This is a genomic window from Flavobacterium ustbae (genome assembly GCF_003946915.1).
Classification (GTDB): domain Bacteria; phylum Bacteroidota; class Bacteroidia; order Flavobacteriales; family Flavobacteriaceae; genus Flavobacterium; species Flavobacterium ustbae.
In genome coordinates this window covers 749729-807399 of the sequence record NZ_RPOC01000001.1, presented here as the reverse complement: position 1 = coordinate 807399, position 57671 = coordinate 749729, and the positions used below count along the sequence as shown (strand labels likewise).

Below are 57671 nucleotides of genomic sequence, written 5' to 3'. Positions count from 1 at the left end.
TTTTGTGCGTTGAAATTGATCTCTGCTTGTTTTAAATTTGCTTCAGAAACACCTGTCTCTGTAAAATAAGCCCTTTCAAGATGGTTATAATCTTCAAAATTTGGATAATGATTATAATCAAAGAAAAATAATCCGAACATAATAATTACAGATACCGCTGCAACGAAATACCACGGTTTAAGCGAAATTGTTTTGTGTTTCTTTTTATTGAAGTATTTGTCTGAAATTCTAGTCAGGTTTGCTTCAAAAGCGGCTCTCCCTTCTTTTATCAGCAATTTATTGTCTTGTTGGTAACGTTTTTCTTCTTCTTCAAATTTTTCTGTTTGGGCAATCAACTCATGAGCAGATTCATTAACAGATACTACATTCTCATAAATTGTTCCCTGTTTGTTGCCAGAATTTTTCAGTTCGTTAAGCCACCGTCTTTTACATAACAAGAAGAAATAGGCATCAAATGGGCAAGTCAATTGAAGTTTTCCAGCTTTAGCCTGATTAAAAAGTAAAATCATAATTTCCTGAACCACATCTTGCGCTTGATCTTTGTCTCCAGAATTATGATGTATAAACTGGAAGACTTTTGGTGCAAACTTCTTATATATCATTTCTATGATTACAGAATCGTTTGCAGCAATTCCGTCAATATATTTTTGATCAGGATGAATTTTATTTTGACCCATAAAAAAGCATTTTACTGCTAATTTAAAAAAAAGAATCTTATAAATCTCTAAAAAACCAAGATAACAACATTATAATCAATCACATACACGTATGGAAATTATCAAAAAAAAGTAATCTAATGTATATTTAGAACTCTTAAAAGTTTTAAAATTATAACTTTAGTATATCATTAGTTTTTTGGGTGTAATTGCTTTATTTTTGATATTTAAGAACAAGCATACATGGAAGATCTTCACAAAATTCTCAAACTAGAGAAGTACAAAAAAATAAAATTTAAAATTACCAAAACGCAGCATCTGCAGATAAAAGCCAAAATTAATGGCATTAAGGGAACTTTCATTTTAGACACAGGCGCATCCAATACCTGTGTTGGTTTTGAATGCATTGAACATTTTGAATTGTCTGCCAAAAATTCTAAAACCAAAGCTTCTGGAGCTGGAGGAACTGGAATGACAACACAAATTTCGTCTGAAAATAAACTTCAGTTAGGAAGCTGGAAAAGCAAAAATTTCAGCATCGTCATTTTTGATCTTTCGCATGTAAATGAAGCTTTAGAATCTTATAAAGCCAAACCTGTTCACGGTATTATTGGTGCTGACGTTTTGTTGGAAGGCAAAGCAATTATTGATTATTTTAATCATTATTTGTATTTAAAATAGAAACTAAATTTGAGCTATAGTCGATAAATTTACAAAACAAAAAAGTTATTAACAAAAAAGCATTTTTATTTGATCGTTATTTGATAATTAGGTGTATTTTTACATAACAAAGCCAGTAAAATCAAGGCTTTCTTATTTGATGGTTATTTGATCATGGAACAAAAAAAGTTAATAAATATCGTAAACGAGTTAATTAAACAGCCTGATGAAAGCGAGTGGGTTGAATTCAAATTAAACTATCATTCAGCTGAAGAAATTGGCGAACGTATTTCTGCATTATCTAATGGGGCGTGTCTACATAATCATTCTCATGGGTATTTAATTTTTGGTGTTGAAGACAAAACCCATAAGGTTGTAGGAACAACTTTCAAAATCAAATCTCACAAAAAAGGTGGTGAAGATTTGGAAAGTTGGTTAATTAATCGACTTGCTCCTAAAATTGATTTTAGATTTCATGAATTTGACTATGAAGAAGGAAAGCGAATTTCTATGATTATAATTCCATGTGCAGATAATCGACCTGTTGATTTTTTAAATGTATCATATATCAGAATTGGAAGTTATACAAGAAAACTGAGTGATTTCCCTGAGAAAGAGGGTAAAATCTGGAGAAAAGCTCCTAACAAGCCATTAGAAAACCATATAGCTAAATCAAATGTAACATCTTCTGATATAATTAACTTACTTAGTTCTCAAACTTATTTTGAATTATTAAAATTGCCATACCCAAATAATCAAAATGCAGTAATAGAAAAATTTCTTTCTGAAAAATTTATAAAAAAGAATAAAGATCAATATGATATAACCAAACTAGGGGCTATTCTATTAGCTAAAAATCTAGAAGAATTTGATGGCATTGGTCGGAAAGCAGTAAGAGTAATTGTTTATAAGGGGAAGAACAAGGTTGAAACCATAAGAGAGCAAATTGGCAAAAGAGGATATGCAGTTGGATTTGATGGACTGATAGACTGGATTAATGGTCAACTACCCTCCAATGAAGAAATAGGGAAAGCTTTTAGAAAAGAAACTAAGATGTATCCTGAAATTGCAATAAGAGAATTAGTCGCAAATGCTCTCATACATCAAGATTTTGATGAAAAAGGTTTTCCGATGATTGAAATTTTTTCTGATCGGATTGAAATTTCAAATCCCGGTCTTCCTTTAATAACTCCTCAACGTTTTATAGATGAATATATATCTAGAAATGAGAAATTAGCTGATATATTAAGAAGATTTGGAATATGTGAGGAAAAGGGAAGCGGAATTGATAAAGTCATTTTTTATAATGAAATATTTCAATTACCTGCTGTAGATTTTATAGTGTCAGAAAAAAGAACAAGAGTTACAATGTTTAGTTATAAAGAGCTCAATCATTTAGATAAGAAAGATAAAGTTAGAGCTTGCTATCAACATGCTTGCTTACGTTATGTTTCAAATGATATTATGACAAATCAAAGTTTAAGAGAGCGCTTTCAAATTGAAGAACAGAATTCTGCAATAGCTTCAAGAATTATTAAAGAGACTATTTCTGAAGGATTAATTAAGGATGATGATCCTTCGAGTAATTCCAGAAAATATAAAAAGTATATTCCCTTTTGGGCTTAATTGAATTAACCAAAAGATCTCAATAAAAGGCTTCAATTTTTATTCTATTTCTTCTTGTTCTACAATTTATATTTTTGAAACTGAATGTTTTTTCAAAGAAAAATAAGCAACAACTGTACTCAACAGCATTAAAACTCCGCCTAAAATAAATGGTGCGCCTGCAAATTTAAATGGCGCATCTTCATGAGTGAAAAAATAAAAGGTATTGGCCATCATAGGCGGACCAATGATAGAAGAAGCACTCATTAAACTGGTCAAAGTTCCCTGAATTTCTCCTTGTTCGCTTGGCGCTACTTTACTTGCCACAACAGATTGCAAAGCTGGACCTGCGATTCCGCCAAGACAATACGGAATTAAAAATACAAACATCATCCAGCTTTCTGTTGCAAAAGCAAACAGTAGCATTCCAATTGTATATAAGGCTAAACCAATATAAATGCTTTTCTCGTTTCCTATTTTCGGATTGACGTAACGAACTAATCCACCTTGTACAACTCCAACTAATAAACCGATTATTCCGAGTGAAATTCCGATCATTTTTTCATCCCAATTAAATTGATAGATGGTGAAGAAACTCCAATTGCTTTGTACAGCATGTGAACCTACATACAACAGAAATATAGCAGCAATTAAACCAATTAATGTTGGGTGTTTTCTCAATCCTAAAATTGCTCCAATTGGGTTGGCACGTTTCCAGTCAAATTCTCTTCTATTTTCTTTTTTAAGTGATTCTGGTAAAATGAAAAATCCGTAAAGGAAATTCAGCATACATAAGACCGCCGCGGCATAAAACGGAACTCTCGATCCGTATTGGCCCAGCAAGCCACCAATAACAGGTCCGATGATAAATCCTAATCCGAAAGCAGCTCCAACTAACCCGAAGTTTTTGGCTCGATTTTCAGGCGTGCTGACATCGGCAATATACGCAGATGCCGTTGTGATACTTGCTCCAGTGACTCCGGCAATAATTCTTCCTATAAAAAGCCAAATAATGGTTGGCGAAAAGGCTAGCAAAATATAATCTAATGAAAATCCGAAAAGAGAGATTAAGATTACTGGCCTTCTTCCGAATTTGTCACTTAAATTTCCAATTACAGGAGCAAATACAAATTGAGTTATCGCATACGCGAAAGTCAACCAGCCACCGATTTTTGCAGCTTCGCTGATGTCGCCATGAATCAGTTCTTCTATTAATTTTGGAATTACAGGAATAATAATTCCCCATCCTGTAATGTCTATTAACATAGTTATGAAAATAAAACCAATTGCTGCAGACTTATCTTTTTGTGACATAATACATTTGTATGGTGATGCAAATAAACGAAAAAGCCTACACTAATTTAAATCTCAATAAAAAAATCCCAAATTCCAATTAAGGAATTTGAGATTTTAAAATTTTAATTTTCTCCAAATTGGGATTTGGGATTTAATCTTAATGTGTATGTTTCGGATTAAAACCGTCTTCGCTTAATTCTGTATGCTCATAATCAGCAACCATTTCAGCTTCATAATCGATTTTTTCTCCTTTAGAGAATTTCTTAATGATTTTCTCCATAATATCATAGATTACTGGTACAACAATCAAAGTAAGGAATAATGATGAAATCAAACCTCCAATGATTACCCATGCTAATCCGTTTTTCCACTCAGCTCCTGCTCCAGATGCTAATGCAATTGGGAACATACCAAACACCATCGCAATTGTCGTCATCAAGATTGGACGCAAACGTGCGTGGTTTGCTTGAATCAAAGCTGTTCTGATAGACTCACCAGCAGCTCTTCGCTGATTGGTATAATCGACAAGCATGATCGCGTTCTTACACACCAGACCAATCAACATAATTACCCCTAAAATGGTAAAGATATTAAGCGTATTGTTTGTCAACGCCAATGCAAATAAAACCCCAATGAACGATAACGGAATCGCGAACAATACCACAAATGGGTGAACGAAACTGTCGTAAAGACCAACCATTACAAGATATACTAAGATAATAGCGGCTAATAATGCAATTCCTAAAGTACCAAACCCTTCAGATTGGTTCTCTTGGTCACCACCCCAGATGTAGTTAACTCCGGTTGGTTTTTGCAATTTATCCAGTTTTTCTTGCCATTGCTGCACAATTGTTCCTGCTGGCACCCCAACATTCTGACCTTGTACGGTTACAGAAGCTGTTTTATCTCTACGCTCTAATTTACTTGGTCCAGAACCTTCAGTAATTGTAGCAAATTGATTTAATTTAATCTGCTGACCTGCGTTGTTTATGAAAATCAGGTTACTAACGTCTGTGATGTTTTTTCTATCAAATTCGTTATATTTGATGTTAATGTCATATTCGTATTCGCCAGCTCTAAATTTACCGTCTGTATTACCGCTATACGCTGTCTGCATGGTTAAACCAACTGTTTGAAGCGTTAGTCCTAAAGCAGCCATTTTATCTCTGTCTACTTGAACATTGATTTCTGGATTTCCGTCCTCAACTGTTAATTTAATCTCTGTTGTTCCAGGAATTTTACGTAATTCTGCTTCAGCCATTTTTGCAAATTTCATGGCGCTTTCTACGTTTGGACCTGTAACGATCAAACCTAAAGTTGCATCTTCAGCAGTTCCTAAAATACCTACTGGTACTGTTTTAACTTTAGCTCCAACTAATATTTTCTCCAGTTTACGTTTTGTTTTAGCTGCATAAACGTTTGCATCATCTGTACGATCTTTTTGTTCGATCATTTTAACGTCAATCTCTGCTTTGTAAGCTGTAGCTTGTGCTGCTCCTAAACCTTCACTGGTTTGTCCTACCGTTGTAATCTGGCTGAAAACATATTTTTCTCCTTTTAAGAAAGCTTCTGCTTTTTGCGTCATAAAGTTAGTCTGCTCTAGCGAAGCGTCTTTTGGCATCTCGATTTGTACTAAGAACTCACCACTATCAGATGATGCGAAGAACTCTCCTCCAATGTATCCGCCTCCCATTAACCAGAAGATTGTTCCAAAAAACATCACTACGATAGCCACCATTGTTTTAATATAGTGATCTAAACACCAGTTTAGTAAGTTTGATACCCAGTTGGTAAAACGAGTAAGGTAGCTTTCAAATCCAAGGATAATTTTTCCGAAAAGATTTTTACCTTCAATATGCTCTAGTTTTCCAAAACGAGAAGACAACCATGGAATAATTGTAAATGAAGCTAATAATGAGAACATTGTTGATATAATTACCGTAACACAGAATTGTGTAATAATGTTCGATACCAATCCTGTACTCATCGCAATTGGCAAGAACACCACCACAATTACTAATGTAATCGAAGTTACCGTTGCACCAATTTCGGCAGTACCGTCGTAAGAGGCACGAATTCGGCTTTTACCCATCTCCATGTGTCGGTAAATGTTTTCCAATACCACAATCGCGTCATCCACAAGAATACCCACAACAAGAGATAAACCAAGTAAAGACATTAAGTTAAGCGTGTAACCTAATAAATAGATTCCGATAAATGTTGCTATCAAAGACGCCGGAATAGATACCATTACAATTAACGAGTTTCTAATACTGTGCAAGAAGAACAACATTACGAATGCTACCAGAATAACCGCAATTAACAAGTCATGTACAACAGAATCTGCTGCTTCAAGTGTAAAGACAGTACTGTCTTTTGCTACTTCCAATTTCAATTGAGCCGATTTGTAATCGTTCTCTAATGTTTTGATTGTTTTAATCAACTGCTCACTTACCGCAACGGCATTCGCATCTGATTGTTTTACAATTTGAAGTACAATGGCACTTTTTTGATCTACACGTGCAATTTTCTCTGCGATTTTTTGTGTATCCTGAACATCTGCAATTTCACCTAAACGAACTTGAATTCCGTCTTTAGAAGAAACTACTAAGTTTCTTAGTTCTTCAACATTTTTATATTTACCCGCTAAACGGATTAAGATTTTCTGATTTCTAGTTTGAATGTTTCCTGTTGGGAAATCCAAGTTTGAAGTCAAAATAGTTTGCTGTACTTGAGGAACAGAAAGTCCGTAACCTTGCATTTTTACAGCGTCAAGGTTCACTTGAATCTCACGCTCTTGACCACCAATAATATTTACCTGTGCAACCCCTTGTACACGAGACAAAACTGGCGCAATCTTTTTATCGATCAAATCGTAAAATTCTGCTTCATCCATTTTACCATTCGCTCCAAGCGTCATAATTGGTAAATCACTCAAAGAGAATTTAGTCAAAGACGGCGGGTCAGCATCGTCTGGAAGATCACTTAAAATGGCATTAATTTTACGCTGTGCATCGTTCATCGAAATATCTACATTTGCAGTAGAAAGTAATGTAATCGATACTACAGAAAGTGACTCGTAAGATTTCGAGTCGATCTTTTTAATATTCTCTAATGACGCAATCGCATCTTCAATCTTTTTGGTTACTGTATTTTCTACCTCACTTGGCGAAGCTCCTGGATATACAGTAGAAACCGTAATAACGTTGGTTTCAAATTTCGGGATCAGCTCGTAGCCTAATTGGCTGTAGCTGAACAATCCACCTAAAATTAGAATTGTAAACAGTACAATTACTAACGACGGACGTTTTATGGATATTTCGGCTAATTTCATATGTTTTTTTATTAAGTCCTTAGTTTTTTAGTCCCTAGTCCTTAGCTCTTAATTTCTATGAACCAAGGGCTAATTACTAATTACTGATAACTAATTACTTCTATTTAATAATTTCTACTGTATTTCCGTCTTGTAAGTTGATCTGACCTGTAATAATTACAATTTCTCCATCATTTAAACCATTAATGATTTCAACTTTATCTCCTAAAATTCTTCCAGCTACAACTTTTTTCAATTTAGCAACATTGTTTTCTACAACAAAGATTTGGTTACTGCTCACACTTCCAACAAATGCATTTCTTGGCACCACTTTTAAGTTTTGCTTTTGGTTTTTAGCACCAAAGTTTGCTGTTCCGTACATACCCGCTTTTAGGTCGTTGTTTGCGTTGTTAGTAATTTCGATTTCGACAGGGAAATTTAAAGAAGCATCTGCTTTTGCAGCGATGAAAGTGATTTTTCCAGAGAAAGTTTTATCAGGATAAACACTTGCAGTAATTTCAACAGGGTTTCCTAATTTTAAACTTGCCACTTGGCTTTCGTTTACGGTAACTGTCAATTTTAATTTAGAAACATTTACAATATCAAATAAAGCAGTTGCAGGCATACCAGCTAAAATAGAACCTGGCTCAATGTATTTTTTGTTGATGTAACCGTTAATCGGTGCTTTAACTTTTGTGTCTCCAACATTGATGTTAGCTTGTGTCAAATTAGATTGTGCATTTGTCATAGCCAATTTTGCCTGATCTAATTGCTGTTTTGTTACACCACCTGTTTTAAATGCATTTTCGTATCTCGCATAATCCGCTTTTGCATTTTGAAAAACAGCTTGAGCTTGCTGTGCGTTAACATTAATAACATCACCTCTTACTGTCAAAAGAGTCTGTCCTACTCTTACGTAGTCACCTTCTTTAACTAAAACACTAATTACTTTTCCAGATTTCTCAGCAGAGAAAGTCAATTCCTGAATTGGAGCGAAGTTTCCGTTTGCAGTAAAACCTAAGTTAACATCTTCAGTTTTTACTGTCGCTACTTTTACAGAAATTGCTGCGTTTTTTTCGGCTACAACTGCAGTTTTTGCTTCGTTTTCTGCTTTGTTTTTATTTAAAATGTAGTTAATCCCGACAAGTGCCACGACTATGATTACGATTGTTATAATTATTTTCTTCATTGTAATAATTTGTTATTTAGTAAGAGATTTTAGTTCGCCTTTCGATTTGATTAGAGATATTTCGGCAATTTTATAATTTAAAACTGCTCTTGTAAAGTTATTTTGAGCTTCAAGTGATGCATTTTCTGCGTCTAGCAAATCGGTTAAAGAGGCTAAACCTTGAAGGTAATTGTTTTTGGTATTGCTTAAGATTTCGGTTGCCAGACGCATATTTTCTTTCTGGTTTTGAATCGTTACCAGATTATTATTAATCTGAGTCATTGCATTTCTGTAATCTAAATCAAGAGAAAGTTTGGTGTCTTTAATATCTTCTTGAAGAGATCTAATTTCAACATCTGCTTGTCTAACTCTAGCACGAGTTCCAAAACCTGTAAAGATTGGCACTCTTAAGTTTAAACCAATTCCTGAGAAATCTGACCAATATACTCCAGAAGAAGGTTTTGCAAACCAAGGAAATTCTGGTCCCTGTCCGATATAGTTATATCCTGCCGTTAAAGACAATGTTGGATAATACTCTGCCTGAACCGCTTTTTTGTTAAATATCAAAAGCTCTTCTTGTTTCTTTAAAAGCAGATATTCTGTTCTGTTTTCAATATTTGGTTCTTGAGTCAATTCAGTAGGAACAACCTCAAATTCTTCTTTTGGCAATACAATTTGAGTTTCTATCGGCATTCCCATATAGAATTTTAATGCATTTTCTTGCAAAGCAATTTGATTTTTAATCTGCTGGCGCTCAGTATCAATGTTAGACATTTTTACAACAATACGATCTAAGTCGATTTTTTTTGCCAAACCATTATCAAACTGACCTTGTACAATATCTCTAACTTTTGTGGTATTAACATAGTTACTGTCTAAAAGAGTCAGTCTTTCCTGCTGTACATAAACAGAATAATAATTATTGGCAACTCTTTCAATTACTTGTTCTTCTGTTAATTGATCGTTTATCTGATAAAATTCGCGAGTAGATTTTGCTGCTCTCAATCCTGTAAAAACAGCCTGATCAAAGATTGCCTGATTTAAAGAAACACCAGCAGTCGAAGTCCATTTCTGACCAAAAGCGGCCTGAATTGTAGTTCCCGGCTGACCAAATCCTGCTCCATCAATAACCGTAGTCTGAATAATTGGATTATAAGTAAGGTTTCCGTTGGCAGTAATTTGCGGTAAAGCTCTCGAACGTATTTCTTGAATTTTATACTCACTATTTTCAACCTGAAGTTTGGCTTTTTTAGCGTCAGCTTTATTTTGAAGCGCGTAATTGACTGCGTCTTTCAGGGTTAAAGTAGTGGTTTGTGCGGCGGCAGACAAGCCTATTGTACACAAAACTATAAGAAAGATTCTTTTCATAAGTAGTTACTATTTATTTAAATATTTGAGATGGCATCGTCATTTCATCTTTTACAACTCTTCCCAGAAAAAATGACGACAATTTGGATAATTAATTGCTAATTTTTTTTAATTGTTTTTCTAATTCCTCTACTCCTTTTTCTGTTGCCATGGCACGAGTGTGATATTCCAAGGCTTCTAACTCTATTCTTTGCGCTTCACTTTCAGAAACTGTATTTTCGTTTATATGAAAAACCAGAGTGTAATAAAACTTAACATAAACCTCTACATTTAGATCGCTTCTGTAAAGACCTTCACGAATTCCCTTTTCGATATTATCTCTAAAACATTGTGTACACTGGTCAATTTCATAAGAAAGGATGTTCTGATAAATTTCTGGATAATGCTTTTTTAATTGATAAATGGGCGAAGTATCTGTATTATTTTTAAACATATCACGAAACATTTCTCTTATCTCAAAATTTTCATGAATAGCATTGTAATTCTTCTCTATAATGGTATCCATAATTTCGTGAACTTGACTATGAACCATCGAAGTGCTTTCTTCAATTAAAACTTCCTTATTACAGAAATATTTGTAAATCGTTTTTTTAGAAATACACATTTCGCCTGCAATATCGTCCATTGTAACACTCTTGAAACCAAGCTTTAAAAACAACTCGCTTGCTTTCGCTATAATCTTCTCTTTCATTTTAAATTCTCGAATTGCCTTACAAATATACTTTGGAAACTAAAATCAAAAAAATAGTTTCCAATTTATTTGTAATAATTTTACATTAACTTATTCTTTTAGTAAGATTTATATGCTAAATTCCAAATTTGCTATAAGTTTGATGTCCTTACCTAGCGCCGCTCCAGAAGAATGATTAAAAGAGCTAAAATCTAAACCAAAGTCTTCACGTTTGATATTCCCTTTAATTTCAAAAGCTACTTTCTTTTCTCCGTTATAAATATTCTCCCCTAAAAATTCTGCATCTAATTCAACTACTCGTGTAATATCTTTTATCGTTAAATCTCCTTTGAAAAAATTGATATTCTGATTTACTTTCTGAAATGATGTCGATTTGAAACTGATTATTGGATGTTCATCTTCTTCAAAAAAATCTTGAAGCTGTAAATAAGCATCGATAGACTGGAAACTTTCATTTTTATTATTAATATCTAATGAGAATTCAACAGAAGCATCTTCAATTTCATTGTCTTCAATATTCACATACCCATCAAATTTATTTGCGTCTCCTCCCAAATAAGCAGTTCTTGATCGTCTCATTTTCAATAAAACATCTGACTGGCTAGAATCTAAGGTCCATTTTATTTTCATAAATCTTGATTTAATTAATTTATAAATCATTAAAAATTCTCAACGGAAACTTTTTCAGTTTTCTCAGTTTCCGTTTTCGATGCAAATATAGACAGGAAACTGTGAATACCAAAAAAGTTTCCAAGTTTTTTAGATTTTTTTTAAATCCTTAAAAATGAGAATGATTGAAAAACTATTTCAATTCATTAATCTCCTTTTAACATTTCGATCTCAGAAATTCATATTTGAATTGTATCTTTGAGCCTAGAAATCAGAATTTATTATGCACGATATAAGTCAGTATCAAGATTTTTTTATCAATTATCTAGAGAGCCAAAACATACATAAAGAGCCTAAAAATCTTTACGAACCCATAGAATATATTTTAGGACTCGGCGGAAAACGTATTCGCCCTGTTTTAACTTTAATGGCCGCAGAGGTTTTTGATACTGATTATTCGATTGCACTTCCGGCGGCAATGGCGGTTGAAGTTTTTCATAACTTTTCTTTAGTTCATGACGATATTATGGACGATGCTCCTTTAAGACGAGGACAAGTTACGGTGCATGAAAAATGGGATTTAAATACTGGAATTCTTTCTGGAGACGCCATGTTGATTTTAGCCTATCAATATTTTGAGCAATACGAACCAATTGTTTTTAGAAATCTTGCCAAATTATTTAGCAAAACGGCACTTGAAGTTTGCGAAGGACAGCAATGGGATGTTGATTTTGAAACGAGAAAAGATGTTACAATTCCGGAATATCTTAAAATGATAGAATATAAAACAGCAGTTCTGGTTGCGGCAGCCATGAAAATGGGCGCAATTGTGGCTAAAACTTCTGAAAAAGAAGCTGATTTAATATACGATTTCGGATTGAATTTAGGACTGGCTTTCCAACTTCAAGATGATTATCTGGATGCTTTTGGAGATCCAGAAACTTTTGGAAAACAAGTTGGTGGAGACATTATAGAAAACAAAAAAACGTATTTATATCTAAAAGCTTTAGAATTTTCGTCAAGCGAAAAAGCTACAGAATTAGAGCAATTATTTACGCTTCAGTTAGACGATAATTCAGAAAAAATTGAAACGGCGAAAGCTATTTTTAATGAATCTGGAGCATCAAAAGCAACACAAGACGCAATTGAAATGTATACATTAAAAGCTTTTGAAACTTTAGAAAAAATGGATATCAACGCCGAAAAGAAGGATGTTTTGCGAACTTTTGGTGAGAATCTAATGGGACGTAAAGTTTAGTATTCAGTAGGCAGCAATTAGTGTTCAGTAAAATCTAAAGTCTAAAGTCTAAAATCATAAATCTAAAATTTAATGTTTGTAGCGCCAATAAATACCGAATCTTTACTTGAACAAGCTCAAGCACAGACTTTATATCTCAATCTTATTGAACAGATTAATAAGGATTTTAATTTAGCCAATGAAGGAATAGATTTTCCGTTAAGCATTTCGCCCGATGAATTAAAGATTCAGCTGCACGAAAAAATCTACCGCATGATTCAGTACAAATTTGCTGAATATTTAAATCTTCTATATATAATTGATGTTCCAGAAAATGAAATCAAAAGCCTAGACGGATCTGATTTGGTGATTCTTGCCGAACAAGTTGCCTTTTTAATTTTGAAAAGAGAATGGCAAAAGGTTTGGTTTAGGAATTATTATAAGTAAGGTGCTAAGTTGCTAAGGTTCTGAGCCGCTAAGTTTTTTATCTTTGCGGACAATACTTTTTAATTTATCTAATTCGTCGGGAAAACCAAATATGCTTACGTCTATTTTACTTCCTATAATCTGGAATCGATTGCATACAAAGCAAATTTTTGAAATACCAATTATTCTTCCTCTCTTTTTAAAAATAAAAATATCTCTATATTCTGCAATACAAGCAGCTGCATCAGGAATTGGTAAATCTTTTTCACTAAATACAGATTCAATCTTTTTCTGTTCTCTAATGTTTAATTTTGACTTCTTATAATTTTGTCTTAATAAAATTTTCTCAAAATCTTCTTTTGGAATACTATCGGGATAATAACCCGAAAATAAATCGCTTAATTGAAGTTCTTTTTCAGTTTTGTTTTCTTTCTTCATAAGTATGAAAAAATCATCTTCAGAAAAATTCAAATAATAATGTTCAATTTGATCAGAATCAAAAAAAGGTTTTAATTCTTTTTTTACAACCTTTTCATTTTCAATATTTGATTTCTTCGAATTATTACAGCTTAAGCTTAAAGCCAAAATAACTATTACTGTAAAAATATACTTTATCAAATCTCTGTATTTAAAAACCTTGAAACTTTGTTGCTATGACCCTTTGAACCTTAGCAACTTTAAAAATAAACCCTCACAAAAGGCATAAATCCAGAACCGTAAAGACTTCTATCCGGATCATATAACACGTCATAACGTGCGCCAATTGTTACGCTTCCTGTTCTATATCCTGCTCCTAAATAAAGAGCAGTATTCCAAAAATTATCCGAATAAGAAGGAAACCCATTTCTTGCGTCATAATTTGTATTAACGCGAACCTGTTCTAATTCTGCAGAAAGTTGGATTTCGGGAATCGGATTTACCAATCCGATAACGCTTCCGCCATAAACGTATGAATCATAATAATTTTTTGAAGAAAGATATCCAAATTGCAATCCAACTCCAACAGCAACAATTTCGTTAACATTATAAATAGCACTTGGCATAACTGAAATATCAGTGTAACCAGAACCAATTCCGAGACCTAAACCTCCTCCAAACTGCATTTTATCCCAAAAATGGTTACTGTTGTCAATAACATACTTTTGTTGTGCAATAGTGTAACTTGAAAATAAGACAGTCAAAATCACAAAAAAATATTTGCAATCGATTGAAAATTGAATTTTATTCATAGTTAACGTTTATTTTAACAAATTTTTACGTAAAAGTACGTAAAAAAAAGATTTAAATAAAGGTGATTGTTGTACTTTTGCCTTTCTATATAACAAAAAAGTATATTCACTCATATTATGGATAGGTTTTCATTTTTAAACGCAGCGCATACCGAGTTTTTTGCACAATTATACGATCAATATTTAGTTAACCCAGACAGCGTTGAGCCTAGCTGGAGAAGTTTCTTTCAAGGTTTTGACTTTGGACAAACAACTTATAACGACGAAAACCCTGTGCAGACAATCGTTGAGTACGTGACTAGCGACAACACAGATTACAGTCAGGTTTCTGAAAAACTAAAGAAAGAATTCAACGTTTTAAAATTAATTGACGGATACCGTACGCGCGGGCATTTATTCACGAAAACAAATCCTGTTCGTGACCGTAGAACTTCATCTCCAACTTTGGATATTGAAAACTTCGGATTATCGGCTGCAGATCTTTCTACTGTTTTTGATGCTGCTCAAACTATCGGAATGGCTCCTTCTTCTTTAGAAGCGATTGTAACCCGTCTTAAATCGATTTACTGCCAGCATATCGGGATTGAGTATATGTATATCAGAAATCCAGGCGTTGTAAAATGGATTCAGGAAAAACTGGCAGTTAATGTTAACCAGCCTAATTTCTCTACTGAAGAAAAGAAAACGATCTTAAATAAATTAAACGAAGCTGTTTCTTTTGAGAACTTCCTTCATACTAAATATGTGGGTCAAAAACGTTTCTCATTAGAAGGTGGAGAATCTATCATTCCTGCTCTTGACGCTTTGATCGAGCAAGCTGCTGAAAAAGGTGTTGAACAATTTGTAATGGGAATGGCTCACCGTGGTCGTTTGAACGTTTTGGCAAACATCTTCGGAAAATCTACTCAAGATATTTTTGGTGAGTTTGACGGTAAAGATTACGATCAAGAATATTTTGATGGTGACGTAAAATACCACTTAGGTCTTACTGCCGACAAAAAAACAAGAACTGGAAAAAGCATCAATATCAACTTAGCGCCAAACCCTTCTCACTTAGAAACTGTTGGAGCTGTTATTGAAGGTATTACCAGAGCAAAACAAGATAAATATTATAATGACGATTTCTCTAAAGTTTTACCAATCGCTGTTCACGGTGATGCTGCAATTGCAGGACAAGGTATCCTTTATGAAATCATTCAGATGGCTCAACTTGATGGTTACAAAACTGGAGGAACAATCCACATTGTAATCAACAATCAAGTTGGATTTACAACGAACTACTTAGACGCTCGTTCTTCTACTTATTGTACAGACGTTGCTAAAGTAACTCTTTCGCCAGTATTACACGTAAATGCTGATGACGCCGAGGCTGTTGTACACGCTGTATCTTTTGCATTAGACTACAGAATGCAATTTGGACGTGACGTATTTATCGATCTTTTAGGATATAGAAAATATGGACATAACGAAGGTGACGAACCTCGTTTTACACAGCCAGTTTTATACAAAATCATTGCTAAGCATAAAAACCCAAGAGACATTTATGCTGAGAAATTACTTTCTGACGGCGTAATTGATGCTTCTTATGTTAACGCTTTAGAAAAAGAATACAAATCTAGACTGGAAGAAAACTTAGAAGCTTCTCGTAAAAAAGATTTGACTATCATTACTCCATTCATGAAAAATGAATGGGAAGGATTTGTTCAGGTTACTGACACGCAAATGCTTCAAAAAGTAGATACTACTTTTGATAAAAAAGGATTGGATTCTATCATTAATACCATCTCAACTTTACCAGAAGACAAGAAATTCATCAACAAAATCAATAAAATTGTATCAGACAGAAAAGCTGGTTATGATAACAATACTATAGATTGGGGAACTGCAGAAGCATTGGCTTACGGCTCTCTTTTAACAGAAGGATTTGATGTTAGAATTTCTGGGCAAGACGTAGAAAGAGGAACTTTCTCTCACCGTCATGCTGTAGTTAAGGTTGAAGATTCTGAGGAAGAAGTAATTTTACTAAACGCTATTGAAAACAAAAAAGGAAACTTTGGCGTATACAACTCTCTTTTATCTGAGTATGGAGTTTTAGGTTTTGATTACGGATATGCTTTAGCAAATCCAAAAGCCTTAACGATCTGGGAAGCACAATTTGGAGATTTCTCTAACGGAGCTCAAATTATGATTGATCAGTATATTTCTTGTGGAGAAGATAAATGGAACAACCAAAACGGTATTGTAATGTTGTTGCCTCACGGATATGAAGGACAAGGTGCAGAGCACTCTTCTGCAAGAATGGAGCGTTACTTACAGCTTTGCGCAAGACATAATATGTATGTTGCAGACTGTACAACTCCAGCAAACTTCTTCCACTTATTGAGAAGACAAATGAAGAGCAATTTCCGTAAACCTTTGGTAGTTTTTTCTCCAAAAAGTTTATTGCGTGATCCAAGATGTGTATCGACAGTGGAGGAAATCGCAAACGGAAGTTTCCAAGAAACCATTGACGACAATGCTGTAGATAAAAAGAAAGTTAAAACTTTGGTTTTCTGTACAGGTAAATTCTATTATGACATTGTTGCTGAAAGAGAAAATAACGGAAGAAATGACGTTGCGGTTGTTCGTATCGAGCAATTATTCCCTTTCCCAGCAGAACAGATCAAAGAAATCATTGCAAAATATCCAAATGCTGATGATTATGTTTGGGCGCAAGAAGAGCCTAAAAACATGGGGGCTTACAGCTTCATGTTAATGAACTTTGATTTCATCAAATGGAGATTGGCTTCATTAAAAGCATATTCTGCTCCTGCATCTGGAAGTTACACACGTGCAAAACGTCGTCATGCTGATGCGATTAGAATGGTATTCGATAAAAATTTATTTAGATAAAAAAATGTTTCAAGTTCCAAGTTTCACGTTTCAAGTTCAACAACCTGAAACCTGAAACTTGAAACTAACTAAAACTTTAAACAAAAACAAGATGATTTTAGAAATGAAAGTCCCATCACCAGGGGAATCAATAAAAGAAGTTGAAATTGCAACTTGGTTAGTAAAAGACGGTGATTATGTAGAAAAAGATCAGGCTATTGCTGAAGTTGATTCAGATAAAGCAACTCTTGAATTACCTGCTGAAATGAGCGGTGTAATTACACTAAAAGCAGAAGAAGGTGATACAGTAGCGGTTGGTGCTGTAGTTTGTTTAATTGATACAGATGCTGCAAAACCAGACGGAGGCGCAGCTCCAGCAGCTGAAGCTCCGAAGGCAGAAGCGCCAAAAGCTGAGGCACCGAAAGCTGAGGCTCCAAAGGCAGAAGCTCCAAAAGCAGCTCCGGCAGCAACAAGTTATGCAGCAGGAACTCCTTCTCCAGCAGCAAGAAAAATATTAGATGAGAAAAACATCGCTCCTGCTACAGTTTCTGGAACTGGTAAAGGCGGAAGAATTACTAAAGATGATGCTGTAAACGCTGTTCCTTCTATGGGAACTCCAACTGGTGGAAGCCGTGGAACTGAGCGTACTAAATTATCAATGTTACGTCGTAAAGTAGCTGAAAGATTAGTTTCTGCTAAAAACGAAACGGCTATGTTAACTACTTTCAACGAAGTAAACATGACGCCAATCAACCAAATTCGTAACGAATATAAAGACGCTTTCAAAGCTAAACATGGCGGATTAGGTTTAGGTTTCATGTCTTTCTTTACAAAAGCAGTTACAAGAGCTTTAGAATTATATCCAGATGTTAACTCTATGATGGATGGTGATTACAAAATCGGATACGATTTCTGTGACATTTCTATCGCTGTTTCTGGACCAAAAGGTTTAATGGTTCCTGTTGTTCGTAATGCTGAAAACTTAACTTTCCGTGGAATTGAAGCTGAAATTAAAAGATTGGCTTTAAGAGCTCGCGATGGTCAAATTACGGTTGACGATATGACTGGAGGAACTTTCACAATCACAAATGGTGGAGTTTTCGGAAGTATGTTATCTACTCCAATCATCAACCCTCCTCAATCTGGAATCTTAGGAATGCACAATATTATCGAGCGTCCGATTGCAGTAAACGGAAAAGTTGAGATTCACCCAATGATGTACGTTGCTCTTTCTTATGACCACAGAATTATTGACGGACGTGAGTCTGTTGGTTTCTTGGTTGCTGTAAAAGAAGCTTTAGAAAACCCAGTAGAATTATTAATGAACGGCGATGCTAAACGTGCTTTAGAATTGTAGTCAGAATAATTTCAATATATAGAGGCCTGTTCATTTATTTGAGCAGGCTTTTTTATTTCAAAAACACAAATTTCAAAACCCTTTTTCTGACTAAAAACCTAGATGTTAAAAAATTATTTAGAATAAATAAGAATAACTTGCAAGATATGCGATCAAGACTTACATTTGCGCTATTAAAATCAATTCTAAATAAAAATGAAATTAAAATTTACTATTTCTTTTTTGAGTTTTTGTTTTGCTTTAATGACCAGCGTATCTGCTTTGGCTCAAGAAAAAGCAACGATTAAAGGTCAAATTAGCTTAACAAATAGTCAAGCTGCAGACAACGTTTCTGTAGTGCTGAAAGGAACAAAAATAGGAACTACTACAGACGAAAATGGTTTCTATGAAATTAAAAACATTAAACCAGGAAACTACGTAATTAAAGTTTCTGGAATTGGATATTCTTCTAAAGAAAAAAGTGTTAGCCTTAATTCTGGAGATTCAATTATTGAGGATTTTAGAATTAGTGAAAACTCTCAAGAATTAAATGAAATTGTGGTAAACGGAAACAGAAAAAATCCGTTAGCTCGTAAAGAGACAACACAAGTATCAAGATTACCTCTTAAAAATCTTGAAAACCCACAAGTTTACACAACTATTACTGGCGAACTTTTAAAAGAGCAAGTAGTTACAAACCTTGATGATGCACTTAAAAATGCTCCAGGTTTATCTCCTCTTTGGGCTTCTACAGGACGTGGTGGAGACGGTGCTGGATATTTCTCTCTTAGAGGTTTTGCTGTACAGCCAACAATGACAAACGGATTGCCAGCTTTGAATAACGGAAGCATCGATCCTGCAAACATTGACAAAATTGAAGTTATTAAAGGACCTTCTGGAACTTTATTTGGAAGTAGTTTAATCTCTTACGGAGGTTTAATTAACCTTACTACAAAAAGACCTTACGATCACTTTGGTGGAGAAGTAAGTTATACAGCAGGAAGCTACGGATTAAATCGTGTGACTGCAGATGTAAACACTCCTGTAGACGAGGAACACAAAATTAATTTCCGTGTAAATACTGCTTACCATACAGAAAATAGTTTTCAGGATGCTGGATTTAGAAAATCATTTTTCTTTGCTCCATCATTATCTTACCAGGCTAGTGACAGACTTTCGTTCTTAATTAATACGGAATTCATGAACAACAAACAGACAAACGCTACTATGCTATTCTTAGATAGAGGGGCGGAGTTAAGAGTTCATAACATGGAGGAATTAGGATACGACAACAAACGTTCTTACACAAGCAACGAATTATTTATCGAAACTCCTTCTTACTCTCTTCAAGGACAAATGAATTACAAGATCTCTGACCAATGGACTTCTCAAACGGTTCTTTCTAGAGGTTCTTCTAAATCTGAAGGGTATTATACTTACTTATATGAAGGTACACAATTTGCACCTGCTGAAATAAGTCAAGGAATTGTTTTAGGGCGTTCTATGAACTACCAAAACACTACAACTTTAACAACTGATATTCAACAAAATTTTATTGGTGATTTTAAACTTGGAAACCTAAGAAACAGAATCGTTGTTGGTTTTGATTACTTTAACAGAGGGCAGGTTGATAATAGTTCAGGATACGTATCAAATGGAAACGTTTACATTGGAAAATTAGATGTAGCAACTGTAAACCAATATTTATATGGCATTACAGATCCTGCAAATTATATCACAGATAATGACAGCGGTAATTTAACAAAAGCTGGTTCTGATAAACTTATTGCAGAAACTGATGCAAACAACAACAAAACAAAACAAGAAGTTATTAGTGCTTATGTTTCAGATGTAATCAACATTACACCTGCATTATCTGCTATGGCTAGTTTACGTGTTGACCGTTTTATGACAGAAGGAGATGTTACTACAAGTGCTGACGATTACAACCAAACTTCTTTATCACCAAAATTTGGTGTTGTTTACCAGCCAATTATCGACAAAGTATCGATTTTTGCTAACTACATGGACGGTTTTGCTAATTCAGCTCCAACAACTGATGTTTTGCCAACTGGAGCTAATCTTCCTAGAACTTTCAAACCAGAACATGCAAATCAATTTGAAATTGGTACAAAATTAAATGTTTTTAAAGATAAACTTTACGCAACATTCAGCTACTATGACATTAAAGTAACAGATCAGGTTTATACTGTGTATGGTTCTACAGGCGGAGTGCCAACTCAAACTTCTTATCAGAATGGTGCACAAAGAAACAAAGGTTTTGAAGCAGAATTCATTGCAAATCCAATTGACGGTTTAAACATCGTTGCAGGTTACAGTTATGTTGATGCCGTATTAAATGCTGGAGATCCTTCTTTTGTAGGACAAAGACCAGAAAGTTCTGGACCAAGAAACACTGCAAACTTCTGGGCAAGCTACAAATTCCCACAAGGAGATTTACAAGGATTTGGTTTAGGTTTTGGAGGAAATTATGCTGATAAAAACTTAATCATGAACAGAAATGTTGTAGGTCAATTTACAATTCCTTCTTACACCGTATTAAATTCATCTATTTTCTACGGAACAGAGAAATATACATTAACACTTAAGTTAGACAACATCGCAAATGTTGATACTTATGACGGATGGTCAACCATTCACCCAAAAAACATGAGAAGTGTATCTGCAAACTTTTCATATAGATTTTAATAAATAATTCACAAAAACACCTTTCTAAATATTTGGAAAGGTGTTTTTTAAATTTCTAAGATTATGATTACTATAGCCAGTCTTATCGTTTTTTTAGCTTTTTACACGCTTTATTATACCTCAAAAAGAGCTGTTTTATCCTATGATTTTGGTTTTGAAAAATGGATGAAAAACAATCCAAAGCAAACCAAACTTACAGGTCTAGGGTTATTATTGATTGCTTACGCATCTTGGCTTTACACGCAATCATTAGGCTGCGGTACCTTGATGTTTTTTATTCAGTTAATGACTGTTGGAAGCTTAATTATCATTTTAGCTCCGCTTAAAAAAGTAAACCACAAAACGCTTTTAGCACTTCTGATCACCATTTCTATTTTAGAATTTTATTACGCTTAAATCAAATAACGAATGCCAGCAAATCCAAAATATTTAACTCCAGCCTTTTTGCCGCGTTTTCTTAAAATCACGGCCGCAATTCTAGGCGGTTATTTCGTTGCCGTAACTTTTCATCTTGCCCTTGCGGCTTGGTTTAATAGAGCTAATGTTTTAATGACAATGGCTTACAGCGGTTTTATTCTTTGGGTTGCGCTTATGGTCATTGCGTTTCTTGCCAAAAGTGCTTGGAAAATCTGGGGAATTTATATTCTTCTTACTTTAGTATTCTGTCTTTTTATTTATTTAGGTCAAACTTACCATCCAACGGCAAAATAATTTATGAATAACCGTCATTACAATATCTATTTTCATACACATACTGTTAGCGGAATCGTTATCAGTGTAGTTCTTTTTGTAATTTTCTTTGCTGGGTCTTTTTCTTTTTTTAGAGATGAAATCATCAATTGGGAAAGAAGTGAATCCACTGCAATTACAAGAGAAATCCAATTAGACTATAATAGTGCACTGAAAGATCTTGACAAAAAACATATTCTTCACGGAAGAAATATTACAATCTCTAAGCCATCCGTAGAAGAAAGAGTAGCCGTTTACATGGAAGGAACCAAAGATACTTTGGCTCCAGCCAAACAAAAAGAAGGTTCGTTTTTCTATCTTGACACTAAAAATTTCAAATCTTATACTTACGAAGAATCCTATTCTTTGGGAGAACTTTTATACCGTCTGCATTTTCTAGCTCAAATTCCTTATCCTGTCGGGTATTATTTATCAGGATTTGTAGCTTTATTTTTCCTGTTTGCAATCGTAACAGGAGTTTTATTGCATTGGAATAAAATTGTATCTAATTTCTACATCTTTCGACCAAAAGAAAAATTAAAAACACTTTGGACAGATGCACACACTGCATTAGGAATGATCGGATTGCCATTTCAATTTGTATATGCTGTTACAGGAGCATTTTTTATGATTAAACTTTTAATCGTTGCTCCAGCCGTAATGGCTCTTTATAATGGAGATGATAAAAAGCTGTATGAAGAATTAGAATACAACGATCCTGATTATAATTTTGAAAATAAAAAACTTGCCAATCCTTTTAATGTAAATGAGTTAGTTGCGAAGGCAAAAAACAACTGGAAAGATTTTGAAATCACGAGAGTTATCATTCAGAACTACGGAGATATCAATATGCACGTTTTGGTTGAAGGCGAGCTATTATCTCATAAAAAATTTGTCGGTGTTGGAAAAGCCGTATATCGCGTATATGACGGAAAAGAAATTGCTAAAAAAGATCCTGTTTCACAAAACAATTATCTTGATGCTGTAAAAACTATTTTATACCGTATTCATTTTGGCGATTACGGCGGATATGCTTTAAAAATCGTAAGTTTCATTTTAGGAATTATAACTTGTTTTGTAATCATTTCTGGTGTTATGATTTGGCTTGTTGCCCGTCAAAAAAACAATATGCCCGAGAAGAAAAGACGTTTCAACGCTGCAGTGGTACGTATTTATTTGGCAATTTGCTTAAGCATGTATCCAATTACAGCGCTGGCTTTTATTGGAAGCAAAGTTTTCTATCCTTTAAGCCAATCCAACTTGTTTTCACTTTATTTTGGAGGATGGTTAGTGCTTGCAATCTTCTTTATTATTAAGAAGAATGATAGTTTTACAAATAAATTCTGTCTGATTTCTGGAAGTATTTTAGGATTCTTAATTCCGATTACAAACGGAATCGTTTCTGGAGATTGGTTTTGGACTTCTTTTCTGGAAAACAAAATTCAGATTTTCTTTATCGATGTTTTCTGGATTTTCTTGGCCTCCATTTCGCTATACACGGCTTATCATTTGAAACCTAAAAAAGAGGTTTCTAAATAAAAGTTTTTTTTGCCGCGAAGACACGAAGGCACTAAGTTTTTTTTTTTGCTACGAAGACGCCAAGTCACAAAGTTTTGTTTCTCGCAGATTTAAAAAGATTAAAAATCCTTTTAATCCTCTTAATCTGTGGCTAAAAAACTTTGCGGCTTCGCGACTTTGCGAGATTCTTTTTACCAGCTTATCTACAAATTATTTAGAATAACTTGTCCTTTATAAATTTTGAGCATACTTTTACGCTTTTAATCAAAAAATGGGATTCAAGACCAAAATACGATTTCTGCACAAATGGCTCGGATTAATTTCTGGGCTTATTGTTTTTATAGTCTGTATTACGGGCTGTATATTTTGTTTTCATGACGAAATAAAAGACATTACCAGAAAAGAATGGCGTTTGGTTGAACCTCAAAACAAACCATTTTTATTGCCTTCTGAACTGCAGGAAAAAGCAAAAGAAATTGTTCCAAAAAACAAAGCCAGCATGGTGGCTTATTACGGAGCAAACAGATCGGCGATTGTTTACACGTACTCAGATACCGAAAATCTTTATTTGTATTTTAATCCGTACACGGGAAAATATTTGAAATCTGAAAATCCCGAAACTGATTTTTTTATTATTGTAGAATACATTCATTTATATCTCCTCCTGCCCGACTATATCGGAAAACATATTATTGGAGGCGCAACTATCATTTTTATTTTATTGCTCATTTCGGGAATTATACAATGGTGGCCAAAACGAAAAAGCGATCTTAAAAGAAGTTTAACCATAAAATGGTCTGCAAAATGGCGACGTGTCAATTACGACTGGCATAATACTACTGGTTTTTACATTTCGCTAATTGCCTTAATTCTAGCCATAACCGGCCTTACTTTTACATACGAATGGGTTGGCGACGGAATTTATAAATCTTTTAATTTGGGCGGAGACAAAGCAGCCGAAACAAAAACTCCTGTTATTGACACAACCACTTTCAAAGCAAATTCGATTACCGCAATAGACAAAGCATTTATTCAGACTCAGAAACTACAGCCAAAAGCAGAAATGTTTTTTGTAATGATTCCGCAGCAAAAAGGCGATATTGTGAGTACAGGTGCTTATCCGCATACGTTACGTTATGACCAGCAGAGCAATTATTATTTTCATCCGTCAAGCGGAAAATTGATTCAAAGTCAGACTTTCGATAAAAAAACTTTAGGACTGCAGATTGTCGAAATGAATTACGGAATACATACGGGCCAAGTTTTGGATCTTCCTGGAAAAATTCTAGCCTTTACCGTAAGTTTAATTGCTGCCGCACTACCCGTAAGCGGATTTATAATTTGGTTTGGAAGAAATAGAAAATCTAAAAAAGTAAAAGCATAAAAAAACCGCCTCGATATATCGAGACGGTTTTTTTATAGTTGGTTTCTGAAATTAATTAATTTCTGTCTGCTAAAGCATTTTTCTGTAAACTTTTAACTGAGTTTACTTTATTGTCTACATAAGCAACTTCGTTTAAACTGTTTTCATTAAAATAAATCCATTTTCCAGTTTTAACTCCGTCTGTGTATTCTCCAACGGCTTTTTTATTTCCATTTACGTCATAAGATACCCAGACACCGTCTAATTTACCGTCTTTAAAAAAGCCTTCCTGCTGTACTTTACCATTATCATAGTAATACGTTGCTTTTACCTTGTTTCCAGCAGCTTCCAATTCAGGCTTTCCTTCTTGTGCAACTACAATTCCTGAGAACAATATTGCAGCTAAAATTACACTCTTTTTCATATCTTTAGGTATTTAATGTTAAGAAATCTTTATCAAATATAATCAAATGTTTACATTAAAAAAACTTTTGCTTAACAATTTGGTAACATAGAATAAAAACTTAACATTGGAAAACTTCAAAAAAACAAAAAACCAGCGCTCAGGCACTGGTTTTACTGGTGTTTTATAAAAAATGCTATTTTACGAAAACGTTTTAAATTTCGTAAAAAATTTAGTTCAATAATGCGCTAAGCTGTTTATCTAATTCAGGATCAGACGGTCTTGCCGCTTCAGATTTCAGAATATTTCCATTTGGATCTATCAAGATAAATCTCGGAATTCCTAATATACCGTAGTTAACAACAAACTCAGATTCCCAATCCTTGTCAGCCAATAGCTGTGTACCGCCAAGATGCTTATCATTTACAAATTTTTTCCATTTCTCAGTGTCTTTCAATTTATCAATAGAAATACTCACAAATTCAATATTCTTTCCATGATATTTCTCTTCGATCTTTTGTAAATACGGAATCTCAGCTCTACAAGGTGCACACCAAGTTGCCCAAACATCAATGTAAACATATTTCCCTTTCAAGTCAGAAAGTTTTGTTTTTCCTCCTTTATAGTTATCATAGTCAAAACCTGGAGAAGGTTTTCCAGTCAATTTATTAGCTTTTGCAGCTCTCTCGTATTGTTCTGTGCCATATTGGTGAAAACTTTCGAAACTAAGTTTTAAAGATTTTTTAAACTCTGGATCAAAATTATTCTTCTCTAAATTTTCTGTATCCGATTTTAATTTGCCGTCAAGCAAAGCTGTAAATTCAGCTGGTTCTTTAGTAAAAGCATCTTTCTGAAAGTTTTCGTCCTTTAGAGCTTGCTGCGCCAAAAAATTACTTTCATCAACACCTTTGCCTTTATAAACAATAGTTTCGTCAAATTCTTTTGCATCCATTGTTAAATTGATTTCAGAATTTGGCTTTAAGTATAGATTGGAAGATTCCTTTCCGTCAGAAAACACATAAAAACCCTGAGGAGCATCAAAAGTTGCAGCAAAAACTTCCTTTTTATCAATTGGAATTACTTGTCTGAAATTATCTCTACCTCTTATTACAAGAGTATCGCTATTTCTATTGGCAATCTTAGCAGTAAATTTTATTGAATTTTTACTTTGACCGATAACATTCAAAGCATTAAAAATTACCAAACCCGCAATAAAAAGTTTTTTCATAGGTATTATAATTAGTTTTTAGATAATCAAAACTAAATAAATTAAAGCTTTCAGATTTGACAATTAACAAAATATTTAAAATTATTCTGCATCAACTTCTCACTTTACTATATTAATTTGAATTTTGTGTTTACTTTTGCAGTCTAAAATTTTGATTATGTATAGAAGTCATAATTGTGGCGAATTAAATGCCTCAAATATTAATACGGAAGTTACACTAGCGGGATGGGTTCAAAAATCTCGTGATAAAGGATTTATGAATTGGGTTGACTTACGTGACCGTTACGGAATTACACAACTTATTTTTGACGAAAGCCGTACCGATAAAACCGTTTTTGAATTGGCTAAAACTCTAGGAAGAGAATTTGTAATTCAGGTAAAAGGAACTGTAATTGAGCGTGAAGCTAAAAACAAAAATATTCCAACAGGTGAAATCGAAATTTTAGTTTCTGAATTAACGATTTTAAATTCGGCTTTAACTCCTCCTTTTACGATTGAAGATGAAACAGACGGTGGAGAAGATATCAGAATGAAATACCGTTATTTGGACATCAGAAGAAATCCAGTTAAAAACAGTTTATTGTTCCGTCACAAAGTGGCAATGGAAGTTCGTAAATATCTTTCTGATTTAGATTTCTGTGAAGTTGAAACTCCTTACTTAATTAAATCTACTCCAGAAGGAGCTAGAGATTTCGTTGTGCCAAGCCGTATGAACGAAGGTCAGTTTTATGCTTTACCGCAATCTCCGCAAACTTTCAAACAGCTTTTGATGGTTGGAGGAATGGATAAATATTTCCAAATCGTGAAATGTTTCCGCGACGAAGATTTACGTGCAGACCGTCAGCCTGAGTTTACACAAATTGACTGCGAAATGGCATTTGTGGAGCAAGAAGATATTTTGAATGTTTTTGAAGGATTGACAAGACATTTATTAAAAGAAATTAAAGGTATTGAAGTAGAGAAATTCCCAAGAATTACTTACGACTATGCCATGAAAACATACGGAAACGACAAACCGGATATTCGTTTCGGAATGAAGTTTGGAGAATTAAACGAATTCGCACAACATAAAGAATTTCCTGTATTCAACGCAGCAGAATTAGTTGTCGGAATTGCTGTTCCAGCAGCTGGAAATTATACGCGTAAAGAAATCGATGGATTAATTGACTGGGTTAAACGTCCGCAAGTTGGAGCATCTGGAATGGTTTACGTAAAATGCAACGAAGACGGAACCTACAAATCTTCTGTAGATAAATTTTACGATCAAGACGATTTGGCAAACTGGGCAAAAGCAACAGAAGCAAATCCTGGAGACATGATTTTTGTTCTTTCTGGACCTGCAAACAAAACACGTGCACAGCTTTCTGCATTACGTATGGAATTAGCAACTCGTTTAGGATTGCGTAATCCAGAAGAATTTGCACCTCTTTGGGTTGTAGATTTTCCATTATTAGAATTAGACGAAGAAAGCGGTCGTTACCATGCAATGCACCACCCGTTTACGTCTCCAAAACCAGAAGACATAGCTTTACTAGAAACAGAGCCAGGAAAAGTTCGTGCAAACGCATACGATATGGTGTTAAACGGAAACGAAATTGGTGGAGGATCTATTCGTATTCACGATAAGGCGACTCAACAATTAATGTTTAAATATTTAGGATTTACCGAAGAAGAAGCAAAAGCACAATTTGGTTTCTTAATGGATGCCTTCCAATTTGGAGCACCGCCACACGGAGGTCTTGCTTTTGGTTTGGATAGACTTGTTGCCATTTTGGGCGGACAAGAAACCATTAGAGATTTTATCGCATTCCCTAAAAACAATTCTGGGCGCGACGTAATGATCGATGCACCAGCAGCAATTGATGATGCACAATTAAAAGAGCTTAAAATTAAAGTGGATATTGCTTAATTTTAAATAGTTCCGTTTCATAAAACTAAAAACGCGCTGCAATTGTAGCGCGTTTTTAGTTTAAACAAATGTTAAGAAAAATCTTAGCAGGTAAATTTTTTAAATTATCGAATTCTTACAATTCTAATATTTTTATATTCTTACAATTAATGATTCGCAAATTTCACTATTCTATAAATAAATTGATGCAATAAACCGCGTAAAAACACTGTAAATCAATAATTTTTACAAAAAATTAACACGTAGATGTCTTTTGTATTATTTTATATGTTACATTTGTTTTATTATAAATTATTATTACAATTACAATGCGTACAGGTACAGTAAAATTTTTCAATGAATCTAAAGGTTATGGATTCATTACAGACGAAGAAACAGGAAAGGACATCTTCGTTCACGCTTCAGGAATTAACGCGGAAGAATTACGCGAAGGTGACCGTGTAAGCTACGAAGAAGAAGAAGGAAGAAAAGGGAAAGTTGCTGCTAAAGTAGCAGTGATCTAAGAAAAATATAGCAATTTATTTTTTTTGCCTCTGAATGGTCTCAGAAAACGTCTCGAAATATCGGGACGTTTTTTTTTTACCCATTTCTTAAAAAAATATTAAAATAACGCAATGTTATTTATAATGAATAAAAATTACATATAAACGCGGTTTCAAGCACTACTTATCTCCTCCTTTAGCTTGTGTTTTACAGAGTTCCAAGTTATCTTTGTGGCTCATTTTTTAAGTAAAAAATCGAAGTTTATGCAATCTGATCAATACAGTTACATTCCTATTTTAATGCAGTTTATTTTAGCTGTTGGTTTTGTGGTAGGAACAATCATTATTTCTGGAAAATTAGGACCAAGAAGAACCTCTGAAGTTAAAGATAAAAACTTCGAATGCGGTATCGAATCTGTTGGTAACGCCCGTATTCCTTTCTCAGTAAAATACTTCTTAGTTGCTATTTTGTTCGTATTATTCGACGTAGAGGTTATTTTCCTTTATCCTTGGGCAGTAAACTTCAAAGAATTAGGAATTGAAGGAATGTTAAAAATGTTAGTTTTCATGTCTTTGCTTTTAGTCGGTTTCTTTTATATCATCAAAAAGAAAGCATTAGAGTGGGAATAATGACTTTAAATTTTAGATCTGAGATTTTAGACTTATCTAATATTGAGATTTAAAATTTGAATTCAAATTAAAGTACTGATTTAAAAAATTGATTTTACTTTTTACGATTTAAAAAATCTAAAATCTAAAATCAGAAATCTAAAATAAAATGAGCGATTCAAAAGTAAATATGGTTGCGCCGCCAGAAGGAGTTACTGGTGAAGGTTTCTTCGCTACAAAACTTAGTGATGTTGTTGGTTTAGCAAGAGCCAACTCATTATGGCCGCTTCCTTTCGCGACTTCATGCTGTGGTATCGAATTCATGGCAACAATGGCATCTCACTACGATTTAGCTCGATTTGGTTCTGAACGTGTAAGTTTCTCTCCAAGACAAGCCGATATGTTACTCGTAATGGGAACTATTTCTAAAAAAATGGCGCCAATTTTAAGACAAGTTTACGAACAAATGTCTGAACCTCGTTGGGTAATTGCTGTTGGAGCTTGCGCTTCTTCAGGAGGAGTTTTTGATACATACTCTGTTCTTCAAGGAATTGATAAAGTAATTCCTGTTGATGTTTATGTGCCAGGATGCCCGCCAAGACCAGAACAAATTGTTGACGGAGTAATGAGATTGCAAGATTTAGTAAAAAGCGAATCTGTGAGACGAAGAAGCTCACCAGAATACCAAGAATTATTAGCTTCATATAATATCTCATAAGATGGCTTTAGAAAATAACCAAATTCAAGACAAACTTGTAGAAACATTCAGCAACGATGTTTTTAACTTTCAACAAGAAAGAGATATTTTTTCTTTAGAAGCTTCGGCTGATAAAATCACACCGTTGATTTTATTCCTTAAAAACGATCCAGAATTAAAATTTCATTTCTTAACTGACTTATGCGGAATTCATTATCCAGATAATGAAGCAGAACGTCAGTTTGCAGTTGTTTATCATTTACACAACTGGTATGAAAACAAAAGATTAAAAATCAAAGTTTTTCTAAACGGAGAAAAACCAGAAATAAAATCGATTTCAAATATTTTCTTGTCTTCCAATTGGATGGAAAGAGAAACTTTCGATTTCTATGGGATTGACTTTATAGGTCACCCTCAATTGAAACGTATTTTGAATATGGACGAAATGCAGTCTCACCCAATGAGAAAAGAATTCCCATTGGAAGACAGCGGAAGAACTGATAAGGATGACAGGTTCTTTGGAAGAACAACAACAAATTGCTAAAAAATAATTCAACATTATAAAATGTCAGAACTATTATTACCACCAGAGCATCGTTATGCTAAAATAATTAAGGAGAGACTAAATGACGACGGAAGCGAACTTTCTGTACTGAATTTAGGTCCGACTCACCCTGCTACACACGGTATTTTCCAAAATATCTTGCTGATGGATGGTGAAAAAATTCTTGAGGCTGAGCCAACTATTGGTTACATCCACAGAGCTTTCGAAAAAATTGCCGAAAATCGTCCTTTTTATCAAATTACACCTCTTACAGACCGTATGAACTATTGTTCATCTCCAATAAACAATATGGGATGGTGGATGACTGTAGAAAAACTATTAGGTATTGAAGTTCCTAAAAGAGCGCAGTATTTAAGAGTTATCGTTATGGAGCTGGCTCGTATTACAGACCACATTATTTGTAACGGAATTTTAGGTGTAGATACTGGTGCGTATACTGGTTTCTTATACGTTTTTCAATTTAGAGAAAAAATCTACGAAATCTACGAAGAAATTTGTGGTGCTCGTTTAACAACCAATATGGGAAGAATTGGTGGTTTTGAAATAGACTGGTCTCCAGAAGTTTTCAAAAAACTAGATGCTTTCTTAGAAGAATTTCCTCCAGTTTGGCAGGAATTCCAAAACTTATTCGAAAGAAATAGAATTTTCCTTGATAGAACTGTAAACGTAGGTGGTATTACTGCTGAAAAAGCAATGGCTTACGGATTTACAGGTCCAAACTTGCGTGCTGCAGGAGTTGATTATGACGTACGTGTGGCACAGCCTTACTCATCTTACGAAGATTTCGATTTTATTGTTCCTGTAGGAAAATCAGGAGACACTTACGATCGTTTCTGTGTTCGTAATGCTGAAGTTTGGGAAAGTTTAAGCATTATTCGTCAGGCGTTAGAAAAAATGCCTCCAGGAAACGAATATCATGCTGAAGTTCCAGATTACTATCTTCCTCCAAAAGAAGATGTTTACACTTCTATGGAATCTCTAATTTATCACTTTAAGATTGTAATGGGAGAAGTTCCTGTACCAGTTGCAGAAGTATATCACCCAGTCGAAGGTGGAAATGGAGAGTTAGGTTTTTATTTAGTTACTGACGGAAGTAGAACTCCATATAGATTACATTTCAGAAGACCTTGCTTTATTTATTATCAAGCATTCCCAGAAATGATTAAAGGCGCCATGCTATCTGATGCAATTATCATCCTTTCAAGTTTGAATGTAATTGCAGGAGAATTAGACGCGTAATTGATTGTAGATTTAAGAGTTTAGATTTTAGATTACTTCGCAGATTTTAAAATTTAGAGTCACAAATCTAACCCAAATAAAGATTGGAGAATCTAAAACTTAAAAAAATTATAGATACCGATTATAGGTACCGATTTGAAAAAATCTAAAATCTAAACTCAGAAATCTAAAATTAACAAGATTGCAGAATACGGATTGGACAAAGATTTGAAAAAATCTATCCCGATAGCTATCGGGACTAAAATCTAAAATCTAAAATAAAAATGGAACGTAAACATTACAAACAAGAAATAAATATGACTGAATCATTGATGAACCGCATCAATGAATTGATCAGTCATTATCCTGAGGGCAAACAAAAATCGGCTTTATTGCCTGTTTTGCACGAAGTTCAGGATGCACACAACAACTGGCTTAGTATTGAACTTCAAGATAAAGTTGCCGAGATTCTTCAGATTAAACCAATCGAGGTTTATGAAGTGGTGACTTTCTATACGATGTTCAACCAAAAGCCAATTGGAAAGTATATGTTTGAGTTCTGCCAGACTTCTTGCTGCTGTTTAAGAGGTGCTGAGGATTTGATGGATTACACTTCTGAAAAATTAGGCATTAAAATGGGCGAAACAACTCCAGACGGAATGTTTACCATTGCTGGTGTAGAATGTTTAGGTGCTTGCGGATACGCTCCGATGATGCAGTTGGGAGATTTCTACAAAGAGAAATTGACAGAAGAGAAAATCGATCAGATTATTGCTGATTGTAAAGAGGATAAAATAATATTACACGATAAATAAGATGTCACAAAAAATATTATTAGATAAAATCAATATTCCTGGAATTAAAACCTACGAAGTATATCGCCAAAACGGTGGTTATGCTTCTGTAGAAAAAGCTTTAAAAACACTTACTCCAGATGAAGTTACTGAAGAGGTAAAAAAATCAGGATTACGTGGTCGTGGTGGTGCAGGTTTCCCTGCTGGAATGAAATGGAGCTTTATTGATAAAAAATCAGGAAGACCAAGACACTTAGTGTGTAATGCCGATGAGTCTGAGCCAGGAACATTCAAAGATAGATTCTTGATGGAATATATTCCTCACTTATTGATCGAAGGAATGATTACTTCAAGCTACGCTCTAGGCGCTAACCTTTCGTATATCTACATTCGTGGAGAATATATGTGGGTTTTCAAAATCTTAGAAAGAGCAATCGCCGAAGCAAAAGCTGCCGGCTGGTTAGGAAAAAATATATTAGGATCAGGTTATGATTTGGAACTTCATGTTCACTGTGGAGCTGGAGCATATATCTGTGGAGAAGAGACAGCATTAATCGAATCTTTGGAAGGTAAAAGAGGAAATCCTCGTATTAAACCACCTTTCCCAGCGGTTTCTGGTCTTTGGGCAAACCCAACAGTAGTGAACAATGTGGAAACTATTGCAACGGTGCCTTGGATTGTAAACAATTCTGGTGACGATTATGCTAAAATTGGAATTGGCCGTTCTACTGGAACTAAATTAATTTCTGCTTCTGGACACATTAAAAATCCTGGAGTTTACGAAATTGAATTAGGTTTAAGTGTTGACGAATTCATGAATTCTGATGAATATTTAGGAGGAATGTCTTCAAGCAGACCTTTGAAAGCATTTGTTCCTGGAGGTTCTTCTGTGCCAATTTTACCAGCTGAATTAATTTTTAAAACAGCAAACGGGGAAGACCGATTAATGACTTACGAATCTTTAAGTGATGGTGGTTTTGCAACTGGATCTATGTTAGGTTCTGGAGGATTTATCGTATACAACGACACTGCTTGTGTGGTTAGAAACACTTGGAATTTTGCTCGTTTCTACCACCACGAATCTTGCGGACAATGTACTCCTTGCCGTGAAGGAACGGGATGGTTGGAAAAAATCTTATGGAGAATCGAAAACGGTCAAGGCCGTGAAGAAGATATAGAATTATTGTGGAGCATTCAAAGCAAAATTGAAGGAAACACAATTTGTCCACTTGGTGACGCCGCTTCTTGGCCAGTAGCTGCAGCAATTCGTCACTTTAGAGATGAGTTCGAATATCACGTTCGTTTCCCAGAAAAAATTAAAAATAGAGATCACTTTGTAGCTGAGCCTTTTTCTCAGGTTAAACATTTAGTTGGCGGCAAAGTAATTATATAATAGTTTCAAGTTTCAAGTTTTTTTAGTTTCAATACCGATAGCTATCGGCACTGAAACTTTAAACCTGAAACTAAAAAAACAAAAAAAGAGATGAAAGTAACCATAGACGGTCAAAGTATAGACGTAGAACCAGGAACGACGATCCTGCAGGCTGCACGTATGATTGGAGGAGATTTAGTTCCGCCAGCCATGTGCTATTACTCAAAATTAAAAGGCAGCGGCGGAAAATGCCGTTGTTGTTTAGTTGAAGTTTCGAAAGGAAGTGAAGCTGACCCACGACCAATGCCAAAATTAATGGCATCTTGTGTAACAGGATGTATGGACGGTATGGAAGTGAACAGTAAATCGTCTGCAAGAGTAACTGAAGCTCGTAAATCTGTAACAGAATTTTTATTAATCAATCACCCGTTAGACTGTCCTATTTGTGATCAGGCTGGGGAATGTGATCTACAGAATTTAAGTTTCGAACACGGAAATCCGAAATCACGTTACATTGAAGAAAAAAGAACATTTGAACCAGAAGATATTGGCCCGAATATTCAATTGCACATGAACCGTTGTATTCTTTGCCAAAGATGTGTACAAGTTGCAGATCAATTGACAGACAACAGAGTTCACGGAGTATTAGATCGTGGAGATCACGCTAATATTTCAACTTGCATTTCTAAAGCGATTACAAATGAGTTCTCTGGAAACATGATCGACGTTTGTCCAGTTGGAGCTTTAACAGATAAAACTTTCCGCTTTAAATCAAGAGTTTGGTTTAACAAACCTTATAATGCGCATAGAGAGTGTACAACTCCAGGATGTTGCGGAAAAACTACAGTTTGGATGTTTGGTGGCGAAATTCAACGTGTGACTGGTCGTAAAGACGAGTACCACGAAGTAGAAGAATTCATCTGCAACAGCTGTCGTTTTGAACATAAAGATGTTAAGGATTGGGTAATTGAAGGGCCAAGAGAGTTTGAAAAAGACTCTGTAATCAACCAAAATAATTACACTCAGAAATTAGAGAAAGTAACGATCGATACAGAAAAGAACATTCTTTTAGGCCGTGATATTGACCGTAAGAAGATTAGTATGGCAGCAATTCCATTAACTGATAAAGACCAAAAATAGTAAGAAATGGAAAGTGCATTTATTATAGAAAAGAGTGTTGTGATTGTAGTCGTTTTTGCGGTTACAATGATTATGGCAATGTATTCTACCTGGGCAGAACGTAAAGTTGCTGCTTTCTTGCAAGACCGTGTTGGGCCTAACCGTGCGGGATGGGGAGGTTTATTACAGCCACTTGCAGATGGTATGAAATTGTTCTCTAAGGAAGAGTTTTTTCCAAACACACCAAACAGATTTTTATTCGTAGTAGGACCTGCAATTGCAATGAGTACTGCTTTAATGACAAGTGCGGTAATTCCATGGGGAGATCGTTTACATCTTTTTGGAAGAGACATTATCCTTCAGGCTACAGACGTAAATATTGCTTTACTATACATTTTTGGAGTTCTTTCTGTTGGAGTTTACGGCATCATGATTGGTGGATGGGCTTCTAACAATAAATTCTCTTTGATGGGAGCTATTCGTGCCGCTTCTCAAATGGTTTCTTACGAAGTTGCAATGGGATTATCGATAATTGCTTTATTGATGATGACTGGAACAATGAGTTTAAAAGAAATCTCATTACAGCAGCAAGGAATGAACTGGAACGTTTTTTATCAGCCTTTATCATTCTTAATCTTCTTAATCTGTTCATTTGCAGAAACAAACAGAACTCCTTTCGATTTAGCTGAATGTGAAAACGAATTAATTGGAGGTTACCATACAGAATATTCATCCATGAAAATGGGATTCTATTTATTTGCTGAATATGCGAGTATGTTTATCTCTTCTACTATTATTTCTGTTTTATTCTTTGGCGGATACAACTACCCAGGAATGCAATGGATGGTAGAAAATGTAGGTGTAAATGTTGCTAACTTATTAGGAATTGCAGCATTGTTTGTAAAAATATGTTTCTTCATATTTTTCTACATGTGGGTACGTTGGACAATTCCAAGATTTAGATATGACCAATTAATGAATTTAGGATGGAGAATTTTAATTCCGCTTTCAATCATTAATATCATGATAACAGGTGTTGTTATTTTAAGACACGATATCTTAGCTGCTTTAGGATTCTAAGAATCTCAATGAGCTTCAAATAAAAAACAAAATAGATTTTGAATTTGATTGCTGTCAAATTGTAAATCATAAACTATAATAGTAAAAATGTCAATAGAAACTATATCATTATCGGGTAGAAAAAAGGTGGTGTCAAATAAAGACATGTCTTTTATTGAACGATTGTATCTTGTGGCGATTGTAAAAGGTCTGGTTATTACCGTAAAACACCTTTTTAGAAAAAAAGTTACGATTCATTATCCAGAGCAGGTTCGTGAAATGAGTCCAGTTTACCGTGGTCAGCACATGCTGAAACGCGACGAACAAGGTCGTGAGAACTGTACAGCTTGTGGATTATGCGCACTATCTTGCCCTGCAGAAGCGATTACTATGAAAGCTGCAGAACGCAAGGCTGATGAAAAACACTTGTACAGAGAAGAGAAATATGCAGAAATCTACGAAATTAATATGCTGCGTTGTATTTTCTGTGGTTTATGTGAAGAAGCTTGTCCAAAAGACGCTATTTACTTAACTGAATCTAAAGTTTTAGTTCCTGCTAGCTACAACAGAGAAGATTTCATTTTCGGGAAAGACAAATTAGTAATGCCTTTAGAAATGGCTTTGAAAAACGCTCAACTTAAAAACGCTAACTAAATGATACATATTCCTGATTTTGCACACGCAACAACTGTTCAAGTTATCTTTTGCTTTTTAGCGTTTATTACCGTTATTACTGCTTTCTTGACTATTTTCAGCAGAAACCCGATTCACAGTGCCATTTATTTGGTAATCTGTTTCTTCTCGATTGCTGGTCATTATTTGTTATTAAATTCTCAATTCTTAGCTGTTGTTCATATAATAGTCTACTCTGGAGCTATTATGATTCTGTTCCTGTTTACCATCATGTTGATGAACCTGAACGAACAACGGGAAGTTCACCGCCCTCGAATTACACGTTTAGGCGCTATTGTTTCTTTCTGTTTAATTTTGATTGTTTTGATTACAATCTTTATTAACTCGAAACCAATTGTAGGTGAATACGATTCTACTGGAGAAGATTTCCAATCAATTAAAGTTTTAGGTAAAATTTTATTGGACGAATATATGGTTCCTTTTGAATTTGCTTCGATCTTACTTTTGGTTGCTATGATTGGAACAGTTCTATTGTCTAAAAAAGAAAAATTAAATAAATAATGGGTAATATATTAAATCAAATAGGTATTGAAAACTACATCTTTTTGAGTGTTGTACTTTTCTGTATTGGTATTTTTGGTGTATTGTACAGACGAAATGCTATTATCGTTTTCATGTCTATCGAAATTATGTTGAATGCGGTAAACCTTTTATTTGTTGCTTTTTCAACTTATCATCAAGATGCGCAAGGACAAGTTTTTGTGTTCTTCTCGATGGCGGTTGCTGCAGCCGAAGTTGCGGTAGGATTGGCCATTTTAGTTTCTATCTTTAGAAATATCGGATCAATTAGTATCGATAATTTAAAAAATTTAAAAGGATAATCAGAAATGGATACCAATTTAGCTTTAATTTTAGTTTTAACTCCTTTACTAGGTTTTCTAGTAAATGTCTTTTTTGGAAAAAGCTTAGGGAAAACAGCTTCTGGTGCAATCGGAACTGTTGCCGTAGCAATTTCTTTTGTAGTTTCTCTTTTACTTTTTAATCAAATAACTTCAACTGGAAAAGGAATTCAGGTTACTTTATTTGATTGGATTCAAATTAGCAACTTAAAAATCAATCTTGGATTTTTATTAGATCAATTATCTGTTCTTTGGTTATTATTCGTAACTGGAATTGGATCTTTGATTCACTTATACTCTATCAGTTACATGCACGACGACGAAAATATGCACAAGTTTTTTGCGTATTTAAATCTGTTCGTATTCTTTATGATTACACTTGTAATTGGAAGCAATTTATTAGTTCTTTTCATCGGATGGGAAGGTGTTGGACTTTGTTCTTACCTATTAATTGGATTCTGGCATAAAAACCAAGATTACAATGATGCTGCGAAAAAAGCTTTCATCATGAACAGAATTGGAGATTTAGGTTTATTAATCGGAATGTTCATCATCGGATCGATGTTTTCAACTTTAGATTATGCAACTTTAAAAACTGCAATTACGGGAGCAACTAACTTAAATTTACCTTTACTTTCTTTAGCTGCTTTATGTTTATTTATTGGAGCTTGTGGTAAATCTGCTCAGATTCCTTTATACACTTGGTTACCTGATGCGATGGCTGGACCAACTCCAGTTTCTGCATTGATTCACGCGGCTACGATGGTAACTGCTGGTATCTTTATGGTAACAAGATTAAACTTTGTATTTGACTTAGCTCATGATGTACAAAATGTAATCGCAATTATTGGAGCTATTACTTCATTGGTTGCTGCTACAATTGGATTAGTACAGACTGATATCAAAAAAGTATTGGCTTACTCTACAGTTTCTCAATTAGGATTAATGTTCTTAGCATTAGGATTTGGAGCTTATGAAGTAGCTGTTTTTCACGTAATCACTCACGCTTTCTTTAAAGCTTGTTTATTCTTAGGTTCTGGATCTGTAATTCACGGATTACACGGAGAGCAAGATATGCGCAACATGGGAGGTTTGCGTAAAGCGATGCCAATTACATTTTGGACTATGTTAATTTCTTCATTAGCGATTTCTGGAGTTCCATTCTTCTCTGGATTCTTTTCTAAAGATGAAATTTTATTGACAGCTTTCCACCATAGTATTCCATTATATGTTGTTGGATCTGTTGCTTCAATCATGACAGCTTTCTATATGTTCCGTTTAATGTTCTTGACTTTCTTTAAAGAATTTAGAGGAACTGAAGAACAAAAACATCATTTACACGAAAGTGGTTCATTAATCACTATTCCACTTATCATTTTAGCTATTTTAGCGACTTTCGGTGGATTAATTAGTTTACCTGGAAACAGCTGGTTAAATCATTATTTAGCTCCACTTTTCACAAAAGTAGCAGGCGAAGAACACCATTTAGGAACAACTGAATATACTTTAATGGGTGTTGCTGTTCTTGGTGGATTATTAGGAATTTTAATTGCTTACATAAAATACTTTAAACAAGATAATTTTCCAGAATCTGATGAAAACATTACTGGTTTAAGCAAAGTTTTATACAACAAATATTATGTAGACGAAGTTTACGATGCTGTATTTGTTCAGCCAATTAATAGCTTATCTAAATTCTTTAGAGATTATATCGAAACTGGTTTATCTGCTCTTGTTTTCGGATTAGGTAAAGTGACAAACGAAATTGCTTTTCAAGGAAAGAGATTACAATCAGGAAGTATCGGATTATACCTATTTGTATTTGTTTTAGGAATGTGTGCCATTATTTCCTATATATTTTTAGCTCAATAATATTATAACTATGAACGTTTCTACTATATTAATTATACTCTTAATTGGTGCATTTGCCACTTATTTTTCTGGTGACAAACTAGCTTCAAAAGTTGCTTTGCTTTTCAGCCTAGCCGCTTTAGGATGTTCAATTGTATTATTGAATAATTATAATGCTGGTGAAAATATTAGCGTAATCAACAGCTGGATTACGCAACCTAAAATTTCTTTCGCTTTAAACGCTGACGGATTAGGATTGGCAATGGTTTTATTAACTGCAGCCCTTACTCCTATTATTATATTTTCTTCTTTTGGAAATGAATATAAAAATGCAAAAGCTTTCTACGGATTGATTCTTTTTATGGCATTTGCTATGACAGGAACTTTCTTAGCTTCTGACGGTCTTTTATATTATATTTTTTGGGAGCTTGCTCTTGTTCCGATTTACTTTATTGCTTTAATCTGGGGGAATGGCGATGCTGAAGAACGCAGAAAAGCAGTGGTTAAATTCTTTATTTACACGCTTGCTGGTTCATTATTCATGTTGACTGCTTTTATTTATTTATACACAAAAGCGGGATCTTTCTTAATTGAAGATTTATACAAATTAAATTTATCTGCTTTCGAGCAATTCTGGATTTTCTTGGCTTTCTTCTTAGCTTATGCTATTAAAATTCCGATTATTCCTTTTCATACTTGGCAGGCAAATGTATACCAAAAAGCACCAACAGTTGGAACAATGCTTTTATCTGGTATTATGCTAAAAATGGGACTTTACAGTGTTCTTAGATGGCAATTGCCACTTGCGCCAACAGCTGCAAAAGAATACATGTATATCTTTATTGCTTTAGGAATTGCAGGTGTAATTTACGGGTCGATTGTCGCTTTAAGACAAAAAGATCTTAAAAAATTATTAGCTTATTCTTCTCTTGCTCACGTTGGTTTAATCGCAGCGGCTTCTTATACTCTAACACTTGATGGTTTAAGAGGTGCGGTTTTACAAATGATTGCTCACGGTTTTGTGGTAGTTGGATTATTCTTTGCTGCCGAAGTTATTTTTAGAAGATACGAAACTAGAAATATTGCAGAAATGGGCGGTATCCGTGCTCAATCTCCAAAATTTACTTCAATGTTTTTAATCTTAGTATTAGCTTCTGTTGCATTACCGAGTACATTTAACTTTGTTGGTGAGTTTACCGTTTTATACAGCTTATCTCAAATTAATATCTGGTTTGCTATTTTAGGAGGAACGACTATTATTTTAGGAGCTTATTATATGTTGAGAATGTTCCAGCACGTAATGTTGGGTGAAACGAACTCAAAAGCTTTTGCAGATGTGACACTTAACGAAGGAATTTCTTTCGCAGTAATTATCGCTGTTTTATTGTTCTTCGGATTTTATCCAAAACCAATCACAGATTTGATTACACCAAGCTTGGAAACTATTTTACAAGTTATCAATAAGAACTAATATTTTAAACAAAAAATAAATTAGGATTACACTTAAAATTGAAATCCTAAATCAAAAAGATAAAAATGAATACATTAATAGCTATAACAGGATTGGGTATTTTCTGCCTATTGTTTGAAATTCTTAATTTAAGAAAAGCCATCGTTCCTTTTACCATCTTAGGTTTACTGGGAGTATTGGCCATAAATTTCTGCGAATTCGGAATGGAACAAAGTTATTACAACAATATGATTACAGTAAGTAAGTTCTCTACTTCTTTTTCATCATTGTTTATCGTTTTGACAATTTTCCTTGTAGCATTAAGTCATAATTTCTACCACAATCACCCAACTAAAATTTCAGACTATGTTGCCATTAAAGTTTTCTTATTGGCTGGAGCTGTAGCAATGGTTTCTTTTGGAAACTTAGCGATGTTCTTTTTAGGAATTGAAATTTTATCTATTGCATTGTATGTTTTAGCGGCAAGCGATCGTTTGAACATTAAGAGTAACGAAGCCGGTATGAAGTATTTCTTGATGGGATCTTTTGCCTCTGGAATTATCTTATTCGGTATTTGTTTGATTTACGGTGCAATGGGAAGTTTTGATATTAGCGAAATTCACGAAAGCGCACTTTCTGCAGAGTTGCCAATCTGGTTTCCAATCGGTATGATTTTAGTGGTTATCGGTATGTTATTTAAAGTAGCTGCTGTTCCTTTCCATTTCTGGGCTCCAGATGTTTACGAAGGTTCTCCTGCTTTAACAACAGCTTTAATGAGCACATTGGCAAAAGTAGTAGCAATTGCAACTTTATTTAAATTGGTTTCTGGTATGAACTTAATTGCTTCATTAGACAACCAAGATCTCTTACACACTTTTGAAGTTATTGTAGTTGTTCTTTCTATTGCTTCGATGTCTGTTGGTAATATCATGGCATTAAGACAAGTAAACGTAAAACGTATGCTTGCATTCTCTGGAATCTCTCATGCAGGTTTCATGTTAATGACATTATTAACGGTTTCAGCTTCTGCTGGAGTTTTATTATACTACACTGCTGCTTACGCATTATCAGGAATCGCTGCTTTCAGTGTCATTTTATATGTTTGCAGAGATCATGATAATGAAGATATTACCAATTTCCACGGTTTAGGAAAAACAAATCCGCTATTGGCTGCAATCCTTACAGGTTCATTATTGTCGATGGCTGGTATTCCGATTTTCTCTGGATTCTTTGCTAAGCTATTCTTATTCAACCAAACTATTCAAGCAGGATATATCGGTTTAGTAATTGTTGCTGTGATCAATTCTATTATTAGTGTTGGTTACTATTTCAAACTAATTTTGGCAATGTATTCTAAAGAACCAAATCAGGAAAGAACAGGAAGACCATTCCTTATTTATGCAACTGCAGTAATTTCAATTGCTTTAAATATTATTATTGGTTTATTTCCTTCATTAGTTTTAGACTTATTGAATTAAGATAAGAATACAATATATAGAAAAATCCATTCGTTACTGCGAATGGATTTTTTTGCTTTATAAAGAACAGAAATTCATGTTAAAAAATTCTCTTCTGAGATTGCACTTCAAAAAATCTCCATATATTTGAATTCAATTAAATGCATTAAATTATGAACTTTAATTCAAAAAATCCATTTTTAAACAGTAAGCGTTTTTCTAATGCTGACTCAAGAACAGAAGTACACCAAGCTCAGATTATTGATTATAATCAAGAAATGACGGTATCTGGAACAATCAACAAAACTGCAATCTTATTTCTTATTTTATGCGGTGCTGCTATGGTAACATGGTGGATGGCTTTTAACGGAATGAATCCTATGCTGCCTACAATTGGAGGTGCAATTATTGGTTTTATTTTAGTATTGGTTTCTTCATTTAAACCACAAGCTTCTCCTTACCTAGCTCCTGGATATGCTTTATTTGAAGGATTGTTTATTGGAGGTATTTCTGCGATATTTGAATTAAAATTTCCAGGAATTGTAATTAATGCCGTTGGTGCAACTCTAGTTACTTTTTTAGTTTGTCTTGGTTTATATAAATTTAGAATTGTGAAGGTTACAGAACAATTCAAATCTGTTGTCGTTGCAGCAACATTAGCGATTGCGACTTATTACTTAATCTCTTGGTTAGTCTCTCTATTTATTACTAGCTGGCAGCCTGTTCATTATGGAAATTCTATGATGAGTATCGGAATCAGTATTTTTGTAATTATTATTGCAGCTCTTAATTTATTCTTAGATTTTGATTTAATTGAAAAAGGTGCAAGAGAAAAAATGCCAAAATTCATGGAATGGTACGGAGCAATGGGATTAATGATCACATTGGTTTGGTTATACATTGAATTCTTAAGACTTTTATCTAAACTTTCTAGTAAAGACTAGTAATTCTTTAATATAAAATTTAAGCCCTTTTGAGTAAAATCAAAAGGGCTTTTTTATTTCAATAGAATAATTTATTAAATCAAATTTTAAGAATAATCTGTTCTCAGAAAACAAAAAAGAGTCTATTTCCTACAAAAAATACAATGTAATTTATTGTAACTAAAAAAATTATATCTTTTTTATATTTCTCTTCATTAAATTGAGAAATTTACAAAAAGCTAGTAAAATACGGCTTTTCTTATACAACTGATAATGTGTAATAAATTACAATTAGTGCAATTAATTACATTTTTAACAATTAAATAACTTTATATTTTAATTATATTCTTTTTTCAGATAAAAAAAATGCGATATTAAAAATTAATATATAATTTTGTGTAATCGATTACAATTAAACCACTTGCAGTCGAAAGTAAAAACCACTTACTTATTTTATTAACTATCTTAAACAAACACTATGAAAAAAAACCTACTTTTCGTAGCTGTCTTTCTTATGACAGCTCAGTTATGGGCCCAAACGATTAATGAAGCTTCTGGATGGCTGGAATCTGCTTTTATTAAATGGCAGCCAGTCAGCGGTGCCCAAACCTACAATGTTTACTACACTGGTAACGGATTTACAGACAAGAAAATAGATGACCAGCTTATTAGAAGTTACGGTTCTTATTTTCGTGCTGATATACCTGGGTTAAAAGCAGGATCTTATACTGTAAAAGTAAAGCCTGTAATCAATGGCAATGAAGGGACTGGAACCACAACAGGAAGCTTAACCGTAGCAGCACACGACAGAAATGGCTTTGCTTTTGAAGGTGGCCGTGTTCCTGGAGGATACAAAGCAGACGGAACTCCAAAAGATAATGCTGTAATTCTTTACATTACACAAAATACCAAAAACACCATTTCGATGAATATTACAGGGGCAAGTTCCAATCCTTGCATTGGTTTACAAAATATTTTGTATGCCATTAAAAAAGGAAAAGATACGCGTCCGTTTATTATTCGTTTGATTGGAAATATCACTGATATGACCGTTATGGAAGGCGGTGATGTTGTGATCGAAAACGCAAACAATGCTTCAAGTTATGTTACCTTTGAAGGTATTGGAGATGATGCCGTTGCAAATGGTTGGGGCATTAGATTGAAATCGGCTTCAAATATAGAAGTAAACAATCTTGGATTCATGAACTGTAACAGTACTGCAGGAGATAACGTAGGAATGCAGCAAAACAACGATCACGTTTGGGTTCATAACTGCGATTTATTTTATGGAAATGCGGGAAGCGACGCCGATCAAATAAAAGGCGACGGAGCATTAGACAATAAAACTTCGACTTATATCACATTGTCTTATAATCATTTTTGGGATAATGGAAAAGCAAGTCTTTTAGGTTTGAGCGAAGGAACAACTTCAGGATTGTACATCACATATCACCATAACTGGTTTGATCATTCTGATTCTCGTCATCCTCGCGTACGATATTATTCAGCACATATTTACAATAATTATTATGATGGAGTTTCTAAATATGGAGCAGGTTCAACTTTAGGATCTTCACTTTTTGTTGAAGGAAATTATTATAGAAATAGCAAACACCCAATGTTAACTTCACTACAAGGTACTGATATTTGGGACGAAGCGAATCAAGTGAATAATGCAGGAACAATGGGAACATTTTCTGGCGAGGCTGGTGGAAGCATCAAAGCTTTTAACAACACTTTTGACGCTTCTAACGGAACAAACAATATGCGTTTTGTAGCTTATAATGATCCAAATCCATTATACAATATTTCAGGAAAGATAAGCTCTACAACAGATTTTGATGCTTACGTAGCGACAACAAGAGGAGAAGTGGTAAGCAGTTCTGTAAAATCGAAATCAGGTGCAAATACATATAATAACTTTGATACAGATGCTAATTTATATGTGAAAAATTTAGTAATTGACAGTCCTGCTGCAGCAAAAACTAAAACTACTCAATATGCAGGACGTATTACTGGAGGAGATTTGAAATGGACTTTCAATAATGCAACAGACGACACTTCTTCTTTGGTTATTACAGCATTAAAATCAGCTCTTACTAACTATACAGGAACTCTAGTTGCTGTACAAGGCGAAGGAAATCCACCTTCAAGCAGACAAACTTTAACGCTGACATCTGCATCCAACAACAATCAAACTGTTGCAAGCGGAACTGCTATCTCTTCGATTGTATTTACATGGGGCGGTGACGCAACTGATGCAACTGTAACGGGATTACCAGCTTCTGGATTATCTTTTGTAAAAAATACTTCAGCAAAAACTATCACTATTTCGGGTACGCCAACTGCAACAGTTTCGTATTCCATTGCAACTTCTGGAACTAGTGGTTCCCCAGCCACTAGTTCAGGAACTGTAACCGTAACTGCTGCAGGAAACCAAACCTTAACTTCTACTGGCAACAATAGCCAAACTGTTTCTTCTGGAACTGCTATTGCTTCTATTGTATTTACTTGGGGCGGAAATGCTACCGATGCAACTGTTACAGGATTACCAGCTTCTGGATTATCTTTCGTAAAAAATACATCGGCAAAAACTATCACGATTACAGGAACTCCAACTGCAAATGTATCTTATTCTGTAACTACTTCTGGAAGTGCAGGAACTCCAGTAACTGCATCAGGAACAATAACCGTTACAACGGGTTCTACTGGCGGTTCTGAAAATCATAATTTTACAGCTTCTGGAAAAACAAGCACATTCTACTCTATTACAGGAAATATGAATTCGACTCCTGGTTCTGTAACTTATAATGGCTTAACGCTAACACAACGATTAAAAATTGAATCTAGTACCTCTATAACATACACAACAACAAGTGCATCTACTTTAACTTTGGTTTTCGATTCTAGTTTTACAGGAACTATTAAAGTAGATAATGTTTCTTATACAGCATCTGCCGGTATTGTAACGGCATCAATTGCGGCTGGTTCTCATACTATAACCAAAGGTTCAGTTGCTAATTTATTCTATATCAGCACGGTTTACAGCGGAACTACTTTAAGAATGGCAGTAGTAGACGAGAGCTCAACTATAGAATCAGCAAAAATAATTTTGTATCCGAATCCTGTTACAAGCACTTTATATTTATCAGATCCGGAACAAAAAGTGCAGAAAGTACTTATTTACAATATTTCTGGAAATCTAGTGGTTAATTCTGGTAATTCTCAAAGTATTGATACAAGCGGTTTAATTCCTGGAACTTATCTGGCAAAAATTTATACTGTCGACGGATCATTTAATCAAACTCTTATAAAAAAGTAAATCTAAACTTAACTTAAAAAGGCTTCCAAATTTGGAAGCCTTTCTTATTTCAGATATTTATATAATTACAAATCAAATTTAATTCCCTGCGCTAGCGGAAGATTTGTTGTATAATTAATTGTATTGGTTTGACGACGCATATAAATTTTCCAAGCATCAGAACCTGATTCGCGTCCTCCACCAGTTTCTTTTTCTCCTCCAAAAGCACCTCCAATTTCGGCTCCAGAAGTTCCGATATTTACGTTTGCAATTCCACAGTCAGAACCAGTTGCCGATAAAAATCTTTCGGCTTCACGCAGATTGTTCGTCATAATTGCTGAAGATAGTCCTTGCGCAACACCGTTTTGAATTTCGATGGCATTTTCTACTTCGCCAGCATATTTAATTAAATATAAAACGGGTGCAAATGTTTCGTGCTGTACAATTTCAAATGAATTTTCAGCTTCTGCAATAGCTGGTTTTACGTAACAGCCACTTTCATAACCTTGACCAGAAAGCACTCCGCCTTCTACTAGAATTTTTCCACCTTCAGTCACAACTTTATTCAAAGCTGCAGCATACATTTCAACAGCATGTGTGTCGATAAGCGGTCCAACATGATTATTTTCGTCAAGCGGATTTCCGATTCGAAGTTGCTTGTAAGCTGCAACCAAAGCGTCTTTTACTTTATCATAAATGCTTTCGTGAATAATCAGTCTTCGAGTTGAAGTACAACGCTGTCCAGCAGTTCCAACCGCTCCAAAAACAGCTCCAATAACCGTCATTTTTATATCTGCATCTGGAGTAACAATTATGGCATTATTTCCTCCTAATTCTAATAATGATTTACCTAGTCTTCCTGCAACAGTCTGCGCTACAATTTTCCCCATTCGGGTTGAACCCGTAGCAGAAATAAGTGGAATACGAGCATCTGCAGTCAACAACTCTCCTATTTTATAATCGCCATTTATTAAACACGAAATTCCTTCTGGAAGATTGTTTTCTTTAATAACCTGAGCGATAATATTTTGGCAGGCAATACCACAAAGAGGTGTTTTTTCAGAAGGTTTCCAAACACAGACATCACCAGCAATCCAAGCTAAAGCAGTGTTCCAAGACCAAACCGCAACTGGGAAATTGAATGCCGAAATAATTCCAACAATTCCTAATGGATGGTATTGCTCATACATGCGATGACCTGGTCTCTCAGAATGCATCGTTAATCCGTGAAGCTGACGAGATAAACCAACTGCGAAGTCACAGATATCAATCATTTCCTGAACTTCTCCAAAACCTTCTTGCAATGATTTCCCCATTTCGTAAGAAACCAATTTGCCTAGAGCTTCTTTATTTTGTCTCAATTTTTCTCCAAACTGACGTACAATTTCACCACGCTGCGGCGCCGGAATCAATCTAAAAGTCTTAAACGCTTCTGCCGCTGTTTGAATTGCTTTTTCATAATCTTCTGCAGTTGACATTTTTACCGAAGCAATTAATTTTCCGTCAACTGGCGAATAACTCTCTAAAATTTCTCCAGAAGAAAAATTGTTAGTTCCTGTTGATGTTCCTTCATTTATTGTCTTGATGCCCAATTTTTCAAGAGCTTCCTTCATTCCAAATTGCGATGCTATTGTTGTCATTGTAACTTTTTTGGTTAAAATTGTTATATTTTTATGTAAAGATATTCTTTTAGAATTAATTTCCGATTGAAGTTAATTCATAAATCAACGTAAATTTAAGTTTATTTTATAGTATTTACAGAAACGAAACCTCATAATTGGATTTATTTAATGAAATTTGCATTACTTAAAATTAAAAATATGACCCATTTCAGTAGGCTTCTTGTTTGCTTTCTTTTAGTTTCAGCTCCTATGTTTTCTCAAAAAGAAAATAGTTCTTTTTCTGTAGTTCCTTTGGGAGTAATGGGCGGTATTGACGAAAAAAATCTTTCCGCTTATTTAATCGCTCCTTCAAATACTAACGATTATATCTGTCTTGACGCCGGAACCGTAAATGCTGGAATTGAAAAAGCTATTGAAAAGAAAACTTTTAAAGTTTCTACAAGTGAAGTTTTACGCAAATACATTAAAGGATATTTGATTTCGCACGCACATTTGGATCACGTTTCTGGTTTAATTATCAATTCGCCTGCTGATTCTTCGAAAACCGTTTATGCAACAAATAAATGTATGGAAATGATGGAAAACCATTATTTTAACGATCAAACTTGGGCAAATTTTGGAGATGCGGGACCTGGTTTTCCTTTAAGAAAATACCATTTTCAAACTTTGAATTTAGGCGTAGAAACTCTATTAACGAATGCTAAAATGACGGTTAAGGCATTTCCGTTAAGTCATGTTAATCCGTTTGAAAGTACTGCTTTTTTAATTAGAAGCAATACTGATTATGCATTATATTTAGGAGACACGGGCCCTGACGAAGTCGAAAAAAGCAATAATCTTCGTGATCTATGGACAGCTGTTGCTCCATTGGTTAAGCAAAAACAATTGAAAGGCATTTTTATTGAAGTTTCTTTTCCAAATGAGCAACCGGACAAATTTTTATTTGGGCATTTAACTCCAAATTATTTAATGAAAGAACTTCATGTTCTAGAAGATTTGGCAGGAAAAGGTTCTTTGAAAAACTTCAAAATTATCATCACGCATTTAAAACCTCCTGCGAAGAATATTGTAAAAATTAAAGAGCAGTTAAAAAATCAAAATGATTTAGGAGTGCAGATTATTTATCCGGAACAGGGGAAAAAATTGGAGTTGTAAATTATTACGCCACAGATTTCACTGATTAAAGGATTAAAATTAATATTTTAATCCTTTCTTTTTAAAATTCCGTTTTTCTCTAATTCAATTAGCATTTCTTCATGAGTAATAAAATCGCCAGCTAAATACTCTTCTTTTGCTTGCTTGATATCAGCTTTTAATTCTAAAATAAATTTTTCTTCTTCGCTAAGTGAAGGTGAAACATTTAATTCTTTATCATTTTTCATATTTATATCTGTTTAACAATTCTAAAAAGTAGGTGTCATAGCCCTGATGGGAGCGGCATCCTTTTGTGGCGGGGTTCGCCACAAAAGATATAGCGGACAGCAGGAAATAGCTTCTAATCTTTATTATTTAATTATTTCTTCGCCACAAATCTCGGATCACTTTCCATAACAGTCCCGCAATTATCGCACGTTCTTAATTCTTCTGAATTGTAAAAATGCTCAAAGTGAGGAAGAAAATCTTTCTCTATATTATGAAGTTCAAAATACACTTCGTACAATTTATGATTGCAGTTGTCACAGTGCCAAAGCAAGCCATCAGTAAAACCTTGACCAGCGCGCTTTCTTTCAATTACAAGCCCAATAGAACCTTCTGAACGAACAGGAGAATGAGGCACTTTGGCTGGATGCAAATACATATCGCCCGCATTTAATTCCATTTCTTTACGCTGTCCATCTTCCTGAATCACTACTTTAATGTTTCCTTCGAGTTGATAAAAAAGCTCTTCTGTTTCGTTATAATGATAATCTTTTCTGGCATTTGGTCCAGCCACAATCATTACAATATAATCTCCAGAATCTACATACAGATTTTTATTTCCAACAGGCGGTTTCAGTAAATGACGATTTTCGTCAATCCATTGAGTCAGGTTAAAAGGTTTTGCTATAGCCATTTTGTAAATACTAAATTATGAAAAGCTAAAGTTAGTAAATTTGTAAAGACGCACTGCAGTGCGTCTTTAGATTCCGAATAAACATTTAAAAACCATAATCGAAAAAGATTACTCTGATCATTATGCTGCTTATAAAGCCGTTGCAAAAGAAGTTTTGAAGAAAATAAAATGAGTTTTTTTGCCACAGATTAAATGAATTAAAATGATTTTTTTAGTTTGCCACGAATTTCACTAATTACACTAATTCATTCTGGCTGAAAAAATCCTAAAAATCTTTTTAATCTGTGGCTGAAAAAATTCGAGCAATTCGTGTAATTCGTGGCAGAAAAATTTTTAGGGTTTTAAAACGAGATGTTAGACGCACTACGGTGCGTCTCTACTTTGCAACTTCTTTTATCAAATAAATATAAACGGGAAAGTGATCACTAAATCCTGCTTCTGACAAGGAATTTCGTAGCGGATAACCTTTATATTGTCCCGAATTCTGAATAAGATAAGGTTTGCTGAAAATACCGGCTTTCCAAAAATTATAAGTCGAAAAATCAGATTCGATTAAGGATTTTGTCATGATAATTTGATCAAAAATATTCCAAGAATCACGATAAGCAATCGTTCCTAATCCTTTATTTTGAAGTTCTTCAAATGGATTAAAAACTCCAAATTCTCCTACTTCAGTTTTTACACCTTTTGCTCCTAATCCAAACTTTATACTATTGTTTAATGGTCCATCATTAAAATCTCCCATTGTCAATATTTTGGCTTGCGGATTAATCTGTTGTAGAGAGTCGATAATTTTTCGGTTCAATTTTCCTGCTGCTTCACGAAACTGACTTGTTGCTTTTTCCCCGCCCGATCTCGACGGCCAGTGATTGACAATGATATGTATTTCTTCATCTTCCAAAAATCCTGAAACCAAAAGCTGATCTCTCGTAAAAACACGATTTTTATTTTCCCTTTTAACCTCAATTTCATCATCTAAAACTTCAATCTGTTCTTCTCTTTTAGGAATTTCTTTTTTATAAATAATTAATGGAATATTCGAATAAGAAGTCGGCCGGAAATACTTTTTCTGATAAAGCAAAGCCACATCGATACCTCGTTTGTCTGGCGAATCGAAATGAATAATTCCTAAATCCAGTGGCAAGAGTTTCGGCTCTTTTATTAAATCTTCTAAAACATTGCGATTTTCTATTTCTGCTCCTCCAATTAAAGTTGGCGAATTTAAATTTTCTGGTGTTCCAATTTCAGAAATCACTTTCGCTAGGTTTTTCAATTTCTGCTGATATTTTTCTTTTGTCCAGTGCTGCGCTCCGTTTGGAGTCCATTCATCATCGTTTGTAAAAATGTCATCTTCAGTATCGTAAAGATTTTCGAAATTGTAAAAAGCAACGGTATGTATTTTATACTTTTTGGATTGCGATTGCGTTTGAAATGAAAAAAGAATTAGTAATAAAAAATAGCTTCTAAAAAAGTGCATATATTTAGTATTTAAAAAACATTCAATATTACTCTTTTTTAATTAATTGTAAGAAAATTCAAATATATTTAAAATCTAAAATTTCTATATTTGTTTTTTCATATAAATGAAAGAAGCAAATGATGACCATGAAAAACCTTTTAAACATTAAGAAACCGTCTATTATTTATCAATTCGCATTTCTTATTTTTGCTTTACAATCATTCAACTGTCAATCTCAACAAAACATGATAACACCGCCTTATTTACAAAAAGGAGATACTGTAGCGCTTTTAGCAACAGCGAGAAAAAATATTGATGACAATCTAAAACCAACCATAGATTTATTGCATAGCTGGGGTCTAGAAGCTGTAATAGGATCGACAATTGGCTTAGATTACCATCAATTGGCTGGAACAGATGAGCAACGAGCGGCCGATTTTCAAAAGCAATTGGACAACCCAAATATTAAAGCCATTTGGTGTGTTCGCGGCGGATATGGAACGGTTAGAATGTTAGACTTATTAGATTTTACTAAATTCAAACAGCATCCAAAATGGGTTATTGGTTTTAGCGATGTCACAGTTTTGCATAATCATTTGAATACGATGGGTTATAAATCTATTCACGGAATTATGCCGGTTACGGTTCCAAGAGCTACTCCAGATGCAGTGAGTTCTTTACACGCAGCTCTGTTTAATGAACCTATTTCCTACTCTATCAGCCCAACTCCTATGAATCGTTTGGGAAGTGCGGCGGGCGAATTAGTAGGCGGAAATTTATCTATCTTATATAGTTTATTAGGATCTCCATCGGCTATTGACTGCAAGGATAAAATTTTATTTATCGAAGATTTAGATGAATACTTGTATCATATTGATCGTATGATGATGAATCTAAAACGCAACGGCTGTATCGAAAATTTAAAAGGAATTATCATTGGTGGAATGACAAGCATGAAAGACAATGAAGTACCGTGGGGGAAAAATGCTTTGGAAATTATTGATGATGTAACCAAAAAATATAATATTCCAGTTATTTTCAATTTCCCAGCCGGGCACATTAGAGATAATAGAGCTTTAATTATGGGAAATACCGTTTCTATAGAAGTTACCGCTACCGGAAGCACAGTTACTTTTAAAAGATAATCGCCCTTATTTCTTTTTAAGAAGTTTAAAAATACCACATAAATCTCGCAAAGACGCGAAGTCGCAAAAGTTTAAATAGACTTTGTGCCTTCGCGTCTTTGCATGCAAAAAATATTAAACTTATTAAGCTTCAAAAACCTGAAACCTGAAACTTAAAACAAAAAAACATGGCAGAGCATAATGATTTAGGAAAATTGGGAGAAGATCTGGCTGCAGCAAATCTTGAACAAAACGGATATCAGATTCTGGAACGAAACTGGGAATTTCAAAAAGCAGAAATAGATATAATTGCAAAAAAAGATACTGTTTTAGCCATCGTTGAAGTTAAAACACGTTCGAGTTTGGATTTTGGTTCTCCACAAGATTTTGTAAAACCAAAAAAGATTCAATTACTGATTAAAGCAGTAAATGCCTACATAAACGATAGGGAAAAGGATTTTGAGAAAGATATTGAAGTTCGTTTTGATATCGTTGCGATCCATAAAAATGGTGAATCATTTGCAATTGAACATCTTACCGACGCTTTTTATCACTTTTAACATAATTTTTTATTGTTATAATTGTAACAATTTGTTTTTTTATTTATATTTGCAAAGAATTATAACATCGCAATGTTAAATTAACTACCAACTCAACTGTTACCAAAAAAAAAAAAAGAATTATGAAAACTGTTTCTTCTATTGTAGAAAACTACATTAAAACAAAACCATTTTTATTAAATGCCCTGTCGCTCGGAATTATTAATCTAACTTCACTTTCGCGAAATATTATGACCGAATTAGAAAGTGAATTTGGAAAAGAAGTAAAACAAGGCGCTGTTGTAATGTCTTTAAAACGACTGACGGAAGAACTGGATTTTAAATTAAATCATAAAATTAATAAAGTAATAAAAAATATTGGTGAAATAACGGTTCGTTCAGAACTTACAGATTACACTTTTGCAGCATCTGAAACTGTTTTAAACAAACAGGCAGATTTAATCTCAGACATTAATGCTTTATCTGATATTTTTTATACCTCATCTCGTGGCGTAAACGAAACCAACATCGTTGTCAGCAGCAGTGTAAATCATTTAGTTGAAAAACACTTTATGAGAGAAAAATTAATCCAGAAATTAGATAATTTAGCTTCTATTACTGTAAAATTACCAAAAGAAAACATCGTAGTTCCTGGTATCTACTATTTCATTTTCCAACGTTTGGCTTGGGAAGGAATTATTATTAATGAGGTAATTTCGACTTCAAATGAATTTACTATTTTAGTTGGAGAAGATCAGGTTGATGTTGCTTTCAAAGTAATTAAAGATCTTAAAAACTAAATAAAAAATAAGTTTACGAATCGATTTTGATTCTTCTAGTAACAATCCTTTTGTCTTTAAAATTAAAAGATGAAAGGATTTTTTTGTTACCAAATCCCAATTCAATTATTATCAAATAAGAATATTCTCAAAAGACAAATTCTAAATTAAAATTTATTTCGCAAAAGCGTCTATTTGACACTTACTTGCAAAAAGCCACTTGCCAAGGTTTTTTATATCATCATTACAAAAAACTAACAAAAAATCCGAATTAAGTTTTTTTATATATAATTTGTTGCGAATAATATTTTTATATATTTGCCATTCATTAAATGACAGACCTCTTATTTTGATAGTTTAATACCATTAGAATTAAATAAAGCGAATTAAATTGTTAGAAGCAGCAAACCATAGTGAAAAATTATTGGTGAGTGAACTCAAAAATGGAAACGAGAAAGCTTTTCGTCAACTTTTTGATTTGTATCATCAAGACATTTATGGATACAGCATTAGTCTTTTAAAATCAAAAGAGGCAGCGGAAGAAAATGTGCAGGATGTTTTTATGAAGGTTTGGATTAACCGCGAAAGTTTAGATATAGAACAATCTTTTAAGGCCTATATTTTTACTATCGCACGAAATCAAGCTTTTAATGTCTTGAATAAAGCAGCAAATGAAGTTATTTTAAAAGAAGCTGTTTTTTATGAAAGTCAAAAATCACATGAATATGGAGATTATGCTATTCGGGAAGCCGATTGCAAAAAACTCCAAAAGCAAGCAATAAAACAACTCCCTCCTAAGCGACGGCAGATTTTTAAAATGTCACGGAAAAAAGGAATGAGTTATGAAGAAATAAGTATGGAACTCGGAATCTCAATAAACACGGTCCGGAACCAAATGAGTAAAGCGCTCGAATCGATGCGCGGCTTTTTTCAGCTTCACGATGAAATTATCTAACCAAAACCACAATAATGCCCTTAAAAATCACTCTTCGGAGTGATTTTTTTGTTTTTAAATTTTAATTATATCGCTCTATTTTGCCATTCGACGAAGGAGAAATTCGCGAATAACTCCGTAATACTTTTACAATCTTTATTGAGCTTCTAACGAAGATTTGCTACGCCTGTTCGCTATCGCTCGGGTCTCCTTCGTCGAAATGACAAAAATCAATTACGTTATGTTTCTAATGTAAATTTTTATTCAAACATAGCCCACGGTTTCAACCGTGGGTAAAGTATTGATTTGCGTGATTTGCATTGCGTGATTTACATTGCACGATTTACATTGCGTGATTTGCGTTGCGTTCCCACGGTTGAAACCGTGGGCTATGTTTGATATTGCTATTCTAAAAATTAATTATCTTCTTCTCTGTCAAAGATTTACGCTTTAAAAATTTTTTAGGTTTTTTTAATATTCGTAAACGAATAAAAATCAACATCTTATGATTTTAAAAAAATAATCAAATGTTAAAATTTAAAAATTTACAACGTTTGAGTAGTACTTACTTCCTCTTCAACTGTATTATAGAAACAGAGACCTTAAAAAACATTCTTAATGAATTCGAATTCTGAAATAAAAACGCTTTTAGAAAAGTTTATTTTAAATCAATGTAATGCGGAAGAGACCGAGCAGGTTATTGCGTATTGTCGTGAAAATAATTTAACCGAAGATTTTCCAACGGTTGAAGAAGTACAAAATCTATTAAGTGAAATGCCAAAAATGGATAAGCAGAAAGCCGGTGCAATTTTTGACAGTATATTATCTACAGCAAAAGAACGAGAAACGGTAATTGAAATGCCTTCTAGAAAATCAAATTATAGAAAATATATTTCAATTGCGGCTTCTGTAATTGTTTTGTTAGGAATTGGATTTTTCTACAAACAAAATATAGCAGACAAACCTGTTGAAGAAAAATTCGATTTTAAAAGTTCAGAAATTGTTTTGCAATTAGAAAATGGTGAAACCCAAATTATTTCTGAGCAAAATTCTTCTCAGGTAAAAGATGCTAAAGGAAATATTATTGGAAATCAAAATGGAGATAAATTGGTTTACGAAAACAGTGCTAATCCTGAAAAATTGATTTACAATACCATCAAGATTCCTTACGGTAAAAAATTTCGTCTCCAATTGTCTGACGGCACTTTTGTGCACTTAAACTCTGGAACAACTTTAAAATATCCAGTAAAGTTTATTGCTGGAGAAAACAGACAAGTATTTCTAGAAGGAGAAGCTTTTTTTGATGTTGCAAAAGACAAAAAACATCCGTTTATCGTAAATGCAGACGAATTGAATGTTCGCGTTCTAGGAACACATTTCAACGTTTCAAATTACCCAGAAGATGTCGCAACAGATGTGGTATTGGTTGAAGGTTCTGTAGGAATGTACGGTTATAAACAAGATTTTGATGCTTCAAAAAATACGATTTTGAAACCTGGCTTTAAAGGTAGTTTCAATAAACAAAATGCTACAATTTCGACAAAAGCGGTTATTACAGATATTTACACTTCGTGGATAAATGGTGGATTGACCTTCAGAAATATGACTTTCAAAAACATTATTACCAAACTAGAAAGACGCTACAATGTTACTATTATAAATAAAAATGAAAAGCTGGCAAACGAGAAATTCAACGCTAGTTTTAAGGAAGAATCTATAGAAAATGTAATGAGTTATTTTAATGACATTCACGGCATTAATTACACAATAAAAAACAATCAGATACTAATTAAATAACCAACTAAAACTAATACAATATATGATGAAATAACATTACGGGAATAAAAAAATCGGAAAGAGCTGCGAACAATTTCCGATTAACTAAGTGATTGAATATAACGAATTAACTACAATCAATTAACAAAATTATGAAAAAAAAATCTAAGAATAATGGGTTTCTATACTCATTGTTCCAAAAAGACCTGAAATTGAAATTAACTACACTCCTTATTTTGGTCGCCATGTTTAATATCAAAGCAAGTACTTATGCACAAAAGACAAAAGTTACTTTGGAATTAAACAATTCAACAATCGAAAAGGTTATTGAGACCATTGAGCAAAAAACTGACTTTAGATTTATTTACAAATTGAGCGACATTGACCTCGATCGTACGGTTTCAATTTCTGTAAAAGATCAGTCTATATATGTTGTTTTAGATAAAATTTTTAAAGGAACGCCAACCGAATTTAAAATTCGTGACACGCAGATTATCCTTAAAAAACCAGAACTTAAAACTCAAGTAATCGAATTTCAAAAACAAACCGTTTCTGGAGTTATTACAGACGAAAACGGATTGCCACTTCCTGGAGCTTCTGTTATTGAAGAAGGAACAAAAAACGGAATGGTT

Annotated in this window: 51 protein-coding genes (2 of these 51 running past the window's edge); 36 read left to right on the top strand and 15 right to left on the bottom strand. The window is 34.0% G+C overall.

Annotation, left to right across the window (positions count from 1 at the left end):
- A protein-coding gene (locus EG814_RS03440) for a CDC27 family protein (protein ID WP_235830899.1) crosses the window boundary here: on the bottom strand, positions 1–677 show its 5' portion. 295 nt of this gene lie to the left of the window's left edge; only the first 677 of its 972 coding nucleotides appear in the window; the start codon lies at positions 675–677; its stop codon lies off the left edge, out of view.
- Between the two features lie 222 nt (positions 678–899).
- Between EG814_RS03440 and EG814_RS03435 the strand changes: the two genes are divergently transcribed.
- Together EG814_RS03435 and EG814_RS03430 are read left to right on the top strand one after the other, a co-directional pair.
- Positions 900–1337 carry a retropepsin-like aspartic protease gene (locus EG814_RS03435; protein WP_125718900.1) on the top strand — a complete coding sequence of 146 codons (438 nt, stop codon included), beginning with the start codon at positions 900–902 and terminating at the stop codon, positions 1335–1337.
- Positions 1338–1490: 153 nt separating this feature from the next.
- A complete protein-coding gene (locus tag EG814_RS03430) occupies positions 1491–2942 on the top strand; it encodes an RNA-binding domain-containing protein (RefSeq protein ID WP_125718898.1) in 1452 nt (483 codons plus the stop codon).
- 66 nt (positions 2943–3008) lie between these two features.
- Here EG814_RS03430 and EG814_RS03425 read toward each other — a convergent pair whose 3' ends face one another.
- The 6 genes from EG814_RS03425 to EG814_RS03400 all read right to left on the bottom strand — a co-directional run bounded on the left by EG814_RS03425 (position 3009) and on the right by EG814_RS03400 (position 11387).
- Positions 3009–4235, bottom strand: a complete 1227-nt coding sequence (locus EG814_RS03425; RefSeq protein ID WP_125718896.1) for a TCR/Tet family MFS transporter — start codon at positions 4233–4235, stop codon at positions 3009–3011.
- Between the two features lie 139 nt (positions 4236–4374).
- Positions 4375–7551, bottom strand: a complete 3177-nt coding sequence (locus tag EG814_RS03420) for an efflux RND transporter permease subunit (RefSeq protein ID WP_125718894.1) — start codon at positions 7549–7551, stop codon at positions 4375–4377.
- A gap of 100 nt (positions 7552–7651) precedes the next feature.
- Complete coding sequence (locus EG814_RS03415; RefSeq protein ID WP_125718892.1) at positions 7652–8719, bottom strand: efflux RND transporter periplasmic adaptor subunit; 1068 nt, start codon at positions 8717–8719, stop codon at positions 7652–7654.
- Between the two features lie 12 nt (positions 8720–8731).
- Positions 8732–10066, bottom strand: coding sequence for a TolC family protein (locus tag EG814_RS03410; RefSeq protein ID WP_125718890.1), 1335 nt, complete (start codon positions 10064–10066; stop codon positions 8732–8734).
- A 91-nt stretch (positions 10067–10157) separates the two neighbouring features.
- A complete protein-coding gene (locus EG814_RS03405; protein WP_125718888.1) occupies positions 10158–10757 on the bottom strand; it encodes a TetR/AcrR family transcriptional regulator in 600 nt (199 codons plus the stop codon).
- Positions 10758–10865: 108 nt separating this feature from the next.
- Positions 10866–11387 (bottom strand): YceI family protein, encoded by a 522-nt coding sequence (locus tag EG814_RS03400; protein WP_125718886.1) that lies wholly within the window; start codon positions 11385–11387, stop codon positions 10866–10868.
- Positions 11388–11649: 262 nt separating this feature from the next.
- Between EG814_RS03400 and EG814_RS03395 the strand changes: the two genes are divergently transcribed.
- Both EG814_RS03395 and EG814_RS03390 read left to right on the top strand, forming a co-directional pair.
- Positions 11650–12624: a polyprenyl synthetase family protein gene (locus EG814_RS03395; protein ID WP_125718884.1), complete on the top strand. Its 975-nt coding sequence runs from the start codon at positions 11650–11652 to the stop codon at positions 12622–12624.
- Positions 12625–12696: 72 nt separating this feature from the next.
- On the top strand, positions 12697–13050 hold the full coding sequence (locus EG814_RS03390; protein WP_125718883.1) for a hypothetical protein: 354 nt from the start codon (positions 12697–12699) through the stop codon (positions 13048–13050).
- Between the two features lie 12 nt (positions 13051–13062).
- Here the strand turns inward: EG814_RS03390 and EG814_RS03385 are convergent, their stop codons facing one another.
- Together EG814_RS03385 and EG814_RS03380 are read right to left on the bottom strand one after the other, a co-directional pair.
- Positions 13063–13500: a hypothetical protein gene (locus EG814_RS03385; protein ID WP_164515265.1), complete on the bottom strand. Its 438-nt coding sequence runs from the start codon at positions 13498–13500 to the stop codon at positions 13063–13065.
- A 206-nt stretch (positions 13501–13706) separates the two neighbouring features.
- Positions 13707–14258, bottom strand: a complete 552-nt coding sequence (locus tag EG814_RS03380; protein ID WP_125718878.1) for a hypothetical protein — start codon at positions 14256–14258, stop codon at positions 13707–13709.
- Positions 14259–14375: 117 nt separating this feature from the next.
- Between EG814_RS03380 and EG814_RS03375 the strand changes: the two genes are divergently transcribed.
- The 7 genes from EG814_RS03375 (at position 14376) to EG814_RS03345 (ending at position 24805) form a co-directional block, all read left to right on the top strand.
- A complete protein-coding gene (locus EG814_RS03375; protein WP_125718876.1) occupies positions 14376–17150 on the top strand; it encodes a 2-oxoglutarate dehydrogenase E1 component in 2775 nt (924 codons plus the stop codon).
- Positions 17151–17241: 91 nt separating this feature from the next.
- On the top strand, positions 17242–18486 hold the full coding sequence (gene odhB / locus EG814_RS03370) for a 2-oxoglutarate dehydrogenase complex dihydrolipoyllysine-residue succinyltransferase (protein ID WP_125718874.1): 1245 nt from the start codon (positions 17242–17244) through the stop codon (positions 18484–18486).
- Positions 18487–18681: 195 nt separating this feature from the next.
- Positions 18682–21174, top strand: a complete 2493-nt coding sequence (locus EG814_RS03365; RefSeq protein ID WP_125718872.1) for a TonB-dependent receptor — start codon at positions 18682–18684, stop codon at positions 21172–21174.
- 63 nt (positions 21175–21237) lie between these two features.
- On the top strand, positions 21238–21570 hold the full coding sequence (locus EG814_RS03360; protein ID WP_125718870.1) for a hypothetical protein: 333 nt from the start codon (positions 21238–21240) through the stop codon (positions 21568–21570).
- A 12-nt stretch (positions 21571–21582) separates the two neighbouring features.
- Positions 21583–21885 carry a hypothetical protein gene (locus tag EG814_RS03355; protein ID WP_125718868.1) on the top strand — a complete coding sequence of 101 codons (303 nt, stop codon included), beginning with the start codon at positions 21583–21585 and terminating at the stop codon, positions 21883–21885.
- A 3-nt stretch (positions 21886–21888) separates the two neighbouring features.
- Positions 21889–23442, top strand: a complete 1554-nt coding sequence (locus EG814_RS03350; RefSeq protein ID WP_125718866.1) for a PepSY-associated TM helix domain-containing protein — start codon at positions 21889–21891, stop codon at positions 23440–23442.
- Between the two features lie 250 nt (positions 23443–23692).
- Positions 23693–24805, top strand: a complete 1113-nt coding sequence (locus EG814_RS03345) for a PepSY-associated TM helix domain-containing protein (RefSeq protein ID WP_125718864.1) — start codon at positions 23693–23695, stop codon at positions 24803–24805.
- 55 nt (positions 24806–24860) lie between these two features.
- Here the strand turns inward: EG814_RS03345 and EG814_RS03340 are convergent, their stop codons facing one another.
- Positions 24861–25208 (bottom strand): toxin-antitoxin system YwqK family antitoxin, encoded by a 348-nt coding sequence (locus tag EG814_RS03340; RefSeq protein ID WP_125718862.1) that lies wholly within the window; start codon positions 25206–25208, stop codon positions 24861–24863.
- Between the two features lie 211 nt (positions 25209–25419).
- A complete protein-coding gene (locus tag EG814_RS03335; RefSeq protein WP_125718860.1) occupies positions 25420–26415 on the bottom strand; it encodes a TlpA family protein disulfide reductase in 996 nt (331 codons plus the stop codon).
- 157 nt (positions 26416–26572) lie between these two features.
- Between EG814_RS03335 and aspS the strand changes: the two genes are divergently transcribed.
- The 18 genes from aspS to EG814_RS03245 all read left to right on the top strand — a co-directional run bounded on the left by aspS (position 26573) and on the right by EG814_RS03245 (position 46774).
- Positions 26573–28324, top strand: coding sequence for an aspartate--tRNA ligase (aspS, locus tag EG814_RS03330; protein ID WP_125718858.1), 1752 nt, complete (start codon positions 26573–26575; stop codon positions 28322–28324).
- A gap of 308 nt (positions 28325–28632) precedes the next feature.
- A complete protein-coding gene (locus EG814_RS03325; RefSeq protein WP_007137066.1) occupies positions 28633–28827 on the top strand; it encodes a cold-shock protein in 195 nt (64 codons plus the stop codon).
- A 243-nt stretch (positions 28828–29070) separates the two neighbouring features.
- On the top strand, positions 29071–29436 hold the full coding sequence (locus tag EG814_RS03320; protein WP_125718856.1) for an NADH-quinone oxidoreductase subunit A: 366 nt from the start codon (positions 29071–29073) through the stop codon (positions 29434–29436).
- 148 nt (positions 29437–29584) lie between these two features.
- On the top strand, positions 29585–30133 hold the full coding sequence (locus EG814_RS03315; RefSeq protein ID WP_111378918.1) for an NADH-quinone oxidoreductase subunit B: 549 nt from the start codon (positions 29585–29587) through the stop codon (positions 30131–30133).
- 1 nt (position 30134) lies between these two features.
- The gene (locus tag EG814_RS03310; protein ID WP_125718854.1) at positions 30135–30656 is read left to right on the top strand and encodes an NADH-quinone oxidoreductase subunit C; all 522 of its coding nucleotides are present in this window, start codon (positions 30135–30137) and stop codon (positions 30654–30656) included.
- 21 nt (positions 30657–30677) lie between these two features.
- Positions 30678–31916 (top strand): NADH-quinone oxidoreductase subunit D, encoded by a 1239-nt coding sequence (locus EG814_RS03305; protein ID WP_125718852.1) that lies wholly within the window; start codon positions 30678–30680, stop codon positions 31914–31916.
- A 263-nt stretch (positions 31917–32179) separates the two neighbouring features.
- A complete protein-coding gene (locus EG814_RS03300; RefSeq protein WP_125718850.1) occupies positions 32180–32710 on the top strand; it encodes a complex I 24 kDa subunit family protein in 531 nt (176 codons plus the stop codon).
- 1 nt (position 32711) lies between these two features.
- Positions 32712–34082, top strand: coding sequence for an NADH-quinone oxidoreductase subunit NuoF (gene nuoF / locus EG814_RS03295; RefSeq protein WP_125718848.1), 1371 nt, complete (start codon positions 32712–32714; stop codon positions 34080–34082).
- Positions 34083–34172: 90 nt separating this feature from the next.
- Positions 34173–35201 carry a 2Fe-2S iron-sulfur cluster-binding protein gene (locus tag EG814_RS03290; protein WP_125718846.1) on the top strand — a complete coding sequence of 343 codons (1029 nt, stop codon included), beginning with the start codon at positions 34173–34175 and terminating at the stop codon, positions 35199–35201.
- A gap of 6 nt (positions 35202–35207) precedes the next feature.
- Complete coding sequence (nuoH, locus tag EG814_RS03285; RefSeq protein WP_125718844.1) at positions 35208–36260, top strand: NADH-quinone oxidoreductase subunit NuoH; 1053 nt, start codon at positions 35208–35210, stop codon at positions 36258–36260.
- Positions 36261–36347: 87 nt separating this feature from the next.
- The gene (locus EG814_RS03280; RefSeq protein WP_125718842.1) at positions 36348–36893 is read left to right on the top strand and encodes a NuoI/complex I 23 kDa subunit family protein; all 546 of its coding nucleotides are present in this window, start codon (positions 36348–36350) and stop codon (positions 36891–36893) included.
- On the top strand, positions 36894–37433 hold the full coding sequence (locus EG814_RS03275; RefSeq protein ID WP_125718840.1) for an NADH-quinone oxidoreductase subunit J family protein: 540 nt from the start codon (positions 36894–36896) through the stop codon (positions 37431–37433). It abuts the gene before it with no gap.
- Positions 37433–37753 (top strand): NADH-quinone oxidoreductase subunit NuoK, encoded by a 321-nt coding sequence (gene nuoK / locus EG814_RS03270; RefSeq protein WP_008466103.1) that lies wholly within the window; start codon positions 37433–37435, stop codon positions 37751–37753. Before EG814_RS03275 ends, nuoK begins: the two co-directional genes overlap by 1 nt.
- A 6-nt stretch (positions 37754–37759) precedes the next feature.
- The gene (nuoL, locus tag EG814_RS03265; RefSeq protein WP_125718838.1) at positions 37760–39643 is read left to right on the top strand and encodes an NADH-quinone oxidoreductase subunit L; all 1884 of its coding nucleotides are present in this window, start codon (positions 37760–37762) and stop codon (positions 39641–39643) included.
- Positions 39644–39653: 10 nt separating this feature from the next.
- A complete protein-coding gene (locus EG814_RS03260; protein WP_125718836.1) occupies positions 39654–41093 on the top strand; it encodes a complex I subunit 4 family protein in 1440 nt (479 codons plus the stop codon).
- A gap of 65 nt (positions 41094–41158) precedes the next feature.
- Positions 41159–42550, top strand: coding sequence for an NADH-quinone oxidoreductase subunit N (locus EG814_RS03255; protein ID WP_125718834.1), 1392 nt, complete (start codon positions 41159–41161; stop codon positions 42548–42550).
- 152 nt (positions 42551–42702) lie between these two features.
- Positions 42703–43473 carry a Bax inhibitor-1/YccA family protein gene (locus tag EG814_RS03250; protein WP_125718832.1) on the top strand — a complete coding sequence of 257 codons (771 nt, stop codon included), beginning with the start codon at positions 42703–42705 and terminating at the stop codon, positions 43471–43473.
- 457 nt (positions 43474–43930) lie between these two features.
- The gene (locus EG814_RS03245) at positions 43931–46774 is read left to right on the top strand and encodes a pectate lyase family protein (protein WP_125718830.1); all 2844 of its coding nucleotides are present in this window, start codon (positions 43931–43933) and stop codon (positions 46772–46774) included.
- 65 nt (positions 46775–46839) lie between these two features.
- Here the strand turns inward: EG814_RS03245 and amaB are convergent, their stop codons facing one another.
- The gene (gene amaB, locus EG814_RS03240; RefSeq protein ID WP_125718828.1) at positions 46840–48393 is read right to left on the bottom strand and encodes an L-piperidine-6-carboxylate dehydrogenase; all 1554 of its coding nucleotides are present in this window, start codon (positions 48391–48393) and stop codon (positions 46840–46842) included.
- A 180-nt stretch (positions 48394–48573) separates the two neighbouring features.
- Here amaB and EG814_RS03235 point away from each other — a divergent pair, with 180 nt between their 5' ends.
- Complete coding sequence (locus tag EG814_RS03235) at positions 48574–49530, top strand: MBL fold metallo-hydrolase (RefSeq protein WP_125718826.1); 957 nt, start codon at positions 48574–48576, stop codon at positions 49528–49530.
- Positions 49531–49577: 47 nt separating this feature from the next.
- On the opposite strand, the gene EG814_RS03230 is transcribed toward EG814_RS03235, so the two are convergent.
- From EG814_RS03230 to EG814_RS03220, 3 genes are all read right to left on the bottom strand, one after another.
- Entirely contained in the window at positions 49578–49757 is a 180-nt protein-coding gene (locus tag EG814_RS03230) for a hypothetical protein (protein ID WP_125718824.1), read from the bottom strand.
- Between the two features lie 131 nt (positions 49758–49888).
- Complete coding sequence (locus EG814_RS03225) at positions 49889–50428, bottom strand: 3-hydroxyanthranilate 3,4-dioxygenase (RefSeq protein ID WP_125718822.1); 540 nt, start codon at positions 50426–50428, stop codon at positions 49889–49891.
- 376 nt (positions 50429–50804) lie between these two features.
- Positions 50805–51905 carry an endonuclease/exonuclease/phosphatase family protein gene (locus EG814_RS03220; RefSeq protein ID WP_125718820.1) on the bottom strand — a complete coding sequence of 367 codons (1101 nt, stop codon included), beginning with the start codon at positions 51903–51905 and terminating at the stop codon, positions 50805–50807.
- A gap of 227 nt (positions 51906–52132) precedes the next feature.
- Here EG814_RS03220 and EG814_RS03215 point away from each other — a divergent pair, with 227 nt between their 5' ends.
- The 6 genes from EG814_RS03215 to EG814_RS03190 form a co-directional block, all read left to right on the top strand.
- Positions 52133–53032: a S66 peptidase family protein gene (locus tag EG814_RS03215; protein ID WP_125718818.1), complete on the top strand. Its 900-nt coding sequence runs from the start codon at positions 52133–52135 to the stop codon at positions 53030–53032.
- 167 nt (positions 53033–53199) lie between these two features.
- Positions 53200–53571 carry a YraN family protein gene (locus tag EG814_RS03210; protein WP_125718816.1) on the top strand — a complete coding sequence of 124 codons (372 nt, stop codon included), beginning with the start codon at positions 53200–53202 and terminating at the stop codon, positions 53569–53571.
- Between the two features lie 122 nt (positions 53572–53693).
- On the top strand, positions 53694–54350 hold the full coding sequence (locus tag EG814_RS03205) for a hypothetical protein (RefSeq protein WP_008466087.1): 657 nt from the start codon (positions 53694–53696) through the stop codon (positions 54348–54350).
- Between the two features lie 370 nt (positions 54351–54720).
- Positions 54721–55284 carry an RNA polymerase sigma-70 factor gene (locus tag EG814_RS03200; RefSeq protein ID WP_125718814.1) on the top strand — a complete coding sequence of 188 codons (564 nt, stop codon included), beginning with the start codon at positions 54721–54723 and terminating at the stop codon, positions 55282–55284.
- Positions 55285–55881: 597 nt separating this feature from the next.
- Positions 55882–57060: a FecR family protein gene (locus tag EG814_RS03195; protein WP_125718811.1), complete on the top strand. Its 1179-nt coding sequence runs from the start codon at positions 55882–55884 to the stop codon at positions 57058–57060.
- A gap of 191 nt (positions 57061–57251) precedes the next feature.
- On the top strand, positions 57252–57671 hold the 5' end (the start) of the coding sequence (locus EG814_RS03190; protein WP_235830898.1) for a TonB-dependent receptor. Its footprint extends 2781 nt past the window's final position; 420 of the gene's 3201 nt are visible here — the first part of the coding sequence; the start codon lies at positions 57252–57254; its stop codon lies beyond the right edge, outside the window.

What these genes read in the sequence shown, in the direction of transcription:
- EG814_RS03335 (WP_125718860.1), bottom strand. Translation starts at nt 26,415, where the DNA reads ATGAAAAAACTTTTTATTGCGGGTTTGGTAATTTTTAATGCTTTGAAT.
- nuoH (WP_125718844.1), top strand. Translation starts at nt 35,208, where the DNA reads ATGGAAAGTGCATTTATTATAGAAAAGAGTGTTGTGATTGTAGTCGTT.
- EG814_RS03430 (WP_125718898.1), top strand. Translation starts at nt 1,491, where the DNA reads ATGGAACAAAAAAAGTTAATAAATATCGTAAACGAGTTAATTAAACAG.
- EG814_RS03375 (WP_125718876.1), top strand. Translation starts at nt 14,376, where the DNA reads ATGGATAGGTTTTCATTTTTAAACGCAGCGCATACCGAGTTTTTTGCA.
- EG814_RS03400 (WP_125718886.1), bottom strand. Translation starts at nt 11,387, where the DNA reads ATGAAAATAAAATGGACCTTAGATTCTAGCCAGTCAGATGTTTTATTG.
- amaB (WP_125718828.1), bottom strand. Translation starts at nt 48,393, where the DNA reads ATGACAACAATAGCATCGCAATTTGGAATGAAGGAAGCTCTTGAAAAA.
- EG814_RS03365 (WP_125718872.1), top strand. Translation starts at nt 18,682, where the DNA reads ATGAAATTAAAATTTACTATTTCTTTTTTGAGTTTTTGTTTTGCTTTA.
- EG814_RS03325 (WP_007137066.1), top strand. Translation starts at nt 28,633, where the DNA reads ATGCGTACAGGTACAGTAAAATTTTTCAATGAATCTAAAGGTTATGGA.
- EG814_RS03195 (WP_125718811.1), top strand. Translation starts at nt 55,882, where the DNA reads ATGAATTCGAATTCTGAAATAAAAACGCTTTTAGAAAAGTTTATTTTA.
- EG814_RS03410 (WP_125718890.1), bottom strand. Translation starts at nt 10,066, where the DNA reads ATGAAAAGAATCTTTCTTATAGTTTTGTGTACAATAGGCTTGTCTGCC.
- EG814_RS03380 (WP_125718878.1), bottom strand. Translation starts at nt 14,258, where the DNA reads ATGAATAAAATTCAATTTTCAATCGATTGCAAATATTTTTTTGTGATT.
- EG814_RS03255 (WP_125718834.1), top strand. Translation starts at nt 41,159, where the DNA reads ATGAATACATTAATAGCTATAACAGGATTGGGTATTTTCTGCCTATTG.
- EG814_RS03355 (WP_125718868.1), top strand. Translation starts at nt 21,583, where the DNA reads ATGCCAGCAAATCCAAAATATTTAACTCCAGCCTTTTTGCCGCGTTTT.
- EG814_RS03300 (WP_125718850.1), top strand. Translation starts at nt 32,180, where the DNA reads ATGGAACGTAAACATTACAAACAAGAAATAAATATGACTGAATCATTG.
- odhB (WP_125718874.1), top strand. Translation starts at nt 17,242, where the DNA reads ATGATTTTAGAAATGAAAGTCCCATCACCAGGGGAATCAATAAAAGAA.
- EG814_RS03360 (WP_125718870.1), top strand. Translation starts at nt 21,238, where the DNA reads ATGATTACTATAGCCAGTCTTATCGTTTTTTTAGCTTTTTACACGCTT.
- EG814_RS03275 (WP_125718840.1), top strand. Translation starts at nt 36,894, where the DNA reads ATGATACATATTCCTGATTTTGCACACGCAACAACTGTTCAAGTTATC.
- nuoF (WP_125718848.1), top strand. Translation starts at nt 32,712, where the DNA reads ATGTCACAAAAAATATTATTAGATAAAATCAATATTCCTGGAATTAAA.
- EG814_RS03210 (WP_125718816.1), top strand. Translation starts at nt 53,200, where the DNA reads ATGGCAGAGCATAATGATTTAGGAAAATTGGGAGAAGATCTGGCTGCA.
- EG814_RS03395 (WP_125718884.1), top strand. Translation starts at nt 11,650, where the DNA reads ATGCACGATATAAGTCAGTATCAAGATTTTTTTATCAATTATCTAGAG.
- EG814_RS03250 (WP_125718832.1), top strand. Translation starts at nt 42,703, where the DNA reads ATGAACTTTAATTCAAAAAATCCATTTTTAAACAGTAAGCGTTTTTCT.
- EG814_RS03280 (WP_125718842.1), top strand. Translation starts at nt 36,348, where the DNA reads ATGTCAATAGAAACTATATCATTATCGGGTAGAAAAAAGGTGGTGTCA.
- EG814_RS03340 (WP_125718862.1), bottom strand. Translation starts at nt 25,208, where the DNA reads ATGAAAAAGAGTGTAATTTTAGCTGCAATATTGTTCTCAGGAATTGTA.
- EG814_RS03315 (WP_111378918.1), top strand. Translation starts at nt 29,585, where the DNA reads ATGAGCGATTCAAAAGTAAATATGGTTGCGCCGCCAGAAGGAGTTACT.
- EG814_RS03245 (WP_125718830.1), top strand. Translation starts at nt 43,931, where the DNA reads ATGAAAAAAAACCTACTTTTCGTAGCTGTCTTTCTTATGACAGCTCAG.
- EG814_RS03235 (WP_125718826.1), top strand. Translation starts at nt 48,574, where the DNA reads ATGACCCATTTCAGTAGGCTTCTTGTTTGCTTTCTTTTAGTTTCAGCT.
- EG814_RS03260 (WP_125718836.1), top strand. Translation starts at nt 39,654, where the DNA reads ATGAACGTTTCTACTATATTAATTATACTCTTAATTGGTGCATTTGCC.
- EG814_RS03435 (WP_125718900.1), top strand. Translation starts at nt 900, where the DNA reads ATGGAAGATCTTCACAAAATTCTCAAACTAGAGAAGTACAAAAAAATA.
- EG814_RS03290 (WP_125718846.1), top strand. Translation starts at nt 34,173, where the DNA reads ATGAAAGTAACCATAGACGGTCAAAGTATAGACGTAGAACCAGGAACG.
- nuoK (WP_008466103.1), top strand. Translation starts at nt 37,433, where the DNA reads ATGGGTAATATATTAAATCAAATAGGTATTGAAAACTACATCTTTTTG.
- EG814_RS03350 (WP_125718866.1), top strand. Translation starts at nt 21,889, where the DNA reads ATGAATAACCGTCATTACAATATCTATTTTCATACACATACTGTTAGC.
- EG814_RS03225 (WP_125718822.1), bottom strand. Translation starts at nt 50,428, where the DNA reads ATGGCTATAGCAAAACCTTTTAACCTGACTCAATGGATTGACGAAAAT.
- EG814_RS03305 (WP_125718852.1), top strand. Translation starts at nt 30,678, where the DNA reads ATGTCAGAACTATTATTACCACCAGAGCATCGTTATGCTAAAATAATT.
- EG814_RS03320 (WP_125718856.1), top strand. Translation starts at nt 29,071, where the DNA reads ATGCAATCTGATCAATACAGTTACATTCCTATTTTAATGCAGTTTATT.
- EG814_RS03420 (WP_125718894.1), bottom strand. Translation starts at nt 7,551, where the DNA reads ATGAAATTAGCCGAAATATCCATAAAACGTCCGTCGTTAGTAATTGTA.
- EG814_RS03220 (WP_125718820.1), bottom strand. Translation starts at nt 51,905, where the DNA reads ATGCACTTTTTTAGAAGCTATTTTTTATTACTAATTCTTTTTTCATTT.
- aspS (WP_125718858.1), top strand. Translation starts at nt 26,573, where the DNA reads ATGTATAGAAGTCATAATTGTGGCGAATTAAATGCCTCAAATATTAAT.
- EG814_RS03310 (WP_125718854.1), top strand. Translation starts at nt 30,135, where the DNA reads ATGGCTTTAGAAAATAACCAAATTCAAGACAAACTTGTAGAAACATTC.
- EG814_RS03405 (WP_125718888.1), bottom strand. Translation starts at nt 10,757, where the DNA reads ATGAAAGAGAAGATTATAGCGAAAGCAAGCGAGTTGTTTTTAAAGCTT.
- nuoL (WP_125718838.1), top strand. Translation starts at nt 37,760, where the DNA reads ATGGATACCAATTTAGCTTTAATTTTAGTTTTAACTCCTTTACTAGGT.
- EG814_RS03205 (WP_008466087.1), top strand. Translation starts at nt 53,694, where the DNA reads ATGAAAACTGTTTCTTCTATTGTAGAAAACTACATTAAAACAAAACCA.
- EG814_RS03230 (WP_125718824.1), bottom strand. Translation starts at nt 49,757, where the DNA reads ATGAAAAATGATAAAGAATTAAATGTTTCACCTTCACTTAGCGAAGAA.
- EG814_RS03345 (WP_125718864.1), top strand. Translation starts at nt 23,693, where the DNA reads ATGGGATTCAAGACCAAAATACGATTTCTGCACAAATGGCTCGGATTA.
- EG814_RS03415 (WP_125718892.1), bottom strand. Translation starts at nt 8,719, where the DNA reads ATGAAGAAAATAATTATAACAATCGTAATCATAGTCGTGGCACTTGTC.
- EG814_RS03390 (WP_125718883.1), top strand. Translation starts at nt 12,697, where the DNA reads ATGTTTGTAGCGCCAATAAATACCGAATCTTTACTTGAACAAGCTCAA.
- EG814_RS03215 (WP_125718818.1), top strand. Translation starts at nt 52,133, where the DNA reads ATGATAACACCGCCTTATTTACAAAAAGGAGATACTGTAGCGCTTTTA.
- EG814_RS03425 (WP_125718896.1), bottom strand. Translation starts at nt 4,235, where the DNA reads ATGTCACAAAAAGATAAGTCTGCAGCAATTGGTTTTATTTTCATAACT.